General features: G+C 69.5%; 64 protein-coding genes, 2 tRNA genes and 2 pseudogenes (1 of these 68 only partly in view). 23 read left to right on the top strand and 45 right to left on the bottom strand.

Features of this window, described 5'->3' with window-relative positions; translation table 11 throughout:
• From Q0588_RS14570 to Q0588_RS14525, 10 genes are all read right to left on the bottom strand, one after another.
• Positions 1–448: the 5' portion of a hypothetical protein gene (locus Q0588_RS14570; RefSeq protein ID WP_298747620.1), read on the bottom strand. 65 nt of this gene lie to the left of the window's left edge; the window shows 448 of its 513 coding nt (coding positions 1–448); it begins with the start codon at positions 446–448; its stop codon lies beyond the left edge, outside the window.
• Positions 449–523: 75 nt separating this feature from the next.
• Positions 524–844, bottom strand: a complete 321-nt coding sequence (locus Q0588_RS14565; protein WP_298747681.1) for a YbjQ family protein — start codon at positions 842–844, stop codon at positions 524–526.
• Between the two features lie 2 nt (positions 845–846).
• Positions 847–1362 carry a dihydrofolate reductase gene (locus tag Q0588_RS14560; protein WP_298747616.1) on the bottom strand — a complete coding sequence of 172 codons (516 nt, stop codon included), beginning with the start codon at positions 1360–1362 and terminating at the stop codon, positions 847–849.
• A 21-nt stretch (positions 1363–1383) separates the two neighbouring features.
• Positions 1384–2181 carry a type I restriction enzyme HsdR N-terminal domain-containing protein gene (locus Q0588_RS14555; protein WP_298747613.1) on the bottom strand — a complete coding sequence of 266 codons (798 nt, stop codon included), beginning with the start codon at positions 2179–2181 and terminating at the stop codon, positions 1384–1386.
• Positions 2182–2189: 8 nt separating this feature from the next.
• On the bottom strand, positions 2190–2513 hold the full coding sequence (locus tag Q0588_RS14550) for a phosphoribosyl-ATP pyrophosphohydrolase (RefSeq protein ID WP_298747610.1): 324 nt from the start codon (positions 2511–2513) through the stop codon (positions 2190–2192).
• A complete protein-coding gene (locus tag Q0588_RS14545; protein WP_298747607.1) occupies positions 2510–2893 on the bottom strand; it encodes a hypothetical protein in 384 nt (127 codons plus the stop codon). Before Q0588_RS14545 ends, Q0588_RS14550 begins: the two co-directional genes overlap by 4 nt.
• On the bottom strand, positions 2872–3294 hold the full coding sequence (locus Q0588_RS14540) for a hypothetical protein (protein ID WP_298747604.1): 423 nt from the start codon (positions 3292–3294) through the stop codon (positions 2872–2874). Before Q0588_RS14540 ends, Q0588_RS14545 begins: the two co-directional genes overlap by 22 nt.
• Positions 3295–3298: 4 nt before the next feature.
• Positions 3299–4150, bottom strand: a complete 852-nt coding sequence (locus Q0588_RS14535) for a thymidylate synthase (RefSeq protein WP_298747680.1) — start codon at positions 4148–4150, stop codon at positions 3299–3301.
• A 79-nt stretch (positions 4151–4229) separates the two neighbouring features.
• A complete protein-coding gene (locus Q0588_RS14530) occupies positions 4230–5174 on the bottom strand; it encodes an SH3 domain-containing protein (protein WP_298747601.1) in 945 nt (314 codons plus the stop codon).
• A gap of 126 nt (positions 5175–5300) precedes the next feature.
• Positions 5301–5849 (bottom strand): DUF924 family protein, encoded by a 549-nt coding sequence (locus Q0588_RS14525; protein ID WP_298747598.1) that lies wholly within the window; start codon positions 5847–5849, stop codon positions 5301–5303.
• Between Q0588_RS14525 and ilvC the strand changes: the two genes are divergently transcribed.
• The gene (ilvC, locus tag Q0588_RS14520) at positions 5848–6864 is read left to right on the top strand and encodes a ketol-acid reductoisomerase (RefSeq protein WP_298747595.1); all 1017 of its coding nucleotides are present in this window, start codon (positions 5848–5850) and stop codon (positions 6862–6864) included. The two genes, Q0588_RS14525 and ilvC, sit on opposite strands and share 2 nt — an antisense overlap.
• Positions 6865–6900: 36 nt before the next feature.
• Here the strand turns inward: ilvC and Q0588_RS14515 are convergent.
• A tRNA-Pro gene (locus Q0588_RS14515) sits at positions 6901–6977 on the bottom strand.
• Between the two features lie 154 nt (positions 6978–7131).
• Here Q0588_RS14515 and Q0588_RS14510 point away from each other — a divergent pair.
• Positions 7132–7205 (top strand) — tRNA-Gln (locus Q0588_RS14510).
• Between the two features lie 48 nt (positions 7206–7253).
• On the opposite strand, the gene Q0588_RS14505 is transcribed toward Q0588_RS14510, so the two are convergent.
• Positions 7254–7856: an ATP-binding protein gene (locus tag Q0588_RS14505; RefSeq protein WP_298747592.1), complete on the bottom strand. Its 603-nt coding sequence runs from the start codon at positions 7854–7856 to the stop codon at positions 7254–7256.
• A 129-nt stretch (positions 7857–7985) separates the two neighbouring features.
• Between Q0588_RS14505 and Q0588_RS14500 the strand changes: the two genes are divergently transcribed.
• Entirely contained in the window at positions 7986–8441 is a 456-nt protein-coding gene (locus tag Q0588_RS14500) for a response regulator (RefSeq protein ID WP_298747589.1), read from the top strand.
• A 16-nt stretch (positions 8442–8457) separates the two neighbouring features.
• Here Q0588_RS14500 and Q0588_RS14495 read toward each other — a convergent pair whose 3' ends face one another.
• Complete coding sequence (locus tag Q0588_RS14495) at positions 8458–9015, bottom strand: GNAT family N-acetyltransferase (protein ID WP_298747587.1); 558 nt, start codon at positions 9013–9015, stop codon at positions 8458–8460.
• 64 nt (positions 9016–9079) lie between these two features.
• Positions 9080–11257, bottom strand: coding sequence for a S9 family peptidase (locus Q0588_RS14490; RefSeq protein ID WP_298747584.1), 2178 nt, complete (start codon positions 11255–11257; stop codon positions 9080–9082).
• A gap of 95 nt (positions 11258–11352) precedes the next feature.
• On the opposite strand from Q0588_RS14490, the gene Q0588_RS14485 reads away from it, so the two are divergent.
• Positions 11353–12171, top strand: a complete 819-nt coding sequence (locus Q0588_RS14485; protein ID WP_298747581.1) for a serine protease — start codon at positions 11353–11355, stop codon at positions 12169–12171.
• Here the strand turns inward: Q0588_RS14485 and Q0588_RS14480 are convergent, their stop codons facing one another.
• Positions 12172–13956, bottom strand: a complete 1785-nt coding sequence (locus tag Q0588_RS14480) for an acyl-CoA dehydrogenase (RefSeq protein ID WP_298747579.1) — start codon at positions 13954–13956, stop codon at positions 12172–12174.
• A 127-nt stretch (positions 13957–14083) separates the two neighbouring features.
• Here Q0588_RS14480 and Q0588_RS14475 point away from each other — a divergent pair, with 127 nt between their 5' ends.
• The 3 genes from Q0588_RS14475 (at position 14084) to Q0588_RS14465 (ending at position 16355) form a co-directional block, all read left to right on the top strand.
• Complete coding sequence (locus tag Q0588_RS14475; RefSeq protein ID WP_298747576.1) at positions 14084–14638, top strand: cytochrome b; 555 nt, start codon at positions 14084–14086, stop codon at positions 14636–14638.
• A gap of 109 nt (positions 14639–14747) precedes the next feature.
• Positions 14748–15710: an L-threonylcarbamoyladenylate synthase gene (locus tag Q0588_RS14470; protein WP_298747573.1), complete on the top strand. Its 963-nt coding sequence runs from the start codon at positions 14748–14750 to the stop codon at positions 15708–15710.
• Between the two features lie 324 nt (positions 15711–16034).
• The gene (locus Q0588_RS14465; RefSeq protein ID WP_298747571.1) at positions 16035–16355 is read left to right on the top strand and encodes a helix-turn-helix transcriptional regulator; all 321 of its coding nucleotides are present in this window, start codon (positions 16035–16037) and stop codon (positions 16353–16355) included.
• A gap of 124 nt (positions 16356–16479) precedes the next feature.
• Here Q0588_RS14465 and Q0588_RS14460 read toward each other — a convergent pair whose 3' ends face one another.
• The 4 genes from Q0588_RS14460 to Q0588_RS14445 form a co-directional block, all read right to left on the bottom strand.
• Positions 16480–17025 carry a hypothetical protein gene (locus Q0588_RS14460; RefSeq protein ID WP_298747569.1) on the bottom strand — a complete coding sequence of 182 codons (546 nt, stop codon included), beginning with the start codon at positions 17023–17025 and terminating at the stop codon, positions 16480–16482.
• A 14-nt stretch (positions 17026–17039) separates the two neighbouring features.
• Complete coding sequence (locus Q0588_RS14455; protein WP_298747566.1) at positions 17040–17888, bottom strand: 3-hydroxybutyrate dehydrogenase; 849 nt, start codon at positions 17886–17888, stop codon at positions 17040–17042.
• 65 nt (positions 17889–17953) lie between these two features.
• Positions 17954–18724 (bottom strand): peroxide stress protein YaaA, encoded by a 771-nt coding sequence (gene yaaA, locus Q0588_RS14450; RefSeq protein WP_298747563.1) that lies wholly within the window; start codon positions 18722–18724, stop codon positions 17954–17956.
• A gap of 80 nt (positions 18725–18804) precedes the next feature.
• A complete protein-coding gene (locus Q0588_RS14445; protein ID WP_298747560.1) occupies positions 18805–19635 on the bottom strand; it encodes an NAD(P)H-hydrate dehydratase in 831 nt (276 codons plus the stop codon).
• 115 nt (positions 19636–19750) lie between these two features.
• Here Q0588_RS14445 and Q0588_RS14440 point away from each other — a divergent pair, with 115 nt between their 5' ends.
• Positions 19751–20089: a P-II family nitrogen regulator gene (locus Q0588_RS14440; RefSeq protein ID WP_298747558.1), complete on the top strand. Its 339-nt coding sequence runs from the start codon at positions 19751–19753 to the stop codon at positions 20087–20089.
• A gap of 70 nt (positions 20090–20159) precedes the next feature.
• On the top strand, positions 20160–21566 hold the full coding sequence (gene glnA / locus Q0588_RS14435) for a type I glutamate--ammonia ligase (RefSeq protein ID WP_298747554.1): 1407 nt from the start codon (positions 20160–20162) through the stop codon (positions 21564–21566).
• A gap of 190 nt (positions 21567–21756) precedes the next feature.
• Here glnA and Q0588_RS14430 read toward each other — a convergent pair whose 3' ends face one another.
• On the bottom strand, positions 21757–22035 hold the full coding sequence (locus Q0588_RS14430) for a hypothetical protein (RefSeq protein ID WP_298747551.1): 279 nt from the start codon (positions 22033–22035) through the stop codon (positions 21757–21759).
• A gap of 279 nt (positions 22036–22314) precedes the next feature.
• Here Q0588_RS14430 and Q0588_RS14425 point away from each other — a divergent pair, with 279 nt between their 5' ends.
• Positions 22315–22890 (top strand): PIN domain-containing protein, encoded by a 576-nt coding sequence (locus tag Q0588_RS14425; protein WP_298747549.1) that lies wholly within the window; start codon positions 22315–22317, stop codon positions 22888–22890.
• Here Q0588_RS14425 and tatC read toward each other — a convergent pair.
• The 5 genes from tatC to Q0588_RS14400 form a co-directional block, all read right to left on the bottom strand.
• On the bottom strand, positions 22875–23765 hold the full coding sequence (gene tatC, locus Q0588_RS14420) for a twin-arginine translocase subunit TatC (protein WP_298747546.1): 891 nt from the start codon (positions 23763–23765) through the stop codon (positions 22875–22877). The two genes, Q0588_RS14425 and tatC, sit on opposite strands and share 16 nt — an antisense overlap.
• On the bottom strand, positions 23762–24289 hold the full coding sequence (tatB, locus tag Q0588_RS14415) for a Sec-independent protein translocase protein TatB (protein WP_298747543.1): 528 nt from the start codon (positions 24287–24289) through the stop codon (positions 23762–23764). Before tatB ends, tatC begins: the two co-directional genes overlap by 4 nt.
• A gap of 29 nt (positions 24290–24318) precedes the next feature.
• A complete protein-coding gene (locus Q0588_RS14410; protein ID WP_298747541.1) occupies positions 24319–24537 on the bottom strand; it encodes a twin-arginine translocase TatA/TatE family subunit in 219 nt (72 codons plus the stop codon).
• Between the two features lie 91 nt (positions 24538–24628).
• The gene (locus tag Q0588_RS14405; RefSeq protein ID WP_298747540.1) at positions 24629–25024 is read right to left on the bottom strand and encodes a type II toxin-antitoxin system death-on-curing family toxin; all 396 of its coding nucleotides are present in this window, start codon (positions 25022–25024) and stop codon (positions 24629–24631) included.
• Positions 25021–25248, bottom strand: coding sequence for an AbrB/MazE/SpoVT family DNA-binding domain-containing protein (locus tag Q0588_RS14400; RefSeq protein ID WP_298747537.1), 228 nt, complete (start codon positions 25246–25248; stop codon positions 25021–25023). Before Q0588_RS14400 ends, Q0588_RS14405 begins: the two co-directional genes overlap by 4 nt.
• 46 nt (positions 25249–25294) lie before the next feature.
• Between Q0588_RS14400 and rnhA the strand changes: the two genes are divergently transcribed.
• A complete protein-coding gene (gene rnhA / locus Q0588_RS14395; protein ID WP_298747535.1) occupies positions 25295–25750 on the top strand; it encodes a ribonuclease HI in 456 nt (151 codons plus the stop codon).
• Here rnhA and Q0588_RS14390 read toward each other — a convergent pair.
• The 3 genes from Q0588_RS14390 to Q0588_RS14380 form a co-directional block, all read right to left on the bottom strand.
• Positions 25747–26205 carry an NfeD family protein gene (locus Q0588_RS14390; protein ID WP_298747533.1) on the bottom strand — a complete coding sequence of 153 codons (459 nt, stop codon included), beginning with the start codon at positions 26203–26205 and terminating at the stop codon, positions 25747–25749. The genes rnhA and Q0588_RS14390 overlap by 4 nt on opposite strands.
• A gap of 3 nt (positions 26206–26208) precedes the next feature.
• Positions 26209–27213 carry an SPFH domain-containing protein gene (locus Q0588_RS14385; protein ID WP_298747530.1) on the bottom strand — a complete coding sequence of 335 codons (1005 nt, stop codon included), beginning with the start codon at positions 27211–27213 and terminating at the stop codon, positions 26209–26211.
• Positions 27214–27282: 69 nt separating this feature from the next.
• Positions 27283–27717 carry an NUDIX hydrolase gene (locus Q0588_RS14380; RefSeq protein ID WP_298747526.1) on the bottom strand — a complete coding sequence of 145 codons (435 nt, stop codon included), beginning with the start codon at positions 27715–27717 and terminating at the stop codon, positions 27283–27285.
• Between the two features lie 35 nt (positions 27718–27752).
• Here Q0588_RS14380 and Q0588_RS14375 point away from each other — a divergent pair, with 35 nt between their 5' ends.
• The 7 genes from Q0588_RS14375 (at position 27753) to Q0588_RS14345 (ending at position 32387) form a co-directional block, all read left to right on the top strand.
• A complete protein-coding gene (locus Q0588_RS14375) occupies positions 27753–28016 on the top strand; it encodes a type II toxin-antitoxin system prevent-host-death family antitoxin (RefSeq protein WP_298747524.1) in 264 nt (87 codons plus the stop codon).
• Complete coding sequence (locus Q0588_RS14370) at positions 28013–28393, top strand: type II toxin-antitoxin system VapC family toxin (RefSeq protein WP_298747522.1); 381 nt, start codon at positions 28013–28015, stop codon at positions 28391–28393. The genes Q0588_RS14375 and Q0588_RS14370 overlap by 4 nt, the downstream gene beginning before the upstream one ends.
• On the top strand, positions 28390–29796 hold the full coding sequence (locus Q0588_RS14365; RefSeq protein WP_298747519.1) for an FAD-binding oxidoreductase: 1407 nt from the start codon (positions 28390–28392) through the stop codon (positions 29794–29796). The genes Q0588_RS14370 and Q0588_RS14365 overlap by 4 nt, the downstream gene beginning before the upstream one ends.
• 316 nt (positions 29797–30112) lie before the next feature.
• On the top strand, positions 30113–31060 hold the full coding sequence (fabD, locus tag Q0588_RS14360; RefSeq protein ID WP_298747516.1) for an ACP S-malonyltransferase: 948 nt from the start codon (positions 30113–30115) through the stop codon (positions 31058–31060).
• 91 nt (positions 31061–31151) lie between these two features.
• Positions 31152–31892, top strand: coding sequence for a 3-oxoacyl-[acyl-carrier-protein] reductase (gene fabG / locus Q0588_RS14355; RefSeq protein ID WP_298747513.1), 741 nt, complete (start codon positions 31152–31154; stop codon positions 31890–31892).
• Entirely contained in the window at positions 31892–32185 is a 294-nt protein-coding gene (locus Q0588_RS14350; RefSeq protein WP_298747511.1) for a hypothetical protein, read from the top strand. The genes fabG and Q0588_RS14350 overlap by 1 nt, the downstream gene beginning before the upstream one ends.
• Before the next feature lie 4 nt (positions 32186–32189).
• Entirely contained in the window at positions 32190–32387 is a 198-nt protein-coding gene (locus Q0588_RS14345) for a hypothetical protein (RefSeq protein ID WP_298747508.1), read from the top strand.
• 12 nt (positions 32388–32399) lie between these two features.
• Here the strand turns inward: Q0588_RS14345 and Q0588_RS14340 are convergent, their stop codons facing one another.
• Both Q0588_RS14340 and Q0588_RS14335 read right to left on the bottom strand, forming a co-directional pair.
• On the bottom strand, positions 32400–32744 hold the full coding sequence (locus Q0588_RS14340; RefSeq protein WP_298747506.1) for a transcriptional regulator: 345 nt from the start codon (positions 32742–32744) through the stop codon (positions 32400–32402).
• 26 nt (positions 32745–32770) lie between these two features.
• Positions 32771–33097, bottom strand: a complete 327-nt coding sequence (locus Q0588_RS14335) for a type II toxin-antitoxin system RelE/ParE family toxin (RefSeq protein ID WP_298747503.1) — start codon at positions 33095–33097, stop codon at positions 32771–32773.
• 225 nt (positions 33098–33322) lie between these two features.
• Here Q0588_RS14335 and Q0588_RS14330 point away from each other — a divergent pair, with 225 nt between their 5' ends.
• From Q0588_RS14330 to gmk, 4 genes are all read left to right on the top strand, one after another.
• Complete coding sequence (locus tag Q0588_RS14330; protein WP_055830235.1) at positions 33323–33562, top strand: acyl carrier protein; 240 nt, start codon at positions 33323–33325, stop codon at positions 33560–33562.
• Positions 33563–33673: 111 nt separating this feature from the next.
• Positions 33674–34954 (top strand): beta-ketoacyl-ACP synthase II, encoded by a 1281-nt coding sequence (gene fabF / locus Q0588_RS14325; RefSeq protein ID WP_298747501.1) that lies wholly within the window; start codon positions 33674–33676, stop codon positions 34952–34954.
• The gene (gene mltG, locus Q0588_RS14320) at positions 34954–36111 is read left to right on the top strand and encodes an endolytic transglycosylase MltG (protein WP_298747498.1); all 1158 of its coding nucleotides are present in this window, start codon (positions 34954–34956) and stop codon (positions 36109–36111) included. The genes fabF and mltG overlap by 1 nt, the downstream gene beginning before the upstream one ends.
• 174 nt (positions 36112–36285) lie before the next feature.
• Entirely contained in the window at positions 36286–36927 is a 642-nt protein-coding gene (gene gmk / locus Q0588_RS14310) for a guanylate kinase (RefSeq protein ID WP_298747495.1), read from the top strand.
• Between the two features lie 120 nt (positions 36928–37047).
• Here the strand turns inward: gmk and Q0588_RS14305 are convergent, their stop codons facing one another.
• The 9 genes from Q0588_RS14305 to Q0588_RS14265 all read right to left on the bottom strand — a co-directional run bounded on the left by Q0588_RS14305 (position 37048) and on the right by Q0588_RS14265 (position 47962).
• Positions 37048–38295 carry a terminase family protein gene (locus Q0588_RS14305; RefSeq protein ID WP_298747493.1) on the bottom strand — a complete coding sequence of 416 codons (1248 nt, stop codon included), beginning with the start codon at positions 38293–38295 and terminating at the stop codon, positions 37048–37050.
• On the bottom strand, positions 38292–38921 hold the full coding sequence (locus Q0588_RS14300; RefSeq protein ID WP_298747490.1) for a hypothetical protein: 630 nt from the start codon (positions 38919–38921) through the stop codon (positions 38292–38294). Before Q0588_RS14300 ends, Q0588_RS14305 begins: the two co-directional genes overlap by 4 nt.
• Before the next feature lie 418 nt (positions 38922–39339).
• Positions 39340–40218 (bottom strand): 16S rRNA (adenine(1518)-N(6)/adenine(1519)-N(6))-dimethyltransferase RsmA, encoded by an 879-nt coding sequence (gene rsmA / locus Q0588_RS14295; RefSeq protein ID WP_298747487.1) that lies wholly within the window; start codon positions 40216–40218, stop codon positions 39340–39342.
• A 91-nt stretch (positions 40219–40309) separates the two neighbouring features.
• Positions 40310–40684 (bottom strand): endonuclease domain-containing protein, encoded by a 375-nt coding sequence (locus Q0588_RS14290; protein WP_298747485.1) that lies wholly within the window; start codon positions 40682–40684, stop codon positions 40310–40312.
• 110 nt (positions 40685–40794) lie between these two features.
• Entirely contained in the window at positions 40795–41793 is a 999-nt protein-coding gene (gene pdxA, locus Q0588_RS14285) for a 4-hydroxythreonine-4-phosphate dehydrogenase PdxA (protein WP_298747483.1), read from the bottom strand.
• A complete protein-coding gene (locus Q0588_RS14280) occupies positions 41790–43133 on the bottom strand; it encodes a peptidylprolyl isomerase (protein ID WP_298747480.1) in 1344 nt (447 codons plus the stop codon). The genes pdxA and Q0588_RS14280 overlap by 4 nt, the downstream gene beginning before the upstream one ends.
• A gap of 98 nt (positions 43134–43231) precedes the next feature.
• Positions 43232–45679: an LPS assembly protein LptD gene (lptD, locus tag Q0588_RS14275; RefSeq protein WP_298747476.1), complete on the bottom strand. Its 2448-nt coding sequence runs from the start codon at positions 45677–45679 to the stop codon at positions 43232–43234.
• 46 nt (positions 45680–45725) lie between these two features.
• Positions 45726–46832 (bottom strand): LPS export ABC transporter permease LptG, encoded by a 1107-nt coding sequence (lptG, locus tag Q0588_RS14270; protein ID WP_298747474.1) that lies wholly within the window; start codon positions 46830–46832, stop codon positions 45726–45728.
• On the bottom strand, positions 46829–47962 hold the full coding sequence (locus Q0588_RS14265) for an LptF/LptG family permease (RefSeq protein ID WP_298747471.1): 1134 nt from the start codon (positions 47960–47962) through the stop codon (positions 46829–46831). The genes lptG and Q0588_RS14265 overlap by 4 nt, the downstream gene beginning before the upstream one ends.
• A gap of 133 nt (positions 47963–48095) precedes the next feature.
• On the opposite strand from Q0588_RS14265, the gene Q0588_RS14260 reads away from it, so the two are divergent.
• Positions 48096–49571 (top strand): leucyl aminopeptidase, encoded by a 1476-nt coding sequence (locus Q0588_RS14260; protein ID WP_298747469.1) that lies wholly within the window; start codon positions 48096–48098, stop codon positions 49569–49571.
• 187 nt (positions 49572–49758) lie between these two features.
• Here Q0588_RS14260 and Q0588_RS14255 read toward each other — a convergent pair whose 3' ends face one another.
• The 6 genes and pseudogenes from Q0588_RS14255 to Q0588_RS14230 form a co-directional block, all read right to left on the bottom strand.
• On the bottom strand, positions 49759–50172 hold the full coding sequence (locus Q0588_RS14255; protein ID WP_298747467.1) for a hypothetical protein: 414 nt from the start codon (positions 50170–50172) through the stop codon (positions 49759–49761).
• 14 nt (positions 50173–50186) lie between these two features.
• Positions 50187–50474, bottom strand: a complete 288-nt coding sequence (locus Q0588_RS14250; RefSeq protein ID WP_298747465.1) for a hemolysin — start codon at positions 50472–50474, stop codon at positions 50187–50189.
• Positions 50475–50491: 17 nt separating this feature from the next.
• Positions 50492–50797, bottom strand: a complete 306-nt coding sequence (locus Q0588_RS14245; protein ID WP_298747463.1) for an I78 family peptidase inhibitor — start codon at positions 50795–50797, stop codon at positions 50492–50494.
• A gap of 5 nt (positions 50798–50802) precedes the next feature.
• Complete coding sequence (locus tag Q0588_RS14240) at positions 50803–51261, bottom strand: DNA polymerase III subunit chi (RefSeq protein ID WP_298747679.1); 459 nt, start codon at positions 51259–51261, stop codon at positions 50803–50805.
• Positions 51262–51357: 96 nt separating this feature from the next.
• A pseudogene (locus Q0588_RS14235) lies at positions 51358–51678 on the bottom strand (DUF559 domain-containing protein); the annotation flags it as partial.
• A gap of 99 nt (positions 51679–51777) precedes the next feature.
• Positions 51778–52194: pseudogene (locus Q0588_RS14230) on the bottom strand (ABC transporter ATP-binding protein); the annotation flags it as partial.

The following is a 52194-nucleotide window of genomic DNA, read 5'->3' as shown; positions in this document are numbered from 1 at the left end:
GCCCCTTGATCTCGCCGGTGTCGAATTTGTAGCTGTAGACCTCGCCCCAGGATCCGTCCTCGCGGAAGGCGTGGACGCTCTCGAAGCTCATCTCCCACTTCTGCCCCTTGAAGCCGGAGGCGGCGAGCGTCAGGTCCGGGACGCCGGCGCGCCATTCCACCGACCATTCCTGGTCCGCCGACCGCACCACGCCATTCGCCTCGTCGAACCTCATCAGCACCTTGAACACCCGCTGGACGCCGGCCTTGGCGAAGATCTCGTACCATTCGGCCTCGACGATCTTCCATTCGGCGACCAGGTCGACGCCCTCGGGCCCGCCGTCGCGGACCATCCACGGCGCCGTGTCGCGGCTCAGCCCCAGCAGCCGCCGGCGCAGCGCGGCCACGGGCTCGCGCGCCACGCCCGCGGGCGCCGGCCGGCTGCCGGTCAGCCAGCTGAAAACACCCATCCGAATCCCCCGACCGCCCGGTCGTCCGGGCGCGTCACCACAGTGCCACGAAGCCGCGCCGGAAGGAAACGGACCTCAGTCCGGTTCGATCACCACCGCCGTGCCATAGGCCAGCACCTCGGTGACCCCCTCCATGATCTCGTTGGCCTCATAGCGCATGGCGATCACCGCGTTCGCCCCCATCGCCTGCGCATGGGAGACCAGCTCGTCATAGGCCTCGGCCCGCGACGCCTCGGCCAGCTTGACATAGGCGCCGACCCGGCCGCCCAGCATCGACTGCAGCCCGCCGATGGCGTCGGAGATGAGGTTGCGCGAGCGCACCGTGATGCCCCGCACCAGCCCCAGGGTCCGCACGATCCGATGGCCCGGCGCGTCGTTGGTGGTCACGATCAGCATGGTCATTTCCTCTCCAGCACCCGGAAGACGAAATCGTGGTCGTCCTTCTCGCCCGCCGGGAAGGCCTCGGAGGATACCTCTTTCCACCCCGCCTCGTCGAACGCCGGGAACACCGCGTCGCCCTCCGGCTCCGCCTCGACCTCGGTCAGATACAGCCGCTTCGCCCGCGGCAGGGCCATGTCGAACAGCGCCGTCCCGCCGATGACGCAGATCTCGTCGACGCCGTCGTCCATCGCCGTTTCGCGGGCGATGTCCACCGCCTCGTCCAGGGTGGTGCAGACCAGCGCCCCCCTGGCCGTGAACGATTCGTCCTTCGACAGCACCAGGTTCAGCCGCCCCGGCAGCGGCTTCAGCGGCAGGCTCTCCCACGTGCGCCGCCCCATGATGCAGGGCTTGCCCAGGGTCACCGCCTTGAACCGCTGCAGATCGCTGCGCAGCCGCCACGGCAGGCCGCCGTCCCTGCCGATCACCCCGTTGCGGGCCCGGGCGACGACGAGGGCGAGGGCGGGAAGGGTCATGGGCGCGGCTCCGGCGTCAGCCTACTCAGCAGCCGCCTTTTTCGCCAGTCTTTGAACCTTCTGCGCGGCCTTCCTCAAGAGATCTTTAGCTTCACTGGCCTTGTCGCCGTCGACGAGTTCTCGCTTGATGACATTTGCGCGAACCATGTCCTCAATGGTCTCGGCATCGATCTTCAGATCGGGGAACGCCTTGCGAAGCTCCCGCCGGATGATGGCCACCACAGGTTCTGACATGGCGATCTGAGCCACGGTGAAGGGGTTGAATAGCTGACTTTGCTGATGGAAGGCGCTGATCGCATCGGCGGCCAATCCCTCCCGCGCAAGCAGGAACAGTTTCTCCATGTCGTCTTCAGAGCGAAGATTGATGTCAGGCAGACAGATACGCACAACCTCATCCCAGTCGATTGGCTGGGCAAACTTCACCTTGAAGAAGCGCCACTCAACGGCGTTGGTCAGAATGATCCACTCAATCCCCTTGTGTGCTCCGTAGTTCACGGCCTGCCGAAGGTGGGCTTCGCTCAGTGTGGAACCTGCCGACTTGACCTCGATGAGGAAGCGCACCACGCCATCAGTTTGCACGGCCAGGTCGCAGTAGGTGCCCCGGATCAGATGCTCACTCGTGAGCTCAGCATATTTGTCGTAGCCAAAGACCTCGGCGAGGATGTCCTTCACGAGCGTGACGGTGTCCGCCTCGGAAACATCCCGCGAGCGCTGTGCCACAGCTATCGTCTGGAAATTCCGGAGACGCGCCCTGACGCGGTCGGTGAATTTTTTCGGTAGCTTTGCCATAGTTCCCCCAAGGTTGAGGAAACCGGACACACCTCCCGTCAAAGGTCAAGCTGGCGAGGGGGCTTCTGCTCCAGCCAATGCAGCCATTTCCGCTGCATGGCCTGTTCAAGATCGATCCCGGCCCGGTCGCAATAGATCAGCAGCATGCCCAGCACGTCCGCCGCCTCGTCGCCCAGCCTGCCGGCGTCGGCCGTTCCCCGCGCCCGCCCGCTCATCCGCAGGTGCTCGGCGGTCAGCTCGCCCAGCTCCTCCTGCACCTTCAGCAGGGCCCAGTCGCCGGAGCGCTCGATGCCGTGCTCGGCCGCATAGATGTCGGAGATGCGCAGGACGGAGGTAGATAGATCGAGGAGTGTCAGGCTCAAGCCGGAAGCCTGTAGATCATGGCGTCTTCGAGATAGACGCCATTGATGCGGTTCTTGCTGAACCGTACCCGACTGTTTCCCTCGACGCCGATCACACCCTTCAGGGCTGTGAAGATGGAACGGTCCGGGTCAACGATGTCCACGCGGGACAGGTCGAGAAGGTCATGGGGCGCTGCTTTCGAGGTGGCCTTCGCGACATCGAGATAGAAGCTCGTAACGTCCTTACGCGCCTCGCGAAATGCGATCACGAACCGCCACCGCTCTGCATCGCTATCGTATAGCCACAGAGCTCCGCGAACCGCCAAGCCATGTTCGTCAAGAAAGGTCACAAGCCGTCCAGCGGCGTCGATATCCTCGGCTACCAGTGCGTTTTCAACCATTGCAGGACTCCAGACTTTGGATCACCGACAGCCGTCATCATCCGGTTTGCAGTGAACGGGTCGATAGTCTCATATCGGGAGCTTTCCTTCCATCCGGCTGTGAACGCCCAGTTGGCCTCAAGCTCGGGATGATCGTTGGCTGCGGCGTCGAGCTGCTGTTTGAGGCCGGCCAGTGCGATCAAGGCTTCGAGATTGTGCGTGTGGATGTCATTCACAAATTTCTTGGAGGGGATGACCGTCGCGCGAAACGACAACGCAATGACCGCCTTCAGGCCGCACTCGATGGTGTAGCCGGCTAGATAGTAGGCTCCGCTATGCCTACCAGCTTTCAGTAGTACTTCTGCGTCCATCCACCGAAGTTCGGCAAGAGCTTTCAAGTGGTCGGCGCTGGGGTCTGCCATCGAGCTACACCGCCACCGGCGCCTTGATGTGCGGCCACGGCTCGTAGCCTTCCAGCGTGAAGTCCTCCAGCCGGTAGGCGAACAGGTCGTCCCTCGGCGTGATGGTCATGGTCGGCAGCGGCCGTGGTTCGCGGGCCAGCTGGGTCTCGGCCTGTTCGACGTGGTTCAGATACAGGTGGGCGTCGCCGAAGGTGTGCACGAACTCGCCGGGCTTCAGCCCGACCACCTGCGCCATCATCATGGTCAGCAGCGCATAGGAGGCGATGTTGAACGGCACGCCCAGGAAGACGTCGGCGCTGCGCTGGTACAGCTGGCAGCTCAGCCTGCCGTCGGCCACGAAGAACTGGAACAGGCAGTGGCAGGGCGGCAGGGCCATGTCGTCGACATCGGCCGGGTTCCACGCGCTGACGATATGCCGGCGCCCGTTCGGATTGGTCCTCAGCCCCTCGATCAGCTTCTCGATCTGGTCGATCATCCGCCCGTCCGGCGCCGCCCACGACCGCCACTGCTTGCCATAGACCGGCCCCAGCTCGCCCTGCGCGTCCGCCCATTCGTCCCAGATGCTGACCCCGTTCTCCTTCAGCCAGCCGATGTTGGTCTCGCCGCGCAGGAACCACAGCAGTTCGACGATGATCGAGCGCAGGTGCAGCTTCTTGGTGGTCAGGACCGGAAAACCCTTCGCCAGGTCGAAGCGCATCTGCCGCCCGAACACTCCCAGCGTCCCGGTCCCGGTCCGGTCGTCGCGCCGCGCCCCGTTGTCGAGGATGTCGCGCAGCAGGTTCAGATACTGGAACTCGGGATGGTCGGCCGGCGCGACCGGGACCGCGCCCGCCTGAAGATCGGATATCCGGGCCATGGCGGTCATCGCGGCATTCTGCCCGATTCGCATGACGACGAATCGGCTGATCGACGCTTTTTTCTGTGGACCGTCGGCCCTACCGCCCCGGCGCCAGCCGGTCGTTCTGGACCCAGCCGCGGTTGTCGTTGTCGTCCAGCACTTCCCACCACAGGCCGTCGCGGGCGCCGGTGGGATAGACCCGAAGACCCTCTGGCAAGGCGCGCACGACCGATCCCCCGGGAGAGGTTCGCATCGTGGTCGCCTGCTGCACCAGATAGCTCTGGACCGGCGCCGCGGCGGATGCGCTGGTTCCTTCCAGCAGACCCAGCTGGGTGACCATGTCGGTATAGGCCTGGATGAAGGACTGGGCGACGATGCGGCCGATCTCGGTGCTTTCATAGCCGCCGCCCACGGCGCCGCCGAAGCCGAAGCCGCCGCCGCCGCCCCAGCTGAGATTGTTGCGCGAGGCATAGCCCTCGGCCACCGCCATGCCTTCGGAGGTGCGGACATTGGTCAGGCTGAGAACCGTATTGGCCTCCATCCGCTGGGTGCGGACGCCGCCGACCAGGCCGCCGAAGGTGCCGCCGATCAGACCGCCGGCGACCGCCGCGACCCCGCCGCCGCCGGTATTGGCGTCCGCGCTGGCGACCTCGGCGACCAGGACATAGTCGGCGGCGCGCACCTGGCCGCCGCCGACGTTGGAGCCCTGCTGCAGCATGCCGTCGCCCGACAGGGCCCGCTCGCGCATGGCCGCGTCCATGCCGGCGCCCCGATCCACCAGGGTGAAACAGCCCGAGCGCTGCACCACCACGCGCAGCAGGGTCTGGGGCGGCGAAAGTTGTCGCTGGCGGAAGAAGTCCGGCTGACCGTCCACGATCGACAGGCTGCCCAGGCTGCGGACGCAGCGCGGGATCGCCGCGACCTGGGCGTCCTGGGCCTGTTGGACGCGCGTGCGGCCGCGGCCGCTCTGGGCGTCGGCCGGCAGGGCGGCCGTCAGGCTCGCGAGGCCCGCGACGGCGAGGGCGGTGAGAGCACGGACCATGATGACTTCCCCGATCAAGGCGTTGCTGTTCGACGCCTTGGTACCGCGCCCGCGTCACAATCTGAAGTCGGAAAATGTCGGTCCGCCGGCGCCGCCGCGCCGGACCTCGCTCCGGCCGGCGCGACCTCAGCCGCCGAACCCGCCGGCGCGGAGAAATTCCGCCTCTTCCGCCGTGGTCTCCCGTCCCAGCGCGGCGTTGCGGTGGAGGAAGCGGCCGAAGCGGGCGATGACGCCGTAATGGTGCTCGGCCCAGCGATCGTCGGCGGCCCGCTCCATGCGCGGGAACAAGGCCAGTTGCCGCTCCTGATCGTCCATGTTTTCCGAATGCTGCAGCGGCAGGTAGAAGAACCGCCGCAGGTCGTTCTCCACCGCCCGGTCGAAACCCGCGTCCAGCGCCCGCACCGCGAACATCCGCGCCAGCGGATCGGTGGCGAAGGCGTGCGCCGTGCCGCGGAAGCAGTTCCTCGGGAACTGGTCCAGCAGGATCAGCAGCGCCAGCGTCCCCTCCGGCGTCTCCGCCCAGTCGTCCAGCTCGCGCCGCGCCGCCGCCATGTGCGCGGCCTCGAACCGCTTGCGGAACCGGGCGTCGAAGGCCTGGTCCCTGGCGAACCACGCCCCGGATCCCGCCTCTTTCCAGAAGCCGACGACATCGGATGGGGCTATCTGTGTGCTCATGACCGAACATCTAGCCGCCCCGCTCCCCGTCTTCCATGACCGCGACTGCGATCTGTCGATCATCCGCGGCCGGCGCGTCGCCGTGATCGGCTACGGCAGCCAGGGCCGCACCCATGCCCTGAACCTGCGCGACTCGGGCGTCGCCGACATCGTCGTCGGCCTGAAGGCCGGCTCCGCCACCCGGGCGAAGGCCGAGGCCGACGGCTTCCCCGTCCTGACCGCCGGCGAGGCCGCCGCCTCCGCCGACGTGGTCGCCGTCATGGTCTCGGACGAGGCCCACCGCGACCTGTGGCGCGACGAGCTGGCCCCGGCGATGAAGCCGGGCGCGGCCCTGATCTTCGCCCACGGCCTGTCGGTCCGTTTCGGCCTGGTCGAGCCGCGCCCGGATCTCGACGTCATCCTCGCCTCGCCCAAGGGCATAGGCCCGCGCATCCGCGACCTCTATGTGGAAGGGCAGGGGGTGTTCGCCCTGTTCGGCGTGCACCAGGACGCCAGCGGCGGGGCCCATGCGCTGGGCCTGTCCTACGCCGCCGCGCTGGGCTGCGGCCGCAAGGGCATCCTCGAGACCAGCTTCGCCGCCGAATGCGAGAGCGACCTGTTCGGCGAGCAGGTGGTGCTGTGCGGCGGCGTGGGCGAACTGATCGACGCCGCCTTCACCAAGCTGGTCGAGGCCGGCTATCCGCCCGAGGTGGCCTGGTTCGAATGCTTCTATGAGGTCAAGCTGGTCACCGACCTGATGTTCTCGATGGGCATCGCCGGCGCCTTCGGCCGCATCTCCAACACGGCCGAATACGGGGCCTATCTGACCGGCCCGCGCATCATCGGCGCGGCTTCGGAGGCGGCCATGGACGAGGTGCTGGCCGAGGTCCGCTCCGGGGCCTTCGTCAAACAGCTGATGGCCGACCATGACGCCGGCTCCCCCGACCTGCGGGCCCGCCGCAAGGCGCTCGGCGAACGCCCCATCGAGGCGGTCGGCGCCCATCTGGCCGCCGTGGCGGCGAAGGCGAAGGATTGAGGGAAGAGCGCGGCGCCCGGGAGGCGCCGGATCAAATGGTCGGAGTGGCAGGATTCGAACCTGCGACCCCTGCGTCCCGAACGCAGTGCTCTACCAGACTGAGCCACACTCCGACTTGAGGCGCGGCTTATAGCGACGGGGTTTCAGGGCCGCAAGCGGGGAAACGCCCCGCCGGAAAATAGTCTCCAAGGCGGTTCTTGCATCGCCCGCGGCCTTGTCGTATCTCGCACGCCTTCCGGCGCGTCGGCCCGGAAACGCCGGACCTGCTGGGGAATGGTGTAATGGTAACACTCCGGTTTTTGGTACCGTCATTCTAGGTTCGAGTCCTAGTTCCCCAGCCACCGCCGCCGCCCTCCGGTTCCCCGCCGTTCGGCGCTCGCCGTGGCGGTTCAGTGCGTCGGCGGCGGCTCCAGCGGCAGGCGGATGCGCACGCCGACCCCGGCGCCCGGCGCGGTCTCGATGGTCATCGATCCGCCCAGATGGTCGACCAGCCCCCTGACCAGGGCCAGGCCCTCGCCGGGCTGGAGACTGTCCGCCCCGACGCCCGAATCGCGCACCACCAGGCTGATTCCGCCGACCGCGCGCGAGAAGGCCACCGCGATCGAGCCGCGCCGGTCGTCGGGAAAGGCGTGACGGCAGGCGTTGCCGATCAGCTCATGGGTGATGATGGCCAGCGGCAGCAGATGGCTGTCGGGCAGCAGCGCCGACTGTCCCCGGACGTCCAGCCGCACCGGCCGCCCCTGGCAGGCGCGGGCCCAGAACGCGGCCACGTCCTGGAGGTAGCCCTGGAAGTCGAGCGGCGCCTCGGCGGTCATCCGCCGGCTGATCAGCTCCATGGCGGCGGCGACGTCGCTCAGCCAGGTCAGATGCCGCACGCTCTCCGGATCGGCGACGCTGCGCAGACGGATGCCGACGAGCGTCTGCAGCAGCTGGTAGCCTCCCAGCAGCCGGCGCTGAATTTCGACGATGCCCTGTCCGGCCGCCGTAGCCATCGGTCCCCCCAGCCACTGAAAAGCCCAAGAATCTTACGCCAGACAGAACCAATTGGCCAACAAGGCGTTTGTCCGTCCGCTACCGGACACAGTGATGGTAAACGCCTTGAGGCATGGGGGGGAGTAGAGGTGTCCAGGCCGCTCGACCTGCGGGTCATGATCGTCGAAGACCAGGCCCTGCTGGCCATGGAGCTCGAACTGGTGCTGGGCGAGGCGGGCTGCGACGTCGTCGGCTGCGCCATGGACCAGGTCAGCGCCCTGGAGATCGCCGACCGTCAACGGCCCGACCTCGCCCTGATCGACGTCAACCTCCTCGACGGCCTGACCGGGCCGCGCATCGCCCAGCGGCTGGTCGGCGACTACGGGACGGCCGTGGTCTTCCTGACCGCCAACCCCGAGCAGATTCCCGAGGGATTCGCCGGCGCTCTCGGGGCGGTGTCCAAGCCTTTCGACGAGCAGACCATCCACGCCGTGGTCGGCTTCGCCCGCCGGTTCATCCACCACCGCACCGTCGGCGAGCCGCCGCGCCGCTTCCGGCTGGCGCCGTGGCTGACGACGCCGCCGGCAGACATCGCGCCCCACTGAGGGTGGGCCCGTCGCCTCAGGCCGGACCGCCGGCCAGGTCCAGCCCCGGCCCCCGCGGCGGCGCGCCGGCCGGATCGAGGTCGAGCTGCATCAGCGTCACATCCAGCCACCGGTCGAATTTCCAGCCGACCTGGCGGTAGACCCCCGCCTCGCGGAACCCCAGCGCCCGGTGCAGGGCGATCGAGGCGGCGCTGGTTCCGCTGTCGCTGATCGCGCCGATGACATGGCGCAGGCCCCGGGCGCGAACCCGCGCGATCAAGGCCTCCAGCAGGGCGCGGCCGACGCCCCGCCCCCGGGCCTCCTCCTCCACATAGATCGAGGCCTCGACGCCGTAGCGATAGGCCGGGCGGGGCCGGAACGGCGAGGCGTAGGCGTAGCCGCCGAAGGCCCCGTCCACCTCGGCGATCAGCCAGGGCAGGTCGTGCCGCCGCACCGCCGCGAACCGGCTCGCCATCTCCCCGGCGTCCGGGGGGCGGAGTTCGAACGTGGCCGTGCCGTGGACGACCTCGCGGCCATACAGGGCGGCGACCCGCGCCATGTCGGCGGCGACCGCGTCGCGAATGCAGAGGATCATCGGCAGGCTCCCGGCGGGCTGCGGTCGGTGAGGGTCGCTGGAATCGCGAGGCGGCCGGGCACGGTCAGGCCCGCTCCCAGCCCCTGTCGATGGCCCAGACCGCGAAGGCGTAGTCGTGGGCGACCTCCTTCAGATAGTCGAACCGGCCCGACGCCCCGCCGTGGCCGGCCTCCATGTTGATCTTCAGCAGCACCGGCTTGCCCGAGGTGGTCGCCGGCCGCAGCCTGGCCACCCACTTCTCCGGCTCCCAATAGGTCACCCGCGGGTCCGACAGGCCGCCGGTCGCCAACACCGCCGGATAGGCCTGGGCCGAGACCTGATCGTAGGGGCTGTAGCTGAACATATAGTCGTAGGCCTCGGGATCCTCGATCGGATTGCCCCACTCCGGCCACTCCGGCGGCGTCAGCGGCAGGCTGGTGTCGCTCATGGTGTTGATCACGTCGACGAACGGCACCTGGCCGATGATCCCCGCCCACAGGTCCGGCCGCATGTTGTTGACCGCCCCCATCAGCAGGCCGCCGGCCGAGCCGCCCTGGGCGACGATATGGCCGGCCTTGCCGTGGCCGCTCGAGATCAGGTGCTCCGCCGCCGCGATGAAGTCGGTGAAGGTGTTCTTCTTGGTGAAGCGGCGGGCGCCCAGGAACCAGCTCCAGCCCTTGTCCGAGCCGCCGCGGATGTGGGCGATGGCGTAGATCCAGCCGCGGTCGACCAGCGACAGCCGGTTGGTCGAGAAGCTCGCCGCCATCGGAATGCCGTAGCTGCCGTAGCCGTACAGCAGCAGCGGGGCCGAGCCGTCGACCGGCGTGGTCTTGCGGCGCAGCACCGTCACCGGCACCAGTTCGCCGTCCGCCGCCGGGGCGTTCAGCCGCTCGACCACATAGTCGGCCGGGTCGTGGCCCGACGGCACCTCCTGCACCTTGCGCAGGGTCCGCTGGCGGGTCTTCAGGTCGTAGTCATAGGTCGAGGTCGGCGTCGACGGCGAGTTGTAGCCGTAGCGCATCACCGTGGTGTCGAACTCCGACGCCCCGCCCAGCGACAGGGCGTAGGCGGGTTCGTCGACGGCGATCTCGTGCTCGGCCCCGGCCCGATCGCGGATGACGATCCGGGTATTGGCGTCGGCGCGTTCCTGACGGCCGATGTAGTCCTTCACCAGCGACACGCCCTCGATGTAGCGGCCGGGCGTGTGCGGGACCAGGTCGGTCCAGCGCGCCTTGCCCGGCGTCGCGGTCGGGGCCTCGACGATCTTGAAGTCGATGGCGTCGTCGGCGTTGGTGCGGATCACCCAGCGGTCGCCCCAGTGGTCGGCGTCGTACAGCCGGGCCACCTCGCGCGGCTCCAGCACGGCCGGGGTCGCGGTCGGGTCGGAGGCCGGGATGAACCGCGCCTCCGAGGTCTCCTGGTTGGCGATGGAGATGACCACGAAGGCATCGTCGGCGGTGCGGCCGACGCTGATGAACATGCCGTCGTCGGCCTCCTCATAGACCAGGGTGGTTGCCCCGCCCCGCGCGGGACGGCGGAAGATCTTGTCCGGCCGGCCGTTGTCGTCGCGGTTGGTCCAGAAGATCCACTGGCTGTCCGGCGAGAAGGTGAAATTGCCGGTGGCCGACTGGATCGGGTCGGGCAGCACCTCGCCGGCGGCCAGGTCCCTGACGAAGATCTGGTGCACCTCCGACCCCTGGGCGTCCTCGGCGTAGGCGAACAGGGCGTGGTCGGGGCTGTGGTCGGCGGCGCTGACCTCGGAATAGGCCTTGCCGGCGGCCAGGGCGTTGGCGTCGAGCAGCAGCCGGGACTCTCCGCCCGCCCGCGGCCTGCGCATGAACCGGGGGTGCTGGTCCCCGGTCTTGTACTCGGTGAAATACTCCCACGGCCCGTCCGGCGCCGGAACCGAGCTGTCGTCCTCCTTGATCCGTCCCTTCATCTCCTCGAACATCGCCGCCTGCAGCGGCAGGGTCGAGGCCATCATCGCCTCGCGATAGGCGTTCTCGGCCTCGAGGTGCTCCTTGACGTCCGCCTTGATCAGGGTCGGGTCGCGCAGCACCGCCTGCCAATTGTCGTCCTTCATCCACTGATAGTCGTCGACCCGGACCCGGCCCAGCTGTTCGATCCGCACCGGAATCTTCCTGGCGACGGGCGGGACGGGGGCGGTCTGGGGCATCGGGGCTCCGGAAATGCGGGCGTGGGCGGGCAGGGCGGCGGCCGCGAGGGCGGCCGAGGCGGTGGCGAGCAGGTCGCGGCGATTCATCGTATCAGGCCCCCGGACGGCGAACAGGACGCGGACCTTGTGCGAGCGACCCCGCCGCCGTCAAATGAACAAACGGCCACGGCGACATCGCGCTCATGTTCGATCTGCAGACTCCCCCGGATTTTCCGCAGGCGCCGCCGGCGGCGGCCCTCGCCGCCCCGGCCTGGGACCTCACCGTCGGGTTGATCGCCGCCACGGTGCAGATCGACCAGCGCAACGCCGGGCGGCCGACCCGGCGGGTCGGCACGGGCTTCCTCGTCGAGGCCCCGCGGCCGGACGGATCGCCGCGCACCGTCCTCGTCAGCGCCCACCATGTGCTCAACGGCATGGGCGGCCCCGACGCCCGGATCGGCTGGCGGGTCGAGATGCCCGGCGGCGGCTGGAAATTCGCGCCCGAGCCGCTGCGCATCCGGCGGGAGGACGGCGAACCGGTCTGGACCCGCCACCCCGAACACGACATCGCGGTGATGGAGGTGTCGGCCCCGCCGGCCTTCGCCCGCGCCGCCATCCCGCTCGGCTGGCTGGCCGGCGCCGATGCCCTGGACGCCTGGCAGGTCGGGCCCGGCGACGAGCTGCTGACCCTCGGCTATCCGCACGGCTATTCGTCGAACACCGCCGGCTTCCCCATCCTGCGGACCGGCCGGGTGGCGTCCTGGCCGCTGACGCCGATCGGGTCCTTTCCGGTCTTCCTGCTCGACTTCCCGGTCTTCCCCGGCAATTCGGGCGGGCCGGTGTTCTGGACCCCGGCGGCGCGCAAGCTGCCCGGCTCGGTCCAGCCGGATCACCCGTTCATCGCCGGCATGGTGGTGTCCGAGGTCCGCCCCGGCGACGAGCCCCTCGGCCTCGGCATCGTCGCCCACGCCGCCTGGGTGCGCGAGGCCATCGGCCTGCTGGACGCCGCGGCCGGCCCCTGATCAGCCCGCCAGCGCCCCGGCGCTCATCCGCTCCAGCAGCTCGCCGCCCTGGCCGACCGCGGCCAGCCGGCTCGAGGCGTGGCCCAGCACATTGGCGGCGTAGACCTCGTACAGGGTGATGCGGCCCTCCAGCCATTCGGGGTCGCCCTCGCCGGCGTCGAGAATGGCCCGCGCCGCCAGCGCCCCCCTGGCCAGCATCCAGCCGCCGACCACGTCGCCCATCAGCTTCAGATAGGCGTCGGCGCCGGCCAGCACGTCCGCCGCCCGGGCGGCGTCGGCCTTGGCGTCCAGCAGCCACAGGGTGGCGTCCTCGACGGCCTCCACCCCCTTGGCGAAGCGCTCGGCCGGCTTGCCGGAGTACAGCCGCGGCAGCAGCGCCAGCGTCGCCTTCATGTCGGCGATCAGCTCGCGGGCCGACTGGCCGCCGTCCTGTCCCAGCTTGCGGCCGACCAGATCCATGGCCTGGATGCCGTTGGTGCCCTCGTAGATCGGCGCGATGCGGGCGTCGCGGTAGTGCTGGGCCGCGCCGGTCTCCTCGATGAAGCCCATGCCGCCGTGCACCTGAATGCCCAGGGAGGCGACCTCGCAGCCGACGTCGGTCGACCAGGCCTTGGCGATCGGGGTGAGCAGATCCTCGCGGCCTTTCCAGCGGCGGCGATCCTCCTCGGTCGCGGCGTGCCTGGCCAGGTCGGCGGCCACGCCGGTCGACAGGCAGATGCCCCGGGCGGCGGCGATCTTCGCCTTCATCACCGCCAGCGTCCGGCGCACGTCCGGGTGGTCGATGATCGGGGCCCTGGCCTCGCCGGTCCAGGCCGAGCGCCCCTGTCGCCGCTCCCGCGCATAGGCCAGCGCCTGCTGAAAGGCCCGCTCGGCGATGCCGACGCCCTCGACCCCGACCGCCAGCCGGGCCGCGTTCATCATCACGAACATATGGGTCAGGCCCTGGTTCGGTTGGCCGACCAGCTCGGCCGTCGCCCCCTCATAGGCCATGACGCAGGTCGGCGAGGCGTGGATGCCCAGCTTGTGCTCGATCCCGACCGGCCGGAAGGCGTTGCGCTCGCCCAGCGTCCCGTCCGGCCGGACCAGATATTTCGACGTCAGGAACAGGCTGATCCCCTTCGGCCCCGGCGGGGCGTCGGGCAGGCGGGCCAGCACCAAATGGATGATGTTGTCGGCGGCGTCGTGGTCGCCCCAGGTGATGAAGATCTTCTGGCCGGTCAGAGCATAGGTCCCGTCGCCGTTGGGAGTCGCCGTCGCCGCCAGCGCCCCCAGGTCGGAACCGGCCTGCGGCTCGGTCAGCACCATCGCCCCGGTCCATTCGCCGGACACCAGCCGGGTCAGCCAGGTCGCCTTCTGCGCCTCCGTCCCGACCGCCTCCAGCGCCTCGATCGCCGCCAGCGACAGCATCGGGCACAGGCCGAAGGCCATGTTGGCCGCGTGCACCGTCTCATAGGCCGCCAGCTCCAGCGCCTTGGGCAGCTGCTGGCCCCCGGCCTCGGCCGGGGCCGACAGCCCCGTCCAGCCGCCCTCGGCGAACTGGCGGTAGGCGTCCGCGAATCCCGGCGCGGTGGTCACCGCCCCGTCGGCGCAGGTCGCGCCGTGGCGGTCGCCGACCCGGTTCAGCGGGGCCAGCACGCCCTCGGAGAACTGTCCCGCCGCCTCGAGCACGGCGGCCAGGACCTCGCGGTCATAGTCCGGAAAGGCGCCGGTCGCCGCGACGGCGTCGAGCCCGGCCACCTCGGTCAGGGTGAAGATCAGGTCGCGGACGGGGGCGCGGTAGGTCATCGGCTCGCTTTCCAGAGTGGGCGCCCGTTCATGCCGTCTTGCCGCCGGGTCAGGCAAGGTCCGGCTTGGCGAAGCCGGTCGCCTGGGCCAAGCTGGCGGATCGACGCATCGCCGAGGGAGAATCATCGTGGCCGAGCCGCGCAACCGCTATTCGACCGTATCGCTGGTCCTGCACTGGCTGATCGCCGCGCTGGTGGTGACCCAGCTGATCCTGATCACCGTCTATGAGGCGACCGAGGGCCAGCCTTCGGCGCGGGAGTATCTGCAACTCCACAAGTCGGTGGGATTGAGCATACTGGTGCTGACCCTGGGGCGGCTGGGCTGGCGCCTGGCCAACCCGGCCATAGCCTTGCCGTCGGAGATGCCGCGCTGGCAAAGGCTGCTGGCGCGCACCAATCACGTCCTGTTCTACATACTGCTGATCGCCCTGCCCCTGGGCGGCTGGGCGGCGTCCTCGGCGGCGGGACGACCGATCGCATGGTTCGGCCTGTTCGACTGGCCGCTGCTGCCCCTGCCGCGGGACCGCGAACTGGCGGGCGCCGTCATCGAGGCCCACGAGCTGGCGGGCAAGCTGCTCATCGCCCTGGTCGCCCTGCACATTATCGGCGCGCTCAAGCATCAGTTCCTCGACCGGGACAATGTGCTGCACCGGATGATCCCCTGGATACCGCGCCGCCCGTGAAGCGGCCGGCGGTCCTTCCGGCGGGCTTGCGCGCGGCGGGCGACCGGGCGCATCTGACGGGCGGGTTCGTCCTGAATCGCGCGGACATCGGCATAGGGACATCGGGGCCTTGGAACAGGCTGGTCGGACGGCAGGCGACGGCGCGGGCGGCGCTTCAGGCGCGTCTGACGCCCAGGCCGTCGAGGCCCTGAGGGCGGGCGGCCTCGTCATCCTGCCGACCGAGACGGTCTACGGCCTCGCCGCCGACGCCGGCAACGCCGCCGCCGTCGCCAGCCTCTTCGAGGCCAAGGGCCGGCCGCGCTTCAATCCCCTGATCGCCCACGTCGCCGACGCCGTCGAGGCCGAGGCGATCGCCGTCTTCGACGCCCGCGCCCGCGCCCTGGCCGAGGCCTTCTGGCCCGGCCCGCTGACCATCGTGGCGCCGGTGCGCGACCGCGACCGGGTCTGCGACCTCGCCCGCGCCGGCCTCGACAGCGTCGCCGTGCGGGCGCCGGGTCACGTCCGCGCCCGCGCCATCATCGCCGCCTTCGGGCGTCCGGTCGTGGCGCCCTCGGCCAACCGCTCGGGCCGGCCCAGCCCGACCACCTTCGAGGACGCCCTGGAAGAGACCGGCTTCGCCGCCGCCGACGCCGTGGACGGCGGCCCCTGCGCCGTCGGGGTCGAGAGCACCGTGGTCTCGGTGCTGGGCGGCCGCGTCGCCCTGCTGCGCCCCGGCTCGGTGACCCGCGCGGAGATCGAGGCCGTGGTCGGCCCGCTGGAGCGGAACGGGGAAGGGCATCGCTCCCCCGGCCGAACGGCCTTGCACTATGCCCCCGACGCCCCGGTGCGGATCAACGCCGACTCGGCGAGGGAGGGCGAAATCCTGCTCGGCTTCGGCCCCGGCGCCGGCCAGCCGCGCTGGAGCCTCAGTCCCTCCGGCGACCTGCGCGAGGCCGCCGCCAACCTGTTCCGCCGCCTGCGCGAGGCCGACCGCGAACGCCCGGCGGGCATCGCCGTGTCGCCCATACCGGCGCACGGCCTCGGCGAGGCGATCAACGACCGGCTCAGGCGGGCGGCGGGGTTCGTGGGTTAAGAGGCGGACGCCTTGTCATCCCGGACGCCGCGCAAGCGGCGATCCGGGACGGCATGCGCCACTGTTCAGCCTCCCGGAAGTCGCGAAGCGATTGTCCGGGAGCAGGGCGGCGGCCGCGCCGTTATCTTCAGCCTGTCTCCCGGACATCGGCTGACGCCGCTTCCGGGAGGATCGGATCACGCGTTCAAGCGTCCCCGATCTCCGCTTCGCTCCGTCGGGGATGACAAGGCGCCCGTGCTCCTTGTTGACCATACCAAAATGGGTATAGCCACCGCTGCATGCCCTCGGGTCCGGAGAAGCCCGCCAAGGGCAAGGCAGGTAAACATGGCGAATGACATCACCGAAGGCGGCGGCAACGTCTTCGCCGATCTGGGCCTTCCGGACGCCGCCGACCGGCAAACCAAGACGCGGCTGGCGATGGCGGTCAACGCCCTGCTCAAGGAACGCCGGCTGAAACAGACCCAGGCGGCCGGGGTGCTGGGCGTTCCCCAGTCCAGGGTGTCGGCGCTCGTCAACTATCGGCTGGACCACTTCTCCGTCGAGAAGCTGATGAGCTTCCTCAACGCCCTCGAACATGACGTGGAAATCGTCATCCGCCCCAGCCGCGAAGCCGTGGGCCACACCTCGGTCCACGCGCTGACGTGAGGTTTGGCCTCCGCGAAGTCGCCACCTGTTCCTGCTGCTGAGGGGGGGCGGATCGGGTGTCACCGGGCACCTGCGGTGTCGCCAACCCCGGTGCGCGGGCCGGGCGAGGCGATCAACGACCCGCTCAGGCGCGTGGCGGGGTTTGTGGGGTAGCGGCTCCAGGGCTGCGGATCAGCGCCCGTTCCAGTGTGCAGGGCTCCCAGGGTTCGTCGCTAAACGAGCCGCTTTGAAACCGCCCGGAGCGAGGAATGAAGCGGTCATTGAAGAACGACCAACGGGCCAATGCGATGGATTCGATCTGTGGCTCACCGCCGATCTCGGGGATCAACTGCAGGCCTATATTGGTTGTTCGACCGGGACAAAACCCGCTGGTTCGCCTTTGCCAGATGTCGCCCTTCGCTTCTTTCAGGGCCGAGGCAGTCAAGGCGGGAACGAGCGCCAAACGCGCCTTGTCTCCGTCACACCTCACAACATAGAGGCACGCGGCCTGCTGTCCGTCGGCCCGCTGATCGACATAGTCGCGAGCTTCCCTGACCACCTTTTCATTGGTCAGGGCGGAAAAGTTGTATAGACGCGCGGCGGTGTCCAGCGGCCCGCAGAAGGTCAATGCCAGACTGACGAGCAGGAGCGCGGCAGCCGGCAAAAGCAGCTTCCTCCTGCGCTGCTTCATTCGGGTCCCTTCCCCTACTGCGCCGTCCACCCGCCGTCGATCGAGAAGCTGGCCCCATTGGCCGAGGCGCCGAGATCGCTGACCAGATACAGCATCATCCCGGTCAGTTCGTCGGTGGTGACGAACCGCTTGGTCGGTTGCGAGCCGAGGATGACCTCCTTCAGCACCGCCTCCTTCGACATCCCCCGCGCCCGCGCCTGGTCGGCGATCTGCTGCTGCACCAGCGGGGTCTCGACATAGCCGGGGCAGATGGCGTTGCAGGTGATGTTGTCCTGGGCGACTTCCAGCGCCACCGTCTTGGTGAAGCCGAGGACGCCGTGCTTGGCCGCGACATAGGCCGACTTGAACGGGCTGGCCACGAGGCCGTGGGCCGAGGCGACGTTGATGATGCGGCCGCGTCCCTGGGCCTTCATGATCGGGATCGCCGCCCGCGTCGCATAGAAGGTCGAGGACAGGTTGACGGCGATGATCTGCTCCCATTTGTCGGACGGGAATTTCTCGACCGCCTCGACGTGCTGGACCCCGGCGTTGTTGATCAGGATGTCGACCCGGCCCAGCTGGTGCCGGCCGTAGGCGACCATGTCGGCGACCTCGTCGCCGCGCCGCATGTCGGCCCCGTGATAGCGCACCCGCACGCCGCAGCCGGCCTCCATCTCGGCCCGGGTGCGCTCGATCTCCGAGGGATCGCCGAGGCCGTTCAGCACCACCTCGCCGCCGCGCGAGGCGATGGCGCGGGCGAAGGCCAGGCCGATGCCCGAGGTCGAGCCCGAGATCACCGCCACCTGACCCTTGAGGTCGCCGATGTCGCGGAAGGGCGCGTGTCCGGCTTCCGGGCCGTCCGCGCGTTTGGGCCATTGGAACATGGGGTCTCGTCCGTCTGTGTCTCGCGGTCAGCCTAGCCCTTCGCGTCTGCGAAGGCGACAGGGCCTCAGGAATTTCCTGACCTGATGAATATCCAGTCCGTCGCGGTCGAGGCGGCCTTGTCGAAGCGGTAGCCGTCGCGGTCGAAGGCCTTCAGGTCCTCGGCCCGCTCGATCCGCTCGTCGATGGCGAACCGGGCCATGCCGCCCCGCGCCCGCTTGGCGAAGAAGGAGATGATCCGGCTCTCGCCGTCGCGCGATTCGCGGAAATGCGGGGTCACCACCGGCAGTTTCAGCGCCCGGGCGTCGACGGCCCCGAAATATTCCTGGCTGGCCAGGTTGACCAGCGTCGGATCGGCGTGGCCCTCCGCGTCGGCGTTGAGGCATCTGGAGATGCGGTCGCCCCAGAAGTCGTACAGGCTCGATCCCCGCCGCGTCTTCAGCCGCGTCCCCATCTCCAGACGGTACGGCTGGATCCGGTCCAGCGGCCGCAGCAGGCCGTAGAGTCCCGACAGGATGCGGAGGCGGTCCTGGGCCCATTCGAGCGACCCGGCGTCCAGTTCGCGCGCGCCCAGGCCCTCATAGACGTCGCCGGCGAAGGCGAAGGCGGCCTGCACGCCGTCCGTCGAATCGGCCGCAAAGGCCTGGAACCGGGCCCGGTTCAGCCGCGCCAGATCGTCGGACAGGCTCATCAGCCGGCGAAGCTCGGCGACGCTGCGGCCGCGCGCGGTCCGGGCCAGCGACGCCGTATCCTCGCGGAAGCGCCGTTCCGAGGCGGGCAGGGCCGGATCGGCTTCGGTGAAATCCAGCCGCTTGGCCGGGGACAGGACGATCAGCAAGGCGGGCGCTCCGGCGACGAGGACGCCCGCAATAGGCTGGTTCGATGACGAATTGAACCGGGCGCGCCGTCGCGGGGCGGTCAGCCCCCCTGTCCGTACAGGGCCGCCAGCACCGCCGGCAGCCGGTCGGGCAGATCCTCGGCGATCAGGCCCGGCCCGACCGCCCGGGCCGCCTCGGCGTGCATCCAGGCGGCCGCCCGCGCCGCGTCGAAACTGTCCATCCTCTGGGCGATCAGGCCGGCGATCATTCCGGCCAGCACGTCGCCGCTCCCCGCCGTCGCCAGCCACGGCGTGCCGTTGCCGTTGACGGCCAGCCGGCCGTCGGGCCCCGCGATCACCGTCTCCGGCCCCTTCAGCACCACCACCGCGCCCGCCTGTCTCGCCGCCGCCGCCGCCGCCGCTTCCCGTCCGCCGTCGAGCAGTCCGGGGAACAGACGTTTGAACTCACCCTCGTGCGGGGTCAACACGTCGTCGCGGTCGAGCACCTCGAACAGGTCCTCCGGCCAGTCCTCGAACACCGTCAGCCCGTCGGCGTCCACCACCAGGGCCGCGCCGGTGAAGGCCAGGGCGCGCACATGGGCCTGGGTGGTCTCATTGACCCCGGCGGCCGGCCCGATGACCATGGCGTCCATGCCGCCGGCCGCCTCGGCCAGGGCCTCGGGCGAGCCGAACGGCGTCAGCATGATCGCCTCGATCGCCGGCGCGATGACCGGGGCGGCGTCCGGCGGACACAGGATGCGCACCAGGCCGGCCCCGATGCGCAGCCCGGCCCGCGCCGCCAGCCGCGCCGCGCCCGTCTGGGTCGCCTTGCCGGAGACCACGCCCAGCCGCCCCCGGGCATGCTTGTGGGTTCCGGCCTCCGGCCAGGGCAGGCTGCCGCGCCAGTCGGGCAGGGCGGACCGGAGCGTCACGCGGGTTCTCCGTTCACGGATGGCGACCGGCGCCGAAAAAGACTTGCCTTATTGTGCAATGCAATGTCCCTTTACCGCCCGAGCGCGCGGCGTTGCAGCCCGCCTGGGATCGCTGATGAAAAAGATCGAAGCCGTCATCAAGCCGTTCAAGCTGGATGAAGTGAAGGAAGCGCTCCAGGACGCGGGGGTGCAAGGCATGACCGTGCTGGAGGCCAAGGGATATGGCCGCCAGAAAGGCCATTCTGAACTCTATCGGGGCGCCGAATACGTCATCGACTTCCTGCCCAAGATCAAGATCGAGGTGGTGGTCGCCGACGACATGGTCTCCTCGGTCGTCGAGGCCATCCAGGCCGCGGCCCGGACCGGCAAGATCGGCGACGGCAAGATATTCGTCTCCGACGTCCTCGACGTCATCCGCATCCGCACCGGCGAAACGGGGGCCCAGGCCGTCTGATCGCCAAGACCGACGGCCGCCTCTCCGGGGCGGCCGTCTCACCATCCTCCCCAAGAAACGGACCCCGAGAATGACCGCCAAGAAAATCCTTTCGGAGATCAAGGAAAAGGACGTCCAGTACGTCGATCTGCGCTTCACCGACACCAGGGGGCGAATGCAGCACGTCACCTTCGACATCGACCTGGTCGATGAGGAGTTCCTCGAAGAGGGGACGATGTTCGACGGCTCCTCCATCGCCGGCTGGAAGGCGATCAACGAGTCCGACATGCTGCTCAAGCCGGACCTGAACGGCTACTGGATCGATCCCTTCTACCAGCAGACGACCCTGTTCCTGTTCTGCGACGTGCTGAACCCGGACACCGGCGAGCCCTACAACCGCGACAGCCGCTCGATGGCCAAGAAGGCCCTGGCCTATGTCCAGTCCTCCGGCGTCGGCGACACCGTCTTCTTCGGCCCGGAAGCGGAATTCTTCATCTTCGACGACGTGCGCTGGAGCACCCAGCCGCACGACACCGGCTACAGCTATGATTCGATCGAGCTGCCGGCCAACACGGGCGCCGAATATTCCGAAGGCAACATGGGCCACCGCCCGGGACCCAAGGGCGGCTATTTCCCGGTCAATCCGGTCGACAGCGCCCAGGACCTGCGCGGCGAGATGCTCGGCGTCATGCGCGACCTCGGCATGCAGCCCGAGAAGCACCACCACGAGGTCGCGCCCGCCCAGCACGAACTCGGCCTGAAATTCAGCGACCTGCTGACCATGGCCGACCGGCTGCAGCTCTACAAATACGTCATCCACAACGTCGCCGCCGCCTATGGCAAGTCGGCCACCTTCATGGCCAAGCCGACCTTCGGCGACAACGGCTCGGGCATGCACGTGCACCAGTCGATCTGGCGCGACGGCAAGCCGCTGTTCGCGGGCGACAAATACGCCGGCCTGTCGGACCTGTGCCTGTGGTACATCGGCGGCATCATCAAACACGCCAAGGCCGTCAACGCCTTCGCCAACTCGACCACCAATTCGTACAAGCGCCTCGTTCCCGGCTATGAGGCGCCGGTGAAACTGGCCTATTCGTCGCGCAACCGCTCGGCCTCGATCCGCATCCCCTGGGTCAATTCGCCCAAGGCCAAGCGCATCGAAGCCCGCTTCCCCGATCCGATGGGCAATCCCTATCTGACCTTCGTGGCCCTGCTGATGGCCGGCCTCGACGGCATCGAGAACCGCATCGATCCGGGCGCCGCCGCCGACAAGAACCTCTACGACCTGCCGCCGGAAGAGCGCGGCAACATCCCCGAGGTCTGCGGCTCGCTGAAGGAAGCGCTCGACAACCTCGACAAGGACCGCGCCTTCCTCAAGAAGGGCGGCGTCATGGATGACGACTTCATCGACAGCTACATCGAGCTGAAGATGGAAGAGGTGATGCGGCTGCAACTGCACCCGCACCCGGTCGAATTCGACATGTACTACAGCTGCTGATCGACAGCCGGGGCTGACGATCGAAGGGCGCCGGACGCGAAACCGTCCGGCGCCCTTTTTGGGCCTGGGCTTGGCCGTTCATGCGGCGACTATGCCGGATGCGGGCGTGCGCGCCTTGTCATCCCCGGACACCGCAAGGCGGCGATCCGGGATGACAAGGGGTCAAACTATCGTCGAATGTAGATTGCACCTAACGGTTGGTCGTCTCGACCTCGAGGCCGTTCTCGTTGGCGCGGATGGTGGTGCTGTCGCCGTCGCGGCGGTCCCGCTCGACGACCACGGGCGGGGTCGGGACCGGCACTTCGCGCTCGACCACGACCGGGTCGGCCGGGACCTCGCGCTCGATGATGGTCGTGGTGTCGGTTTCGCGGTCGGCGTCGGCATTGTTGTCGGCGGGTGTGCAGGCCGCGGCGGCCAGGGCGAGGGCGCTGATCGAGGCGGCGGCGGTCAGACGGGCGAAGCGGGTCATGGACGGGACTCCTGAATGGGACCCCGTGCAAACGGCCCCGCTCGGCCGTGGTTCCGGTCGCCAATATTGTCAGGACGGATGGCTGCTAGCATCCTTGCCAGGAGTGCTAGCGTTTCAGGTGTCATCATGCTATCCATGATCACATGGCACGCCCGGATCAGACGCAGCTCAACGTACGCTCGCGCTTCGCACGTGAGCGGGCCGCGGCGTTGGCGCGGCAGACAGGCCTATCGACGACACGGGTCGTGGAGGATGCCTTGCGGGCTTACGAGCCTCCCGGTGAACGCATCGCGCCGGAAGGGATGGTTTGGAAGGGCCGGATTCTGGTTAAAAAAGCCACCGGCCGGACGATCACCCTGGAAGAAAGTCTGGCTGCTATCGACGCTGCCCGGAGTGAGCGCGCCGATGATATCTCGTAGGGCGCTGATCGACAGCAATGTCATCATCGCTGCGCTCGACGCCGACCACCCACACCATGAGCCATCGGTCGTGCTATTGGGCCAGGCGCCCTTGAAGCTGCTGGCGGTCGCGGCGCACAGCTATGCCGAGACGTTCACGACTCTGACCCGTCTTAACGCTGCTTCTCCCTACAAATGGCCACCAGCCCGCGCCGTGGCGTCTCTGCGAAGCGTCGCCGGCTCGGCGGAACTTGTCGGTATGACGCCGGCCCAGACTTTGGACGCGGTCCTGCGCTACGGTGACAATGGCGGGATGGGCGCCCGGATCTACGATTATTTGATCGGACAAGCCGCCGTCCACGCCGGCCTTCAGATCGTGGTGACCTGGAACCTCGCCCATCTGCGGCCCCTGTTCCCCCGGATCGAGGTGATCGATCCCGTTCAGGCGCTGGCCTGAGCCTCGGCCGCATCGGCCTTGCGTCGGCGCAGCTCGATCAGCCGCACGCACCAGATCGACACCTCGTAGAGCAGCACCAGAGGCACGGCCAGCATCAGCTGGCTGATCGGGTCGGGCGGGGTGACCACGGCGGCGACCACGACCACCCCGACGATGGCGTAGCGCCGCCCCTCGGCCATCACCTTCGACGAGATGATCCCCGCCAGGCCCAGCAGGGTCATCACCACCGGCAGCTGGAAACACAGGCCGAAGGCGAGGAGCAGGGCGGTGACCAGGTTCAGATAGTCCGAGACCTTGGGCAGCAGCTCGGCCGAGACGCCGCCGCCGGTGATCTGCTGGCTGAGCGAAAACCACATCACGAACGGCAGCATGACGAAATAGACCAGGGCCGCGCCCAGCAGGAACAGCAGCGGCGCGGCGATCAGAAAGGGCAGGAAGGCGCCCTTTTCATTGCGGTACAGGCCCGGCGCCACGAACCGGTACAGCTGCCAGGCCAGGACCGGGAAGGCCACGACGACCGCCCCGAACCCCGCCAGCTTCATCTTGGTGAACAGGATTTCCAGCGGCGCCGTATAGATCAGATTGACCGTCTGGCCGTCGACGCCGGGCAGGGGCTTCAGCCCCGCCGTGCCCAGGATCAGGTCCAGCGGCGACACATGACCCCCCGGTCCGACCGACTGGTGGAAGGCCGCCGCCGCGGCGAACGGCTTGACCAGGAAGATGTACAGCGGCTCCGCGAAGGCGAAACAGCCGATGAAGCCGATCACGAAGGCGACCACGCAGACCACCAGCCGGCCGCGCAGCTCGATCAGATGGTCCATCAGGGGCGCGCGGGACGCCTCGATCTCCGCCTCGTCGTGTTCGAGCCGGCTCACAGGTCCGCCTTTTTCGCCCGGATCGGTCGGGATTTGCCGGCGGCGGATTTTACGGAGGCCGCCTTGGCGGGCGGCGGCGTCTTCGCCTTTTCAGGCGCCGCCGACCGCACGCGTGGCTTCGCCCTGGGCCTGGGTTCCACCGAAGGTTCGGGGGGCTCCGTAACCGGCGTGCTCTCCGGCCACTCCTCCGGCCCCGTCAGCGCCGGTTGCGGGGCGGGGTCGTAGAGCGGTTTGTTCAGATCGTCGCGGATGTCGCGGAAGGCGGCGTCGGCCTCGGCCCCGAGGGGAACCATCTGGCCGGTGCGCAGCGCCTCGACCTCCTTGCGCAGCTCGTCGAGCTCCGACTGCCGCGCCATCTCGTCGAAGCTCGAGCGGAACTCGTTGGCCATGGCCCGGGCCTTGGCCATGGCCCTGCCGACCTTGCGCATCAGCACAGGCAGGTCCTTCGGCCCGACGACCAGCAGGGCCACCAGTCCGATGACAAGGATTTCAAGCCCGCCGATGCCGGGGCCTAGTCCACCCATCCGTCAGGGTCTCCGACGTGAAACGGGGCCTACGACTTCAGGTCTTCTTTTTCGGCGTCGGTGCGGGGCAGGGCGCCGGCGCGCTCGTCCTTCGGCTTGTCGCCGTCGGTGTCCTTCAGCCCGTCGCGGAACGCCTTCACGCCCTTGGCCGCATCGCCCATCAGGCCGGACAGCTTGCCGCGGCCGCCGAACAGCAGCAGCACCACGATGATGACGATGGCCCAGTGCCAGATGCTGAATGAGCCCACGCGCAATCTCCTCAATCGGATCGACCGACCCGCTCAATCCATTCCGCCGCATATAGGCCGTTCAGTGGCGCGACGCCAAGCGAATGCCGCGTCAGGTCGCCGCGCTGTTGGCGCGAACCCAGGCGGCGAGCGTGTCGATGTCGATCCGGCCGGCGGCGACGCCCAGCATGGTGTTGATCGCATCGACAGGTCTGGCCTGAAGCGGAGTTCCGTTCAAGGACAGGAACAGGATCAGGGCCTGATAGGCTGCGCGCTTGTTTCCATCGACGAATGGATGATTGGACGCGACGCCGACCGCATAGGTCGCCGCCAGAACCGCGATGCTGGTTTCGTCCTCATAGAAGAATCGATTCACCGGCCTTTGCAGCGCCGACTCAAGCAGGCCTTCGTCGCGGATGCCGCTGGGCCCCCCGTGCAGGGCGAGCGAGCGGTCATGCAACGCGATGATGGCCTGCTTCTCGACCCAGATCGGTTCGCGCGTCGTCATTTCGCCAGGGCGCGAAAGACGTCGCGGTGCTCATCCATCAGCCGCTCGCCGAGCGCGATCTGCTGCTGAACCTTGTCGTCGTAGGCCGAAACCCGCATCGATCCATCTGGGGCGCGGGTCAGATATAGCGTGTCGCCCTTGCTGACGCCGAGGTCGTTCAACGCTTCCTTGGGGAGAATGACGCCGACCGAGTTTCCGACTTGGGTGACCTTGAGCGCAATCATGACTGGCCTCGCTTTGGGATCACTATATAACACAAGTTATAACGAAATGCGAGTACCGCTCTTGTCCCATGTGATCATCCACACCGACGGCGCCTGCAAGGGCAATCCCGGTCCCGGCGGCTGGGGGGCGATCCTCCAGACCGGCGGCGGCCGCGAGAAGGAGCTGTGGGGCGGCGAGGCCCTGACCACCAACAACCGCATGGAGCTGACGGCCGCGATCATGGCGCTGGAGGCCCTGACCCGGCCGTGCCGCGTCGACCTGCACACCGACAGCAAATACGTCATGACCGGCATCACCGAATGGATCCACGGCTGGAAGGCGCGCGGCTGGAAGACGGCCGACCGGAAGCCGGTCAGGAACGAGGACCTGTGGAGACGGCTCGACGCCGCCCGCGCCCGTCACGAGGTGAAGTGGCACTGGGTCAAGGGCCACGCCGGCCACGAACTGAACGAACGCGCCGACGGCCTGGCCAACCGCGGGATCGAGGAACTGCCCCGCTAGACCGCCCGCACCTTCAGCTTCGACCCGTCCATACCCTCGACGATGACGCTCTCGCCGGCCAGGGGCGCGGCCCCCTCGATCTCGGCGATCCATTCGGCCCCGGAGACGAACACCCGGCCGCGGCCGTCGACGAAGCCCTGCACCACCTGCGCCCTCTGGCCGATCAGGCGGCTGTCGCGGGCGTTGATGTCGGGGCTGGCCGACGGATTGACCCGCTGGACCAGCCGGCGCGACAGCAGGGTCGCGGCCACGGTCAGCACCGAGAACAGCAGGATCTCGCCCAGCGGCCCCAGCGGCAGGCCCAGGGCGGTGATCACGGCCACCACCCCCGCCGACACCGCCGGCCACAGCAGCCACTCGGTCGAGAAGGCCGCCTCGATCGCCAGCAGGATCACGCCGAGCGCCAGCCAGATCCAGTACGGCTGGGCCGCGTGCAGGTCGATGATCGCGTCCATGGGTCAGGTCCTCGGAACGGAGCCGCCGCGCGGCGGCCGGGGCGGGGCGGGCGGGGAGGTCCGCGGCGCGGCGGCGGCGCTCCGCCCGTCGCTGCGGCCCTGCTGCTGCTCCCGGGCCAGGCCGACCAGTTCGCCCAGCCCGGCGATGGTGCCGACCAGGCCGGACATCTCGGCCGGGACGATGACCGTCTTGGCGGTCGGGTTGCGGGCCAGTTCGGCGAAGGCCTCGACATATTTCTGGGCCACGAAATAGTTGATGGCGTTGACGTCGCCGCGGGCGATGGCCTCGGACACCATGGCGGTCGCCTTGGCCTCGGCCTGGGCTTCGCGCTCGCGCGCCTCGGCGTCGCGGAAGGCGGCTTCCTTTCGGCCCTCGGCCTGCAGGATGGCCGACTGCTTGGCCCCCTCGGCGCGGGCGATGGCGGCCTGTTTCTCGCCCTCGGCCTCGGTGATCACGGCGCGGCGTTCGCGCTCGGCCTTCATCTGCCGGGCCATGGCGTTGGTGATGTCGGCCGGCGGGGTCAGGTCCTTGATCTCGATCCGGTTGACCTTGACGCCCCAGGGCTCGGTCGCCGCGTCGATCACGGTCAGCAGGCGCGAATTGATGTTGTCGCGCTGGAACAGCACCTCGTCGAGGTCCATCGAGCCGACCACAGTGCGCAGATTGGTCATGCACAGCTGGGTGATGGCGTAGGGCAGGTTCTCCACCCGGTAGGCGGCGCGCGCCGCATCCATCACCTGGATGAAGACGATGGCGTCGACCTTGACCATGGCGTTGTCCTTGGTGATGACCTCCTGCTGGGGCACGTCGAGGACCTGCTCCATCATGTTCATGCGCCGGCCCACGCGCTCCACGAAGGGCGTCAGCAGGCTGATGCCGGGCGACAGGGTCCGCGTGTATTTGCCGAACCGCTCGACGGTGAACTCGCGGCCCTGGGGCACGATCTTCACCACGCTGAACAGCAGGATGAACGCCAGGATGACCAGCGCGATGGCGAAATAACTCATGGGAACCTCCCTTATTCCCCCAAAGGTTAGCACCCGGGGCCCCGCCCGCCAGCGAAACCGGACCGCGGTTCATGAACTCGCTGTAATGTTTCCAGCCCTGCCGCCCCGCCCCGCGGCGAGCCGGATCACCCGACGGGTCTCGTCCCAGCCGACCAGCGCCTCGACCTCGTCGAGGGCCACGAAGCGGGCCTCGAGGGCGTCGCCGCCGGCCACGGGCTCGCCCGACAGCCAGCGGGCGGCGTAGTCGATCAGCACATGGTGGCGCCCGGCCTCGGGAAACAGGCCGTCGACGACGTCGACCAGGCCGGTGATCTCGGCCTCCACCCCGGTCTCCTCGCGCAGCTCCCGCAGGGCCGCGTCCATCGCCCGCTCGCCCGGCTCGATCCGCCCTCCGGGCAGGCTCCATTCGCCCTGACGCGGCGGCGTCCCGCGCCGGATCAGCAGCACCGTATCGCCGCGCAGACAGACGACGCCGACGGCGGGAACGGGGTTGGTCCAACTCACTTGGACCAACAATCGGCGCGTGCTAAGGTCATGACATGATCACCATGAACATCGCCGAGGCCAAGTCCAAGCTCTCCGAACTCGTCGCCCGCGCCGAGGCCGGCGAGGAGGTGGTGATCGCGCGTAACGGGAAGCCGGCCGCGCGGATCACGGCGGTCGAACCGAAGCCCAAGGAGCCCCGGCGATTGGGACTGTGGAACCACCTCAATCTCGACATCCCCGACAGCGTCTTCTTCGATCGTGATCTTGAACTCGAAGAGGCCGTCGAGAACAGCCGTATCTTTCCCGACGAAGAATGAGACTCCTTCTCGACACCCACGCCTTCATCTGGGCCATGGGAAAGGTGTCTCGCCTGCCGTCCGGTGTGGCGACCGCGATCCGCGATCCCGAGAACGAACTTTGGCTCAGCGCCGTCTCGCTGTACGAGATCGAGTACAAGCGCGGCCGGGACACGGTCCTGGGCCGGCTTCCACCGGACCTGATCGGCGCGGCGACGGATATGCCCGCCCAATGGCTCGTGGTCACGCCGGAACACGCCGTGACCGCCGCCCGGCTGAATCGGGTTCACAAGGATCCTTGGGACCGCTTGATTGTCGGTCAGGCGATGGTCGAAGGCCTTGTCATCGTGTCCGTCGATCCAGCCATGAAGGCTTTCGGAGTCCAGACGCTGTGGTGATCGCTCCTGCCCCCGCCGCCCTCGCCGCCCTCAAATCCGCCCTCGGCCCCGGCGGCTGGACCGATGATCCGACCGATATCGCGCCGTGGCTGACCGAATGGCGCAACCGCTGGACCGGCCACACGCCGCTGATGCTGACCCCCCGCTCGACCGCCGAGGTCGCCGCCGCCGTCCGGGTCTGCGCCGAACACCGCATCGCCCTCGTCCCCCAGGGCGGCGACACCGGCCTGGTCGGCGGCCAGATTCCCTATGGCGAGGTGCTGCTCTCGACCCGCAAGCTGCGCGCCGTCCGCGACGTCACCCCGCTGGACGACGCCATGACGGTCGAGGCCGGCGTCACCCTGCTGGAGGCGCAGCAGGCCGCCGCCGCCGCCGACCGCCTGTTCCCGCTCAGCCTCGCCGCCGAGGGCAGCGCCACCATCGGCGGGGTGATCTCCACCAACGCCGGCGGCACGGCGGTGCTCCGCTACGGCGTGATGCGCGACCTGGTGCTGGGCCTCGAGGCCGTGCTGCCGGACGGCGAAATCTTCCATGGTCTCAAACGGCTCAGGAAGGACAACACCGGCTATGACCTCAAACAGCTGCTGATCGGGGCCGAGGGCACCCTCGGCGTGGTCACGGCCGCGACGCTGAAGCTGTTCCCGATCATGCGCGGCCGCGCCACCGCCATGGTCGGCCTCGACACGCCCCGCGCCGCCATCGAGCTTCTGGCCCGGGCCAAGGCCGAGACCGGCGGCGGCGTCGAGGCCTTCGAACTGATGAAGCGGATCGGCATGGGCTTCGTGCTGGCCAACATTCCCGACACGCGCGAGCCGCTGGAGACTGCCCCGCCCTGGTATGTGTTGATCGAACTGGTCTCCGGCGAGCCGGGCGCCGCCGATTCGGCCATGGAGCGGCTGCTGACCCACGCCTTCGAGGCCGGCCTGGTCACCGACGCCGTCCTCGCCCAGAACGACGCCCAGCGCGCCGCCTTCTGGAAGGTCCGCGAGGAACAGTCCGCCGCCCAGAAGCCCGAGGGCGGCGGCTGGAAGCACGACGTCTCCGTCCCCGTCTCCCGCATCGCCGACTTCCTCGAGGAGGCCACGGCCGCCGTCGAACGCTTCCACCCCGGGGCCCGGGTCAGCGCCTTCGGCCACGTCGGCGACGGCAATCTCCACTATGACGTGCTCTGCCCGCCCGGCGGGGACCTGACGGCCTTCCTCGCCCGCTGGGAAGAAGGTTCGCAGATCGTCCACGACATCGTCGCCCGCTACGACGGCTCGATCAGCGCCGAACACGGCCTCGGCCGTCTGAAGACGGAGGAGGCCCGCCGCTACAAGACCCCGCTGGAAATCCGCACCATGCAGGCCGTCCGTGCCGCCCTCGACCCGCACCGGATCATGAACCCGGCCGTGCTGTTCTAGGGGGCCGGAGGGCCATACCCGCATCTGGCGCCCGGAGCCGGTCTCGCTGGTTCCTCACAAAGGGCACGAAGAAGGCACGAAGGGCACAAAGGGAGTGCGCCCGCCGCGGCCATCGCGGGCCCTTGCCCGCCAATCGAGTTTCTTGCGTCTCCCTGACGGGAGACGCAGGCCCGCCGGCCCCTTCGTGTTCTTTGTGCCTTCTTCGTGTCCTTCGTGATGAACCTTCCCCGGTCCGAGGCCTCCCGGCAGGCCCGTCTTGCCCCTGCGGCCTGATCGTCCTACCCCTCCGCCTCGATTCAAGCCGCCGGAGCCCTTCATGACCCTCGCCCTGCTGTTCCCCGGACAAGGCAGCCAGTCGGTCGGCATGGGCGCCGCCCTGGCCGACGCCTTCGCCTCGGCCCGCGAGGTCTACGCCGAGATCGACGACGCCCTCGGCCAGAAGCTTTCCGTGCTGATGCGCGAGGGTCCCGAGGACCGGCTGACCCTGACCGAGAACGCCCAGCCGGCCCTGATGGCCGTCTCCCTCGCCGCCGCCCGCGTCCTCAAGGTCGAGTTCGGCGTCGACATCAGCCGCGCCGCCTTCGTCGCCGGCCATTCGCTGGGCGAATATTCGGCCCTGTGCGCCGCCGGTTCGATCACCCTCGCCGACGCCGCCCGCCTGCTGAAGCTGCGCGGCCAGGCGATGCAGCGCGCCGTCCCGGTCGGCCGCGGGGCCATGGCCTCGCTGATCGGTCCGAAGACCGACCTGGCCCTGGCCGAGGCCGCTGCGGCCGCCGGCTCCGAGGTCGGCGTCTGCGTCGTCGCCAATGACAACAACGCCGGCAATATCGTCATCTCCGGCGACAGGGCCGCCGTCGACCGCGCCATCGAAAAGGCGAAGGAACTGGGCGCCCGCGCCATCCCGCTCAACGTCTCCGCCCCCTTCCACTGCCCGCTGATGCAGCCCGCCGCCGACGAGATGGCCGACGCCCTGGCCGAGGCGACCATCGTCGCCCCCTCGGTCGCCGTCGTTGCCAACGTCACCGCCCGCCCCGAGACCGATCCCGAGGTCATCCGCCGCCTGCTGGTCGAACAGGTCACCGGCCGCGTCCGCTGGCGCGAGAGCATGGAGTGGATGGCCGGGGAGGGCGGCGTCACCCGCTTCGCCGAGATCGGCTCGGGCAAGGTCCTGACCGGCATGGCCAAACGCATCGCGCCCGACGCGGAGAGCCTGGCGCTGAACACGCCGGAGGACCTGGAAGCGTTCGCGAAGAGCCTTGGGTGACTCGTGATTGGTGAGTCGTGATTCGGCGCTGTCACCGCTCACCATTCACGAATCACCAATCACCAATCACGTCCTTCCCTCGGAGCCCCTCATGTTCAATCTCACCGGCAAGACCGCCCTCGTCACCGGCGCCACCGGCGGCATCGGCGGGGCCGTGGCCCGCGCCCTGCACGCCCAGGGCGCGACCATCGTCCTGTCCGGCACGCGCGAGGCGGTGCTGCAGGACCTGGCGAAGGATCTCGGCGAACGCGCCTTCGCCGCCGCCGCCAACCTGTCCGACGCCGAATCGGTCGACGGCCTGATCGCCCGCGCCGAGGAGGCCGCCGGCGCGCCGCTGGACATCCTCGTCGCCAACGCCGGCATCACCAGGGACGGCCTGCTGATGCGGATGAAGGACGAGGACTTCACCGACGTCATCAAGGTCAATCTGGAATCCTATTTCCGCCTGTCGCGCGCCGCCATGAAGGGGATGATGAAGCGCCGCTCTGGCCGGATCATCGGCGTCACCTCGGTGGTCGGGGTCACCGGCAACCCGGGCCAGACCAACTACGCCGCCTCCAAGGCCGGGATGATCGGCTTCTCCAAGTCGCTGGCGCAGGAAGTCGGCAGCCGCGGGATCACCGTGAACTGTATTGCGCCCGGCTTCATCGCCTCGCCGATGACCGACGTGCTCAACGACCAGCAGCGCGAGACCATCCTGAAGACCATCCCCGCCGGCCGGCTCGGAACCGGCGACGAGATCGCCGCCGCCGCCGTCTATCTGTCCTCGGACGAAGCCGCCTACGTCACCGGCCAGACCCTGCACGTCAACGGCGGCATGGCGATGATCTGATGGCGGCTTCCGGTTCCAGCGAAAGCATCGAGGCCGAAATCATCGAGACTTTCGCGATTACCGGGCGTGGAACAGTCGTTGTCATTGACGTGACCACGAGCCTCCCGGTCGCTGAGGAGCTTGCCGCCAAGGTCACCCGACCTGATGGTTCCAAGCTGTCAGCTTCCGCATTCAAGGAATGGCTGTTGCGCCGCACGAGCGAGCCTCTGGAGAATGAGGCGTTTCTCCTGAGGAGCATCGACAAGGCCGAGATACCGCTACACTCAAGGATCACCTGGGAAGTGCGGAAATAATGTCGTGCTGATGGTTGTCCTGCGCATCCTCGCCACCATCCTCAGCGGCCCCATGCTGCTGATCGGGATCATCTGGGTGCTGCAGGGGCTCAACATCCTGCCGGGCAGTTTCATGACCGGCCAGATCATCTGGGCGATCTATGGCGCGCCCTTGGCGCTGGCTGGGGGCGGTCTCGTCTGGTGGGTCAGCCGGCGACGCTGAAGGCCGCCTCGGTCATCCCGCCGTCAGCACGTCGTCGATGACCTCGGGTCGACGGTCGATGATGGTCAGCAGCAGCCGATTGGCCTTCTCCGGCGGCTTGCGCTTCTGCTCCCAGTCCCGCACAGCGCCGGGCGAAAAGCCGTATCGACTGGCGAAGGCGACCTGCGACAACCCTGTTCTGGCCCGGATCGCCTTGACGTCCACCGTTTCGGGAACCCGCACCTGGCGCAGTCGATAGCTTCCGGGCGCGGCCGTTCCGGCGACGATGGCCTTGGCCTCTTCGAGGCCCGCCATGACGCGGTTGAAATCTTCGTCGCCCACATCGATCGGGGGCTGTTTGCTGGTCTTGTGGGGCATGGTGCTCGCTCGATTTCAATGACCGCCTACTTCGGTCGTTTGATCTCTCTCGCCTTCTCCTTGATTCTGCTCATCGCCTTGGCCGTGAAATTCGCTGCGTTACCCTTGGACAGAACGGCCAGCAAAATCACCGGCGCGTTGTCCGTCAGATAGAGAGTGATGACCCGATAGCCGCCAGACTTGCCGCCGCCTTCGCGTGGAACGCGGACCTTGTAGAGCCCGGCGCCCAGCGACACGCCGCCCGTCGGATTGGCCGCGATGATGGTGATGGCGTTCTCGATCTCCGTGTCCGACATGCCTTCCGCTTTCGCTTGCGCGGTGAACGCGGCGGTCTGCGCGACAGCGATCAGCATAGCTCACATATATGCGGCCCAGCCGTATATATGTCAATTCCTGGGATCGGGGCTTTTGGCCGCCAACAGATCTCTGCGGGCTGTTTCCAGCCGTCCCGCCTGTGCTAAAGCCCACGCAACCGGTTCGCCTGAGTCTTCGTTGAAGGCTTGCGCAGCCGTCGCCGTCGTCATACGGCAAGAACCGAGACAACAGCCGCCCCGGCGGCCCAACGAGCAGAGACAAACATGTCCGACACCCTGGAACGCGTCCGCAAGATCGTCATCGACCACCTGGACGCCGATCCGGAAAAGGTCGTTGAAAAGGCCAGCTTCATCGACGATCTGGGCGCCGACTCGCTCGACAACGTCGAACTGGTCATGGCTTTCGAGGAAGAATTCGACATCGAGATCCCCGACGACGCCGCCGAACACATCCAGACCGTCGGCGACGCGGTGAAATTCATCGACGAGAAACTGGCCGGCTGATCGCCGCCTTTCCCGATACGACTTTGATGGCCGCCGCGGCGGGCCCCTGGCGGGGTCGCCCGGCGGCCATTCCTGTTTTAAGGTCAAGATCTTCGGAGTGAAGGAGCGCCCATGCGCCGCGTCGTCGTCACCGGCCTCGGTCTGCTCACCCCCCTCGGCTGGGGCGTCGAGCATAACTGGAAAGGCATCGTCGAGGGCCGGTCGGGGATCGGCCCGATCACCAATTTCGACGCCGAAGGCTGGGGCTGCACCATCGCCGGCGAGATTCCCTCGGTCGACGGGCGCGGCGGCGGCGCCCCGGGCCGGCCCGGGGTGTTCGACCACGAGAAGGTCATGTCGCCCAAGGACCGCAAGCGGGTCGACGACTTCATCGTCTACGCCATCGCCGCCGCCGACGAGGCCCTCGCCGACGCCGATTGGAAGCCCGAATCCGACGAGGACCGGGAACGCACCGGCGTCATGGTCGGCTCCGGCATCGGCGGCCTCGGCCCCATCGCCGACACCGCCATCATCCTCAGGGAGCAGGGCCCGCGCCGGGTCAGCCCCTTCTTCATCCCCTCGGCCCTGATCAATCTGACCTCGGGCCAGATCTCCATCCGCCACGGCCTCAAGGGCCCGAACCACTCGGTCGTCACCGCCTGCGCCACCGGGGCCCACGCCATCGGCGACGCCGCCCGGATGATCGCCATGGACGACGCCGACGTCATGGTCGCGGGCGGGGCCGAAAGCTCCATCGTGCCGATCGGCATCGCCGGCTTCCTGGCCTGCAAGGCCCTGTGCACCGCCTTCAACGACGCCCCGGAGAAGGCCAGCCGGCCCTACGATCGCGAACACGCCGGCTTCGTCATGGGCGAGGGGGCCGGCATCATGGTGCTCGAGGAGTACGAGCACGCCCGGGCCCGGGGCGCGAAAATCTACGCCGAGGTGGTCGGCTACGGCATGAGCGGCGACGCCTGGCACATCACCGCCCCGTCCGAGGACGGCGAGGGCGGCCTGCGGGCCATGAAGGCGGCGCTGAAGCGGGCCGGGATGCAGCCGTCCGAGCTCGACTACGTCAACGCCCACGGCACCTCGACCATGGCCGACTGGATCGAGCTGCGCGCCATCGAGCGGCTGGTCGGCGACCACGCGAAGAACCTCGCCGTCTCCTCGACCAAGTCGATGACCGGCCATCTGCTCGGCGCCGCCGGGGCCATCGAATCGATCTTCACCGTGCTGGCCATCCGCGACCAGATCGCCCCGCCGACCATCAACCTCGACCATCCCGGGGAAGACACCCCGATCGATCTCGTCCCGCACAAGGGCAAGCCGATGAGGATCGACGTGGCCATGTCCAACTCGTTCGGCTTCGGCGGCACCAACGCCAGCCTCGTCTTCAGGAAGCTCGGCTGATGTCCGGACGCTCCCGGGGGGCGGGCGCTCCGAAATCCCGTCCGCCCAGATCAGGTCAGGCCACGGCCCTGCTGGCCGCCTCGGCCACCTTCAGCCTGTTCCTGATCGCCGCCATCGTCGCCGCCTGGAGCGTCTTCTACGCGCCCGGACCGGCCGCCCGCGGCGGCGCGGACGCCACCATCGTCACCCTGCCCAGCGGGGCCGGGGTCGGCGCCATCGCCGCCAATCTGAAGGCCGCCGGGGTGATCCGCTCGACCGACATGTTCAAGGCCGCCGCCACCCTGACCGGCGCCGACCGCAGGCTGCGCGCCGGCGAATACGAGGTGCCGTCGGGGGCCTCGCTGCGCGCCGTCCTGGTCCTGCTGGTCGAGGGCCGGGTGGTCCGCCACTATGTCACCCTGCCCGAGGGCTGGTCGTCGGCCCAGGCCGTCGACATCCTGATGCGCCAGCCGCTGCTGACCGGCGAAATCCCCGACATCCCGGAGGAGGGCTCGCTATGGCCCGACACCTATGAGATCGGCCGCGGCGACACCCGCGCCTCGGTCATCGCCCGCATGACCACGGCCCAGGCCGACAACCTCGCCCGGCTGTGGGCGGCCCGCTCGCCCCGCACCGTGGTGAAATCGCCGGAGGAGGCCGTCATCCTCGCCTCGATCGTCGAGAAGGAGACCGCCGTGGCCTCGGAACGGCCGCGCGTCGCCGCCGTCTTCTCCAACCGCCTGCGCCTCGGCATGCGGCTGGAGAGCGATCCGACCATCGTCTACGGCCTCACCCGGGGCCGCCCGCTCGGCCGCGGCATCCGCCGCTCCGAGCTCGAGCGCGCCACCGCCTGGAACACCTACCAGATCGACGGCCTGCCGCCGACGCCGATCGCCAACCCCGGCCGCGAGGCGCTGGCCGCCGTGCTCGACCCGCCGCCGTCAGACGAGCTGTATTTCGTCGCCGACGGCTCGGGCGGCCACGCCTTCGCCCGCACCTTCGAGGCCCACCTGGTCAATGTCGCCCGCTGGCGCGAGATCGAGCGGCGCAAGGCCGGCCTGCCCGCCGGCGTCGGGCCGACCGTCCCCGACGCCGGTCCCGACGCCGCCCCGTCCGGCGTCGCGGCGCCCGCCGGGGCCCAGGTGATCCGCCTGCCCCCGGCCGCCCCGGCCCGATGAGCGCCGGCGCCGACAGGGTCGCGGCGGCCCCCGCCGGCGGGAAACCCGCGGTCGTCAGGCGGGAATTGCGGCCGGAGGCGAACACCCCGCGGCCGAAATCGGCTACGACCGTCCTCTCCGGTCCCGGCCTCGCGCCGAAGGCCGTCCTCGAGCAGCTGCGGGAACAGGTCCAGAATGTCGAATGAACGCACGCCCCGCCGCGGCGTCCTGCTGATCGTCGCCAGCCCGTCCGGGGCCGGCAAGACCAGCCTGTGCCGTCGCCTGATGGCCGATCACGGCGGCCTCGATCTGTCCATCTCCATGACCACCCGCGCCATCCGCCCCGGCGAGGTCGCCGACCGCGACTATCATTTCGTCGACGACGCCGAATTCCAGCGCATGGTCGAGGCCGACGCCTTCCTCGAATGGGCCGACGTCCACGGCAGCCGCTACGGCAGCCCCCGCGCCCCGATCGACCGCGCCCTCGCCGAGGGCCGCGACGTGCTGTTCGACATCGACTGGCAGGGGGCCCGCGACATCGCCCGCAAATGTCCGGAGGACGCCGTCCGCGTCTTCATCCTGCCGCCCAGCCTCGAGGAGCTGCGCCGCCGCCTCGTCACCCGCTCCCAGGACGCCGAGGCGGTCATCGACCGCCGCATCGCCAACGCCAAGGGCGAGATCGAGCACTGCGGCGAGTTCGACTACGTCTTCGTCAACGACGACTTCGACCGCTCCTACGCCGAACTGGCCCACATCTACCACGCCGAGCGCAGCAAGCGTTTCCGCAACATCTGGGTCGACGGGTACAAGGATGCGTTGCTGAACGAGAAGGTGTGAGGAGGGGGTGTGGGGTGTGGGGTATGGGGTATGGGGTATGGGGTATGGGGTATGGGGTATGGGGTGTGAGGTCTGCCACGTCCCCCACCCCCCACCCCCCACCCCCCACACCCCACACCCTCACAACACCCTCACCTTCGGCCCCATCCCCGCCCCATCCACCAGCAGGTCCGTCACCGCCCAGACCAGCGCGTCGGCCCGGTCCGGCGAGCCGCCGCCGTCCAGCCCCAGCCCCATCAGCTCCTCCTCCAGCGCCTCCAGCCCCGGCCCATGCTTCACCCGGCCCTGTTCATACAGCGCCGCCACCGGCTCGGCCCGCGCCCGCTTGCCCGTCCGCGCCTGCACCCGCCTGACCGGACAGGTCACCCCCGCCGTCTTCAGCACCGCCTCGACCATCTCCCCGCCCTGGTTGGCCTCGGCCACCACCCGCGCGGCGCCGAACGACTCCGCCGCCCGCGCCACCGCCCCGGCCCAGCCCTGCGGCGACCGCCCGCGCACGGTCCGGTCGGCCAGCACCCAGGCCATCCCCCGCGCCCGGCCCACGACCACGATCCCGCACGCATCCCCCTGCGCCGAACACGGCGGATCGACCGCCGCCACCACGCGCTCAAACGCCTCCGGCGTAGTCTCCGACCGCGCCGCCCGCATCATCTCCAGGGTGAACAGCGCCCCGTCGCCCTCGACGACCCGTCCATCCAGCTCCTGCGCCGCCAGCCGCGTCCCGCCGTACAGCCCCTCCAGCCCCTCGAGGAAGGCCGGGGCCAGGTTGGCGGCGTTGACCCGCGTCGGCAGGTCGCTCCGCGCCAGCCCCGGCTCCTTCAGCAGCCGCCGCAGCGCCGCCGCCGGCTTCGGCGTGGTGGTCAGCACCAGCCGGGGCCGCGTTCCCAGCCTCAGCCCCATCCTGAGCAGCGCCAGCGTCGCCTCCGGCCTCCGCCAGGCGCACCATTCGTCGGCCCAGGCCGCCCCGAACTGCGGCCCGCGCAAACTCTCCGGATCCTCGGCCGAGAACACCATCCCCACCGACCCGTTCGGCCACACCAGCCGCCGCCGGCTCGCCTCCCACCGCGGCATGCCGCCAATCCTGTAGCGGGGCAGGGCGCGCAGCCCCGACGGCCCCTCGATCATCACCTCGCGCGCATCGTGCAGGCTCTGCCCGACCAGGGCGATCCGCGCCCCCGCCCGCGCCCGGTCGGCCACCCATTCGGCCCCCGCCCTTGTCTTGCCCCCGCCGCGCCCGCCCAGCACCAGCCAGGTCCGCCAGTCCCCCTTCGGCGCCTTCTGCCCCTCGTGCCTCGCCAGCCTCCAGTCGGCCCCGAACAGCCGCTTCTCCGCCGGCGACAGCGCCGCGATCCGGGCGGCGCGGCTCATTCAAATCCTCCCCTCCTGGGGGAGGGGGACCGCCCGAAGGGTGGTGGAGGGGGCCTTTCCCAGGCGCCGTCGTCGCCGAAGACCCCCTCCACCGCTTCGCGGTCCCCCTCCCCCAGGAGGGGAGGATCAAGCCCCAGCACCTTCCGCCGCACCGCCTCATACGCCGCCTCGTCCGGCTCGCCCGGGTCCGCGCTCGCGTCGCCGTCCAGCCGCGCCGCCGCCCGCGCCATCACGTCCGCCACCCGCGCCGCCTCGGCCGCCGCCGCCATCCGCCCCCGGCGCATCAGCCGCACCGCCTCGTCCAGCGCCGCCCGCGCCGCGGCCCGGGGGTCCAGCGCCTCCGGCCCGTCCGCTCCCGCCGGTCCGGCCAGCGCCGCGACCCCGGCCTCCCTGTCCGCCCGCGCCGCCGCCACGATCCCGGCCGACTTCGCCTCGGCCAGCGACCGCTTGGTCCAGCCCTCGCGGGTGATGCGCGAGCGGATGGCGTATTCGGTCGGCCCCAGCGCCTCGCCGATCTGCCGCGCGCTCTCGCCCGCCAGATACCGCTCCCGCACCAGCGCCCACACGTCGTCGCCGTGATAGCGGTAGGGGTTCCGGGTCTTCCTGGTTTTCGCCGTCTCATCCATCCGCCCAGTATCGCCCCGCCACTTCCTCCGGCGCGTTCAGGACGCTGACGCAGAGGAAAAGCGACAGGAGATCAAGGACTTGACCCGAGAAAATGTGAGGGCGGGCGGCGGATCGCCAGCAGTTATCGCGGATATATCGGGTGTCGCGGATGTCGTGGGGCGCGGTGTCGAGGATGTATTGGGGGGGAATGTATTGGGTCGGGAGGGTCCCCGGCCCACCCGCCTCCGGGGGTCAGGCTCGACTCCGGCTCGTGAAGCGCCCTACGCCGCAGTTTCCATGACTCGCGGAAGAGACCACGAACCTCGACGCGCTTCGATCCCGTCGTGTCCGTTGTGGACCCGTTGTGTCCGTTGTGATGAACCTCTCCTCGCCGCACCACACCGGCCAAGCGGCTTTAACTCAGCGGCCCAATGGACCTCACCCCCGCTTGCGCCGCATCATCGCCGCCCCGCCGTCGCCCGGCCCCTCCGGCGGCGCCTGCCCGGCTACGGCCCGCGCCAGCCGCAGGAAGCCGGCCAGATCGATGACCTCGGCCCGGTCCTCGGGACTCAGCCCCGCCGCCTCGCACAGCGCCGCCCCGCCCAGCGGCTTCAAACTCGAGCGCAGCATCTTCCTCCGCTGCCCGAAGGCCGCCGCCGTGACCCGCTCCAGCCGCTTCAGCGTCTCCGCGTCCGGCCGGTCCGCGCGCGGGACCAGATGAACCACCGCGCTCGCAACCTTGGGCGGCGGGGTGAAGGCGGCGGCGGGCAGGTGCATGACCAGCCGCGCCTCCGTCACCGCCTGGGCGATCACCGCCAGCCGGCCGTAGGCCTCGTCCCCGGGGGCGGCGACGATGCGCTCGGCCACCTCCTTCTGGAACATCAGGGTCAGGGCGTGCGGCGTCCACGGCCCGGTCAGCCATTTGATCAGCAGGGCGGTGCCGACATTGTAGGGCAGGTTGGAGACCACGTGGGCGGGTCCTTCGACCATCTCGGCCTCGCGGACCTTGAGCGCGTCGGCCTCGACCACGACCAGCCGGCCGGATCCGTCGTCCAGCCCGGCCAGCAGCGGCAGGAAGCGCGGATCCTTCTCGACCAGCACCACCTGGCCGGCGTCGCTCTCCAGCAGGGCCCGCGTCAGCCCGCCCGGCCCCGGCCCCACCTCGATCACCGCCCGCCCCTCGAACGGCCCCGCCAGCCGGACGATCTTGCGCGTCACATTCAGGTCGAGCAGGAAATGCTGGCCGAAACTCTTCCTGGCCAGCAGGCCGTGGGCGTCGAGGGTTTGGCGCAGGGAGGGGAGGTCGGCGGGGGTCACCGGGCTTCATACGCAATCCTCCCCCCCAGGGGGAGGGGGACCATCCGAAGGATGGTGGAGGGGGGCTGACCTCCCCACAACCGGCGGGACCCTATTCCTCCGAAGGATGGTGGAGGGGGCCTCGTCCAATCCGCTCTTTCAGCCCGGTGAGCACCCCATCCAGATTCCCCAGCACCGCCCGCGCGGGAATCCGATGCACTGAGATCCCCCGCTGCTCCAACCAGCGGGTGCGTTTCCGGTCCAGCAGCATCCTGTCCGGATCATCATGGCCTGCGCCGTCGATCTCCACGGCCAGCCGGGCGGCATGGCAATAGAAGTCGAGGATCCACGGGCCCTCCGGGTGCTGGCGTCTGAAACGGGCGCCGAGCTTGTCCCGCCGCACGGCTTTCCAGAGAAGGACTTCGGGCAGGGACATCCTGCGGCGTAGCTCCCTGGCGCGTGCGATGGTCAGGTCGGGTGCGTCCATTCGAACAACCTATAGACGCACGACGGGTTCGCAAGTCGCCTCAACCGGAGATGGGACCAAGTCCCCCTCCACCATCCTGCGGATGGTCCCCCTCCCCCTGCGGGGGAGGATCACCCCGCCCGAGCCGCCGCCATCTCCCCCGCCAGCCGCACCGCCGCGATCAGGCTGTCCGCCCGGGCCGCGCCCGTGCCGGCGATGTCGAACCCGGTCCCGTGGTCCGGCGAGGTGCGCACCACCGGCAGGCCCAGGGTCGCATTGACCCCGCCCCAGAAGTCCAGCGTCTTGACCGGGATCAGCGCCTGGTCGTGGTACAGGCACAGCACCGCGTCATAGCCGGTCCGCGCCGCGTCGTGGAACAGGGTGTCGGCCGGCCGGGGGTCGGTGACGTCGATGCCCTCCTGGCGCAGCGCCGCCGCCGCCGGGGCCAGCACCTCGATCTCCTCCAGCCCCAGCGCCCCGCCCTCGCCGGCGTGGGGGTTCAGCGCCGCCAGCGCCAGCCGCGGCCGGGCGACGCCGAAATCGCGCCGCAGGGCCTCGTGCACGACCCGGGCGGTGCGGGTCACCCGCTCGGCGGTGACCAGTTCGGGGACCTCGGCCAGCGGCGCATGGATGGTCACCAGGCAGGCGCGCAGGTCCTTCGCGGTCAGCATCATCACCGGCCCGCGCGTCCCGGCGAAGGGGGCGTCGGCGGTCAGTTCGGCGAGGAATTCGGTGTGGCCCGGAAAGCGGAAGCCGGCGGCGTACAGGGGCGCCTTGGCGATCGGGGCGGTGACCAGGCCCGCGACCTCCCCGGCCAGGGCCAGGCTGACGGCCTGTTCGATCCAGTCGGCCACGGCGCCCGCATTGGCCGGCTCGGGCCGCCCCGCCGTCACCGGGGCGGGCAGGGGGGAGTCGAGCACCGGCACGGCGCGGCCGAACACGGCGGCGGCTTCGGCGGCGGCGGCGATCGGCTGGACGGGGACCCCCTGGGCGCGCATCAGGCCGGCGTCGCCGACCACGGCGAAGGGCTGGGCCCCATCGTTCAGGGCGCGCCAGGCGGCGGCGATGATCTCGGGTCCCACGCCCGCCGGCTCGCCCATGGTCAGGGCCAGCGGCGGGGCCGGGCTCACTGCCTGAACTCGATCAGGGCGTCCTCGCGCAGGTCGCGCATGTAGCGGCGGCCGAGGGTGGCGAGGTTCTGGCGGAACAGCTGGTTCTCGACGGCGCGGGGGTCCGGGGCCTCGACCCCGCCGACGCGCCGGCCGCAGACGGCGACCAGGTGCAGGCCGAGCGGGGTGCGGATCGGCGTGCTGACCTCACCGACCGGGGCCGAGCGGGCCACCGGCTGGAACTGCGGGGCCAGGCTCTGCACGTCGGCCTCGCCGAGGTCGGCGCCGAGCAGCCCCTGCTCCGACGTGGCCCGCTGCAGCATGGTGTCGCAGGTCAGCTGCGGCCGCAGGGCCTCCAGCCTCTGGCTGGCCGCCGCCACCTCCGCCTCGCTCGCCGTCTCCGGCAGCTCGATCATGACCTGCTTCAGCTGCGCCAGGCTCGCCGCCGCCCCGTCCCGCTTGTCCCGCATATAGATGATATACACGCCCCCCTCGACCGGAATCGGTCGTGAAAGCTGGCCAACTTCTAGTTGATCCATCGCGGCCTGCAGAACCGGGTTGACGGAGCCGGCGACAATCCAGCCGGCGTCGCCGCCGCGGGCTGCGGAAGGCGCGGCTGAGAATTGCTGCGCAACATTCTGGAAGGGCGCACCCTGGACCATCTGCTGGACCAGCTGGGCAGCCCCGTTCATCGCCGCCTGCTGACCGCCGACGCGGGCGGCCTCGATGTAGATTTCGCCGATCAGATACTGCTTCTTGGAGGCGGCCTCGGAGATTTGGCGCAGGGCGGCGTCGACCGCGCCCCTGCTGACCCGGGCGCGGCTCTGGAAGCGCCCGCCGACCAGGCGCTGCCAACCGATCTGGGTGCGGAGTTGTTCACGCAGGGTCTGGCGGCGAATGCCGCCAGCCTCAAGGAAGGCCAGATAGGCTTCGGGCGTCACCCCCACCTCTTGGGCCATGGCGGCGATTTCCTCGCCGACCTCTGCATCGGTGACCTTGAGCTCCTCGTAGTTCGCCAGCTCCTGAATCTGCAGGCGTTCGTCGATCAATGCGTTCAGGGCTTCCTGCTGGATGGCGGGGATGTTCTCGGGCGTGGGCTGGACCTGGGTCATGGCGATCAGCAGCAGCATGCGTTGGCGCAGGTCGAAGCCGGTGATGACGCTGTCATTGACGGTGGCCAGGACGCCGTCGGCCATCTGGAACTGCGGCGCGGTGGCTGGCGCGGCGGGCGGGACCTGCCCAGTCGCCGGGTTCAGCGTGCCCGCCGCTGCCGCCGGCTCCTGCGGCGCGGTCTGGGCCACGGCCGTCCCGGCCAGGAGGGCGGCGATCGCCACGCCCGTCAAGTAACGCTGAAAACGCATGTCAGTCCTGGTTCCTCAAACGGCGCCGCCGGTGCTGCCCGGTTCCCGGCCACCGGCGCGCAACCGAAATCGCACGCCGGATGGCGCCCGTCGCCCCGTCAATATCCTGTACCGCCGAAAGTGGCGAGGGTTAGGCGCACATAGGGGCCTTCCGACGGCCCGGAGGGCCTCACGCTGGTGTTATCCCGCCGCCAGCCCAACTCGAACCGGAAGCAGTCGTCATCGAACAGCAGGCCGACTTCAGACCGCACCAGATATCCCGGGTCCGGCTGCCCGGGACGCGGGGTCCGTTCCAGATCGGCGATCCCGGAGAACGTCAGGCCCCAATTCCCGTACAGGAATTGCTGCCCCGCCAGCTGCAGGAATTCGTAGTTGCGGTTGTTCGGTCCGGGCCGCGGATTGGACTGGTCGAGAATGTAGCTGGCCGTCGCCAGGTTCCGCCGGCCCCAGCGACCATCGACGGCGATTTCAGCCCGCCGGACATCGCCGCTCGAGTCGATTGTCGCATGACCCCAGCCGCGGATGCGGTCGGACGGCGAGAAATCACCCTCGACCACCCAGTCGGACGTATCGGAGGCCAGGCCGGACGGATCATACAAGTCGGCGGGTGGGTCTGGCACGGGAACCAGAAAGGCCGGCTCCGGGTCCGACCGGAAGCTGCGGCCGATGAACAGGCTGGCCTGCCGGCCGTCCTCCCAACGCAGCGTCGTGCGGGCCCCCGTCGTGAGGCGCAGCCCCTCCTCGTGGAGATCGTAGCCGGGGAACCGGTCGATCCGGAACAGCGAAGTCTCGTCGAGCTCGATGGTCTCGCTGTCTTCGTTCGGAATGCGGGGATCGAGGTCCGCCTCGGTCGAGGCCGACAGCTGGGCCCTCGGCTCGAGAATCATCTCGGAGGCCCCGAATCGCCGGATCAGCGGATAGCTGACATCGAGCCCGGCGGTGGCGCGTCCGCGGCCGATCTCGTCATCCTGCGGCCCCGTCACCGACGGCAGGTCGGAGATCGAGTAGAAATCCGCCCGCAGATCGACGAACGGTTCCCAGCGCACACCCATCGGCGAGATCATGGTCCGGCGCCAGTCGGCCTGACCCGAGACGCGGCGGCTGTCCACCCCGGCCAGGCCCGGGGCCGGCCCCGGGGCGGCGACGCCGGGTCGCAGCACCGGGCTGCCGACGTAGTCTTCGCGGGCCAGCGACACCGCCGACCCGCGCAGTCGCAGCCGGCCTCCCAGCACCGGGCCGTCGGGTTCCCAGCGCGCCTCGATCAGCGGCGCGACGATGGGCAGGGCGCCGTCCCGTTCGAATTCATTGAGCGCCGGCGTGACCGGATCGAAACGGACGACGCGGAGGCTCTGCAGGGCGAAGGCCGCGACCGAGACATAGGAGCGGTCGGTCTGGTGCTCGGCGTAGACTTGGCTGATCAGCCGGCGCTGGTCGCCGTAGTAGAGGCCGTTGTCCTGATACGGATCGCGAACGTCGTAGCGGTCGAACAGGGTCTTGTCCGACGTGCGCTCCGCCGTGAAGCCCCAGCGCCACGGACCCTCCGGATCGAACCGCCCATGTCCGAGAAAGAAGCTGCGGCTGGTGCGGTCGCCGAATTTGACGTTGCTTTCGGCGTCGCCGTCGCCGTCGAGGTCGAAGTCGCCGAATTTGCGTTCGTAGGTGTAGCCGCCGCGAAGCACGACGGTTCCGTCGCCGAACCGGCGCCGCCATTGCAGGTTGAGCAGCGGCGCGACCCGGCTGTTGATCTGCGGACTGATCAGCCAGTCCTCCGAGGGTGACACGACCTTCAGATAGGGAATCTCGAGGCTGAGACCGCGGCCCTCGTCATAGCTCGGGATGGGCACGAGAAAGCCCGAGGCGCGCTCGACGGTCGGATCGGGATGGGCGAAATACGGCAGGTAGAAGACCGGCACGCCCCCGACGCGGAACACGGCGTTGCGGTAGAGCACCGCCCGCAGGCCCTCGTCCTGGACCACCTTCTCCGCCTGGATGGCGATGCTGGGCTCCCGATGATTGCCTTCGGCGTCACAGATCGGGCAGGGCGTGAACAGGGCGTAGTTCAGCTCGTTGACGTTCTCGCTGCGACGCACGGCGGTGGCGGCCATCAGGCTGGCCCCGTTGCGGAAGCGGGTGGCGAAATCGACGGCGACGCCGGCCCTCAGGTCCGAGTCGAGCTCGAGGTGGCTGGCGAAGACAACGTTGCCATCTGGATCGACGAATTCGACGCGGTCGTCGGCCGTCGCGACGCCGGCGTTGAGGTCGTAGGTCAGCCGACCGGCGCGCAGGGTCGTGTTGCGGAAACGGGCCAGCACCCGCTCGGTATCGCCGGCGGCCGAGATGATGTCGCCCTCGCGCGAGGTCCGGTCAGCCTCGAGGTAGACGGCGTCCGCGGGCAAGCCGTCGGGGCCGCGCTGGATTTCGCGATCGGCAGCCGGGGTTTGCCGGGCCTGGGCCGCGCCGCTCCACGACACCAGGGCCACGGCGGCGGCGCCGGCCAGCAGCCGGAGGCGCAGGGCTCCTGTTTCGGCGCGGCGATCACGCGGCATGCGGCTCACTCGAGGGACGGCGAAGGACGACGGGCGGGGGCTTCGCTTAGCCGTCTTCGGTATAGAACAGCAAGGTGAAGGCGGCGAGCGCCGTCAGCAAGGGCGGCAGCCACGCGGCCAGCCACGGCGGGATGACCTCGGCCGAGCCGAAGGCCGAGGCGGCCTGGTTGACGAAAAAGAAGCCGAAGCCGAGCACGACGGCCGCCAGGCTCATGCGCGCCAGATCCCCCAGCCGCATCAGGCGCAGCGAGAAGGCTGCGGCGAGAATCGACATGGCCGCGAACATCAGCGGGGTGGCGAGCAGCTGCTGCAGCCGCAGCCGGTACGCCGTGCTGGAAAACCCGGCCGCCTCGACCCGGGCGATCTGGCCCGGAAGCGACCAGAACGATGTCGACTGAGGTCGGGCGAAACGCTCGAAGGCCTCGTCGTCGGCGAGGCTGGAAAGCAGGTCCAGGGTCTCGTATCGCACGGCGCGTTGGCCGATCTGGGCCCCTACCGCGTCGACCAGCCGCCAGCGTCCCGCGCTCAGCGAGGCCGACTGCGCGTCGATACGTTCCCGGAAGGTGCGGTGGCCGTCGCCGTCGGTGGCGTAGATGAAGAAGGTCACGCCCAGCAGCCGCGCATTGGCGCGATCCTGCCGTTCGGCGCGGATGACCATCTGCCGGGTGTCGTCGCCCTCGCGGATCCACACGGCCTCCGACGGCGTCGTCGCGCCCGACAGGCGGGTCCGCTCGCGCTGGAACAATCCGTCGGCCGAGGCCGCCAGCGGGCCGAGCGCGGCGACCGTGACGACGCCGAACAGGAAGGCCGCGCCGGCGGCCGGCAGCACGAACCGCCAGGCCGACAGTCCGGCCGCCCGCATGGCGATCAGCTCGCTGCGGCGGTTCAGGCTGACGAAGGCCGCCAGCGTGCCGAACAGGAAGACGAACGGCATCAGTTGGAGAATGACCTGGGGCGACTTCAACAGCATCAGGCCGAGGATGCGCATCCCCGAAAGGTCCACGTCCGAGCCGAGCCCGCGGGAGATTTCGACGAAATCGATCAGCATGATCAGGGCGGCGATCACGCCGAGGGCGACGGCGAGGGAGCGCGCCTGCTGAACCAGCACATAGCGCTCGATCCGGCCCAGCCGGAGCCGCGACGGCGCGCTCAAGCCAGCCTCGCCTTCAGCCGCTCGAGCGCCGGCCAGACGCGCCGCCGTCGCGGCTTCAGGGCCCGGAACAGCAGGCGCAGGGAGACCGCCGTCGCCGCGAGGGGCAACAGATACTGGAAGACGTTGAGCCAGCCGTTCCAGGCGCTCGCGGCCACGATCCCGTAGCCGACGATGCGGATGATCAGGAAGGCGGCGGCGACGCGGGCGATGCGCAGGCTGTAGCCGGTGCGGCTGAACTGGCCGCCGAGGATCGCCGACAGCGCCATGGCCATGGCCAGCAGGGCGTACAACGGGGCCGACAGCCGGGAATGGGCCTCGGCGCGCAGCTCGCCGGCGGAGCCGACCCGCTCCAGATCGCCGGGCGACGGGTCGAGCAGCTGGGTCAGATAGAGATCCGCCGGCTTGTAGCGGATCGTGTCCGTCACCTCGGAATAGCGTCCGAGCGGCACGTCCTGGCGTCCGAACGACAGGTGTTCGAGCACGCCGCGGCGGGAGTAGCGCTGCCAGGACCCGTCGATCAGGGTCAGGATCGGCTCGCCGTCGATGCGCGAGAACCGGGCCTCGGCCGCGTCCCAGGTCGTCACCCGGTCGTTCTCGGCCTGGTAGATGAAGATGTTCTTCAGCAGGCCGTTCTGCTCAATCTGCTGAACATAGACGGTGAGGCCGTCGGGCCCTTCCACGAACCGGCCCTCCTCGACCAGCAGGGCGGCCATGTCCGTGCGGACCGTGAAGGCCTCGGCCCGGGCCCGCCGCTGCGCCCAGGGCTGCAGCACGGTGGTGACGACGAGGGTCAGCAGGGCCGCGATCACGGCGATGCGGACGGCCGGGCGAATCGCCGACCAGCGGGTCACCCCCGACGCGAAAACAGCGGTCAATTCCTGCTCGCGCTGAAGCCGGGTCAGCGCGACCAGGGCCCCGACGAACAGGCCGATGGGCACGATCACCGCCAGAAGCTGGGGAACCGCCAGCAGGGTCAGCTTGACCATGACCCAGACGCTCTGGCCACGTTCGACGATAACCTCGAGTTGATCGAGGCTCTGGCTGAGGATGCCGATTCCGGCCAGCGCGGCGCACGCTCCGACGACAGGTCGGGCGATCTGTCGGAAAAGATAACCTTGAATCAGCGTCATAAACGGAGGAAATCGCCCGTTGCAGGCGGCGGCTGGAACGCCTCTAATACACACATCCCCGCGCATCGGCGACAGGCGCCGAACGCGACCCCTGTAAGCATGCCCGGGACGCCGGTCCCGGCCGGAGTAGCCTATGAAGATCGAGTTCGTCGCGTCGACCCGCGAAGCCGAGGTGCTGGCCGTCCTGGTCCACGAGGGCCGCACTTTCCAGGGACGGGGCGCCGAGCACGACGCGGCGACGTCAGGCGCCCTGGCCCGGGCCATGGGCGCCGGCCGCTTCACGGGCGGGTCGAACAGCACCCTGGTCGTCCCGGCGCCCGTCGGGATCGACGCCGGCACCGTGGTCCTGACCGGCGCGGGCGAGACGGACAGGTTCGACGACCTGGCCCTGGAGACCGCCGCCGGCGCCGCCTACCAGGCGGTCAAGCTTTCCGGCGCGGCTTCGCTGACCATCGACGCCCGCGACCTGTCCGCCGACCAGGCCGCCCGGGCCGCCTTCGCCGCCCGCCTCGCCGCCTACCGGTTCCTGAAATACCGCACCACGCTGAAGCCGGAGAAGACGCCGTCCATCGAGACGATCAAGGTCGCCGCCGCCGACGTAAAGGCCGCCAAGGCCGCCTACGAGCGGCTGGCCCCGGTGGCGGACGCCGTCGAGTTCTCGCGCGATCTGGTCAGCGAGCCGGCCAATGTCCTCTATCCGGAAGAGTTCGCCCGGCGGGTGAAGGGGCTCGAGAAACTGGGCCTCGAAGTCGAGATCCTCGGCGAGAAGGAGCTCGAAAAGCTCGGCTTCCGCACCCTGCTCGCGGTCGGCCAGGGCAGCGTCCGCGAGAGCCAGGTGGCCATCCTCAAATGGAACGGCGGCCGGAAGGGCGACCAGCCGATCGCCTTCGTCGGCAAGGGCGTCTGTTTCGACACCGGCGGCATCTCCATCAAGCCGGCCGACGGCATGGAGGAGATGAAGTGGGACATGGGCGGCGCCGCCGCCGTGGCCGGACTGATGCACGCGCTGGCGGGCCGCAAGGCCCGGGTCAACGCCGTCGGCGTTCTGGGCCTGGTCGAGAACATGCCCGACGGCGCGGCTCAGCGCCCCGGCGACGTGGTCATGTCGCTGTCCGGCCAGTCGGTCGAGGTGCTCAACACCGACGCCGAGGGCCGCCTCGTTCTGGCCGACTGCCTCTGGTACGCCCAGGCGCGGTTCAAGCCGAAATTCATGCTCGACCTGGCCACGCTGACCGGGGCCATGATCGTGGCCCTCGGCCTCGAATACGCCGGGGTGTTCTCGAACTCGGACGAGCTGGCCAACAACTTCCTCGCCGCCGCGCCCAAGGTCGGCGAAAACGCCTGGCGCATGCCGATCCCGGACGCCTACGAGCGCCACATCGACAGTCCGATCGCCGACGTGAAGAACACCGGCAACGGCCGGGCCGGCGGCTCGATCACCGCCGCCCTGTTCCTGCAGCGCTTCACCAACGGCGTGCCGTGGGCGCACATCGACATCGCCCCCACCGCCTGGATCAAGGAGAGCAAGAATCCGACCGTGCCGGACGGGGCCGTCGGCTGGGGGGTCCGCACCCTCGATCGGATGGTGGCGGACAGCTACGAGGCCTGACGATTTCGACCAGTCCCGGGCGGGCTTCCGGCCCGCCGGGACGACGATTTCGATCCGTTCGACCCGGGACATGCGCGACAATCCTTCGCGACAACCGGGACAATCCGTCGCTATATGCGAGACAATCCCGCGACATCGACCCGGGACATCCGTTACATCCGTCACATCGGCGATCCCGGCGGACGGATCAGCCGCAGCGAAGGCGGACGACGACCTGGCGCCCGGGGTCGATCTCGATGTCGAGGCGCTCGGGGCGCAGGTCCTGGGTGACCGGCTGGCCGGTCTCGAACACCCGCCAGACCGCTCCCGGCGGCGGCGACGGCAGGTCGGCGCGGGCGCGGCCGATCCAGTCCTGGCGTGCGGCGGCGCCGCAGGAGTCGGCCGGGGTCGGCCTGGCCGCCGCGCCGTTCCCGGACGGGGGACCGGCCGGCGCCGCCGCCGGTCCCCCGTCCATCCGGGCCCCGTCCATCCGGGCCCCGTCCATCCGGGCCCCGTCCATCCGGGCCCCGTCCATCCGGGCCCCGTCCGCCGGAACCGCATCCGCCGGGGCCGGCGACGACTCCCGTTCGGCGCAGCCCGCCAGAATCAGCGCCCCGGCCATGGGCGTCAGCGTCCTCAACCGCATTTGATTTCGCGGATCACGCCGCTGGACGCCTGATAAAGGACGTTCATGCGGCGCGGATTGTAATCCATGGTCACGGGGCAGGTGGTGCAGGTGACGCGCCAGACCTCCCCGGCCGGCCGGGGCGGCAGCTCCGACCGGTGGCGGCCGATGAAATCCAGGTACTGGTCGGCCCGGCACGGGGACAGGTCGGCTTCCGGCGCCGGGGCGGCGGCCGGGACGGGGGCGCAGGCCGCGGCCAGGAGGCCGACAGCGGCAAGGCCGGTGAAGCGGACGGTCATGGGCGTCTCCCCTGGCTTCAGCCGCACCGGACCTGCTCGATGATCTCCGTCTGTTCGTTGAAGAAGATGTTCAGACGGTGGGGCGAATAGTCCTCGGTCACCGGGCAGGTGGTGCAGGTGACCCGGCGATTGACGACATCGACCGGAACGGGGATGTCGGTCTTCGGTTTCCCGACCAGCCACTGCAGCTCGCCGGCCCCGCACATGTCGGTGGTGGGACTGACGGCGCGGACCCCGACCGGCTGGGTCATCTGCGCCGCCTCCACGGCCCGGGGCGCGGACGCGTCCGAGGCCGGCGTTTCGCAGCCGGCCAGCGCCAGCACGGCGATCAGGCCGCCTTTTCCCAGCGCCCCTCGGGAGACTGTCTCCAGTAGGCCAGGTTCGCGCCCGCGGCCTTCAGCGTCTTCCAGCGCGCCCGGGCCGAGGCCAGGGCCGCCTCGTCCCTGCCGTCGAAGATGATGAAACATCGATCGAACCCTTTCGTATCGCCAAGCTCTGCGTCGTCCAGGATGAACAGCGCCTGAGCGCCGTTCGGGTTCTCGCCGCCCCGCGTCAGCACGATCGGCTGGCGCGCCGCCTCGGGCCCGGAGTCGCCGCCGTGGGCGAGGAAGCTGTCGTCCCGGTAGGTCCACAGCCGCTCGTCGATGTCCTCGAGCAGCCGTTCGTCGGCGGCGCGGACCAGCGCCCGCCAGCCCCGTTCGCGGGTCTTCTCCAGCAGGCCGGGCAGCACCTGGTCCAGCCTCGAGCGCTCCAGATGGTAGAACCAGATTTCCGGCTTCGGGGTCATGCTGATCACCTTCCCCCCTTGCGGGGGAAGGTGGCTCGCGGAGCGAGACGGATGGGGGGTGTGTTCCCCGGTCTTGGCGGCATGGGCGCGGATCTCATCGAGGACGGTGTTCAGCTTTACAAGAATCGTCTCGTTCGGGAAGCGCAGGATGACGAAGCCTTGGGAGCGAAGCCAGTCGTCCCGCGCCTGATCCTCGGTCTCTCGCAGTACGTGGACGCCGCCGTCGGCTTCGAGCACGAGCTTGAGCGAAGGGCAGCAGCAGTCGGCGACATACGGACCGATGGGCATCTGACGGCGGAAGCGCAGGTTGTCGGTCTGTCGGTCACGGACGAGCGCCCACAGCGCCTTTTCGGCGGTGGTCGGGGTTTTGCGCTGGCGACGCGCAGAGGCGTAGGCGCGGTCGTGGTGGACGGCCATGGGTGGAGCTTAGCCGGGAGCGGCCGGTGCTCACACCCCCCATCCGACCCGCTCCGCGGGCCACCTTCCCCCGCAAGGGGGGAAGGAACGGCGCACCGGTCAGCCCACCTCCGCCAGAGCTTCCTCGGCCTGCATCCAGGCGGCTTCCGCCGCGTCGAGGTCGGCCTGGGTTTTGGTCCGGGCGCGGGTCAGGCCCTCGAGGGCCCTGGGGTTGCCGATCGAGGCGTTGGCGATGTCGTCGTCGAGGCGGGCCAGTTCGGTGGTCAGGGCGAGGACGCGCTCCTCGGCCTTCCGTACGGCGTAGCGCAGGGTCGAGGGCGACGGGCCGGACTTCTTCTTGTTGGCCCTATCGCTCGCGCCGCGGGCGCCCGCTGCCTGAGGGGCGTTTCCGGCGGCTTCTTCCTTGATCTGGCTCGGCCGCACCGCCGCCTGTTTGGCGCGGTCGAGGACGAAGCGGGCATAGTCGTCCATGTCGCCGTCCCAGGGCTTGACCGTGCCGTCGGCGGCCAGCCACAG

This window comes from uncultured Brevundimonas sp., from assembly GCF_937870815.1.
Lineage (GTDB): Bacteria > Pseudomonadota > Alphaproteobacteria > Caulobacterales > Caulobacteraceae > Brevundimonas.
The sequence above is the reverse complement of the archived record's forward strand: the minus strand, read 5'-3'. Positions and strand labels throughout refer to the sequence as shown.

Excerpts from the sequence above, each read along its gene's own strand:
- Q0588_RS14525 (WP_298747598.1), bottom strand. The coding sequence starts at position 5,849 with ATGAGCACACAGATAGCCCCATCCGATGTCGTCGGCTTCTGGAAAGAG.
- Q0588_RS14240 (WP_298747679.1), bottom strand. The coding sequence starts at position 51,261 with ATGACCCCGAAGCCGGAAATCTGGTTCTACCATCTGGAGCGCTCGAGG.
- Q0588_RS14480 (WP_298747579.1), bottom strand. The coding sequence starts at position 13,956 with ATGACCTACCGCGCCCCCGTCCGCGACCTGATCTTCACCCTGACCGAG.
- ilvC (WP_298747595.1), top strand. The coding sequence starts at position 5,848 with ATGACCGAACATCTAGCCGCCCCGCTCCCCGTCTTCCATGACCGCGAC.
- Q0588_RS14370 (WP_298747522.1), top strand. The coding sequence starts at position 28,013 with ATGAGACTCCTTCTCGACACCCACGCCTTCATCTGGGCCATGGGAAAG.
- Q0588_RS14265 (WP_298747471.1), bottom strand. The coding sequence starts at position 47,962 with ATGACGCTGATTCAAGGTTATCTTTTCCGACAGATCGCCCGACCTGTC.
- Q0588_RS14505 (WP_298747592.1), bottom strand. The coding sequence starts at position 7,856 with ATGGCTACGGCGGCCGGACAGGGCATCGTCGAAATTCAGCGCCGGCTG.
- Q0588_RS14495 (WP_298747587.1), bottom strand. The coding sequence starts at position 9,015 with ATGATCCTCTGCATTCGCGACGCGGTCGCCGCCGACATGGCGCGGGTC.
- Q0588_RS14465 (WP_298747571.1), top strand. The coding sequence starts at position 16,035 with ATGGCGAATGACATCACCGAAGGCGGCGGCAACGTCTTCGCCGATCTG.
- Q0588_RS14260 (WP_298747469.1), top strand. The coding sequence starts at position 48,096 with ATGAAGATCGAGTTCGTCGCGTCGACCCGCGAAGCCGAGGTGCTGGCC.
- Q0588_RS14490 (WP_298747584.1), bottom strand. The coding sequence starts at position 11,257 with ATGAATCGCCGCGACCTGCTCGCCACCGCCTCGGCCGCCCTCGCGGCC.
- Q0588_RS14300 (WP_298747490.1), bottom strand. The coding sequence starts at position 38,921 with ATGGATGAGACGGCGAAAACCAGGAAGACCCGGAACCCCTACCGCTAT.
- Q0588_RS14460 (WP_298747569.1), bottom strand. The coding sequence starts at position 17,025 with ATGAAGCAGCGCAGGAGGAAGCTGCTTTTGCCGGCTGCCGCGCTCCTG.
- rnhA (WP_298747535.1), top strand. The coding sequence starts at position 25,295 with ATGCGAGTACCGCTCTTGTCCCATGTGATCATCCACACCGACGGCGCC.
- Q0588_RS14455 (WP_298747566.1), bottom strand. The coding sequence starts at position 17,888 with ATGTTCCAATGGCCCAAACGCGCGGACGGCCCGGAAGCCGGACACGCG.
- Q0588_RS14535 (WP_298747680.1), bottom strand. The coding sequence starts at position 4,150 with ATGGCCCGGATATCCGATCTTCAGGCGGGCGCGGTCCCGGTCGCGCCG.
- tatB (WP_298747543.1), bottom strand. The coding sequence starts at position 24,289 with ATGGGTGGACTAGGCCCCGGCATCGGCGGGCTTGAAATCCTTGTCATC.
- Q0588_RS14530 (WP_298747601.1), bottom strand. The coding sequence starts at position 5,174 with ATGGTCCGTGCTCTCACCGCCCTCGCCGTCGCGGGCCTCGCGAGCCTG.
- fabG (WP_298747513.1), top strand. The coding sequence starts at position 31,152 with ATGTTCAATCTCACCGGCAAGACCGCCCTCGTCACCGGCGCCACCGGC.
- Q0588_RS14560 (WP_298747616.1), bottom strand. The coding sequence starts at position 1,362 with ATGACCCTTCCCGCCCTCGCCCTCGTCGTCGCCCGGGCCCGCAACGGG.
- Q0588_RS14440 (WP_298747558.1), top strand. The coding sequence starts at position 19,751 with ATGAAAAAGATCGAAGCCGTCATCAAGCCGTTCAAGCTGGATGAAGTG.
- Q0588_RS14385 (WP_298747530.1), bottom strand. The coding sequence starts at position 27,213 with ATGAGTTATTTCGCCATCGCGCTGGTCATCCTGGCGTTCATCCTGCTG.
- gmk (WP_298747495.1), top strand. The coding sequence starts at position 36,286 with ATGTCGAATGAACGCACGCCCCGCCGCGGCGTCCTGCTGATCGTCGCC.
- fabF (WP_298747501.1), top strand. The coding sequence starts at position 33,674 with ATGCGCCGCGTCGTCGTCACCGGCCTCGGTCTGCTCACCCCCCTCGGC.
- Q0588_RS14430 (WP_298747551.1), bottom strand. The coding sequence starts at position 22,035 with ATGACCCGCTTCGCCCGTCTGACCGCCGCCGCCTCGATCAGCGCCCTC.
- Q0588_RS14405 (WP_298747540.1), bottom strand. The coding sequence starts at position 25,024 with ATGACGACGCGCGAACCGATCTGGGTCGAGAAGCAGGCCATCATCGCG.
- Q0588_RS14305 (WP_298747493.1), bottom strand. The coding sequence starts at position 38,295 with ATGAGCCGCGCCGCCCGGATCGCGGCGCTGTCGCCGGCGGAGAAGCGG.
- Q0588_RS14565 (WP_298747681.1), bottom strand. The coding sequence starts at position 844 with ATGCTGATCGTGACCACCAACGACGCGCCGGGCCATCGGATCGTGCGG.
- Q0588_RS14540 (WP_298747604.1), bottom strand. The coding sequence starts at position 3,294 with ATGGCAGACCCCAGCGCCGACCACTTGAAAGCTCTTGCCGAACTTCGG.
- lptD (WP_298747476.1), bottom strand. The coding sequence starts at position 45,679 with ATGCCGCGTGATCGCCGCGCCGAAACAGGAGCCCTGCGCCTCCGGCTG.
- Q0588_RS14390 (WP_298747533.1), bottom strand. The coding sequence starts at position 26,205 with ATGGACGCGATCATCGACCTGCACGCGGCCCAGCCGTACTGGATCTGG.
- Q0588_RS14330 (WP_055830235.1), top strand. The coding sequence starts at position 33,323 with ATGTCCGACACCCTGGAACGCGTCCGCAAGATCGTCATCGACCACCTG.
- mltG (WP_298747498.1), top strand. The coding sequence starts at position 34,954 with ATGTCCGGACGCTCCCGGGGGGCGGGCGCTCCGAAATCCCGTCCGCCC.
- Q0588_RS14545 (WP_298747607.1), bottom strand. The coding sequence starts at position 2,893 with ATGGTTGAAAACGCACTGGTAGCCGAGGATATCGACGCCGCTGGACGG.
- Q0588_RS14400 (WP_298747537.1), bottom strand. The coding sequence starts at position 25,248 with ATGATTGCGCTCAAGGTCACCCAAGTCGGAAACTCGGTCGGCGTCATT.
- Q0588_RS14485 (WP_298747581.1), top strand. The coding sequence starts at position 11,353 with ATGTTCGATCTGCAGACTCCCCCGGATTTTCCGCAGGCGCCGCCGGCG.
- Q0588_RS14350 (WP_298747511.1), top strand. The coding sequence starts at position 31,892 with ATGGCGGCTTCCGGTTCCAGCGAAAGCATCGAGGCCGAAATCATCGAG.
- glnA (WP_298747554.1), top strand. The coding sequence starts at position 20,160 with ATGACCGCCAAGAAAATCCTTTCGGAGATCAAGGAAAAGGACGTCCAG.
- Q0588_RS14255 (WP_298747467.1), bottom strand. The coding sequence starts at position 50,172 with ATGGCCGGGGCGCTGATTCTGGCGGGCTGCGCCGAACGGGAGTCGTCG.
- Q0588_RS14290 (WP_298747485.1), bottom strand. The coding sequence starts at position 40,684 with ATGGACGCACCCGACCTGACCATCGCACGCGCCAGGGAGCTACGCCGC.
- Q0588_RS14280 (WP_298747480.1), bottom strand. The coding sequence starts at position 43,133 with ATGCGTTTTCAGCGTTACTTGACGGGCGTGGCGATCGCCGCCCTCCTG.
- Q0588_RS14375 (WP_298747524.1), top strand. The coding sequence starts at position 27,753 with ATGATCACCATGAACATCGCCGAGGCCAAGTCCAAGCTCTCCGAACTC.
- Q0588_RS14335 (WP_298747503.1), bottom strand. The coding sequence starts at position 33,097 with ATGCTGATCGCTGTCGCGCAGACCGCCGCGTTCACCGCGCAAGCGAAA.
- Q0588_RS14340 (WP_298747506.1), bottom strand. The coding sequence starts at position 32,744 with ATGCCCCACAAGACCAGCAAACAGCCCCCGATCGATGTGGGCGACGAA.
- Q0588_RS14250 (WP_298747465.1), bottom strand. The coding sequence starts at position 50,474 with ATGACCGTCCGCTTCACCGGCCTTGCCGCTGTCGGCCTCCTGGCCGCG.
- fabD (WP_298747516.1), top strand. The coding sequence starts at position 30,113 with ATGACCCTCGCCCTGCTGTTCCCCGGACAAGGCAGCCAGTCGGTCGGC.